This window comes from Dactylosporangium sucinum (assembly GCF_014647515.1).
GTDB lineage: Bacteria > Actinomycetota > Actinomycetes > Mycobacteriales > Micromonosporaceae > Dactylosporangium > Dactylosporangium sucinum.
In genome coordinates this window covers 55948-110535 of the sequence record NZ_BMPI01000036.1, presented here as the reverse complement: position 1 = coordinate 110535, position 54588 = coordinate 55948, and the positions used below count along the sequence as shown (strand labels likewise).

Annotated in this window: 58 protein-coding genes (1 of these 58 only partly in view); 19 read left to right on the top strand and 39 right to left on the bottom strand. The window is 74.2% G+C overall.

Annotation, left to right across the window (positions count from 1 at the left end; genetic code table 11):
- Window positions 1-1483 carry the 5' portion of a class I adenylate-forming enzyme family protein gene (locus IEZ31_RS32475; RefSeq protein WP_229836027.1) on the bottom strand. Its footprint begins 110 nt before the window's first position, so the window shows 1483 of its 1593 coding nt (coding positions 1-1483); its start codon is at window positions 1481-1483; its stop codon lies beyond the left edge, outside the window.
- Between the two features lie 93 nt (window positions 1484-1576).
- Here IEZ31_RS32475 and IEZ31_RS32470 point away from each other — a divergent pair, with 93 nt between their 5' ends.
- Window positions 1577-2134: a thioesterase family protein gene (locus IEZ31_RS32470; RefSeq protein WP_190253854.1), complete on the top strand. Its 558-nt coding sequence runs from the start codon at window positions 1577-1579 to the stop codon at window positions 2132-2134.
- Window position 2135: 1 nt separating this feature from the next.
- Here IEZ31_RS32470 and IEZ31_RS32465 read toward each other — a convergent pair whose 3' ends face one another.
- From IEZ31_RS32465 to IEZ31_RS32405, 13 genes are all read right to left on the bottom strand, one after another.
- Window positions 2136-3656 (bottom strand): class I adenylate-forming enzyme family protein, encoded by a 1521-nt coding sequence (locus IEZ31_RS32465; RefSeq protein WP_190253853.1) that lies wholly within the window; start codon window positions 3654-3656, stop codon window positions 2136-2138.
- Window positions 3649-4374 carry an SDR family NAD(P)-dependent oxidoreductase gene (locus tag IEZ31_RS32460; RefSeq protein ID WP_190253852.1) on the bottom strand — a complete coding sequence of 242 codons (726 nt, stop codon included), beginning with the start codon at window positions 4372-4374 and terminating at the stop codon, window positions 3649-3651. The genes IEZ31_RS32465 and IEZ31_RS32460 overlap by 8 nt, the downstream gene beginning before the upstream one ends.
- Entirely contained in the window at window positions 4374-5216 is an 843-nt protein-coding gene (locus tag IEZ31_RS32455) for an enoyl-CoA hydratase (RefSeq protein WP_190253851.1), read from the bottom strand. Before IEZ31_RS32455 ends, IEZ31_RS32460 begins: the two co-directional genes overlap by 1 nt.
- Window positions 5213-6364, bottom strand: a complete 1152-nt coding sequence (locus IEZ31_RS32450) for an acyl-CoA dehydrogenase family protein (protein WP_190253850.1) — start codon at window positions 6362-6364, stop codon at window positions 5213-5215. Before IEZ31_RS32450 ends, IEZ31_RS32455 begins: the two co-directional genes overlap by 4 nt.
- A gap of 11 nt (window positions 6365-6375) precedes the next feature.
- Window positions 6376-7518 (bottom strand): acyl-CoA dehydrogenase family protein, encoded by a 1143-nt coding sequence (locus tag IEZ31_RS32445; protein ID WP_190253849.1) that lies wholly within the window; start codon window positions 7516-7518, stop codon window positions 6376-6378.
- Window positions 7515-8249 carry an enoyl-CoA hydratase family protein gene (locus tag IEZ31_RS32440; RefSeq protein WP_190253848.1) on the bottom strand — a complete coding sequence of 245 codons (735 nt, stop codon included), beginning with the start codon at window positions 8247-8249 and terminating at the stop codon, window positions 7515-7517. The genes IEZ31_RS32445 and IEZ31_RS32440 overlap by 4 nt, the downstream gene beginning before the upstream one ends.
- On the bottom strand, window positions 8246-8641 hold the full coding sequence (locus IEZ31_RS32435) for a MaoC/PaaZ C-terminal domain-containing protein (RefSeq protein ID WP_190253847.1): 396 nt from the start codon (window positions 8639-8641) through the stop codon (window positions 8246-8248). Before IEZ31_RS32435 ends, IEZ31_RS32440 begins: the two co-directional genes overlap by 4 nt.
- Entirely contained in the window at window positions 8638-9063 is a 426-nt protein-coding gene (locus tag IEZ31_RS32430) for an FAS1-like dehydratase domain-containing protein (protein ID WP_190253846.1), read from the bottom strand. Before IEZ31_RS32430 ends, IEZ31_RS32435 begins: the two co-directional genes overlap by 4 nt.
- A gap of 9 nt (window positions 9064-9072) precedes the next feature.
- Window positions 9073-9825: an SDR family oxidoreductase gene (locus IEZ31_RS32425; protein WP_190253845.1), complete on the bottom strand. Its 753-nt coding sequence runs from the start codon at window positions 9823-9825 to the stop codon at window positions 9073-9075.
- A gap of 4 nt (window positions 9826-9829) precedes the next feature.
- A complete protein-coding gene (locus IEZ31_RS32420) occupies window positions 9830-10468 on the bottom strand; it encodes a phenylacetic acid degradation protein PaaY (RefSeq protein ID WP_190253844.1) in 639 nt (212 codons plus the stop codon).
- Window positions 10468-11442, bottom strand: a complete 975-nt coding sequence (locus IEZ31_RS32415; RefSeq protein WP_229836030.1) for an NAD(P)H-dependent flavin oxidoreductase — start codon at window positions 11440-11442, stop codon at window positions 10468-10470. The genes IEZ31_RS32420 and IEZ31_RS32415 overlap by 1 nt, the downstream gene beginning before the upstream one ends.
- A 62-nt stretch (window positions 11443-11504) precedes the next feature.
- The gene (locus IEZ31_RS32410) at window positions 11505-12260 is read right to left on the bottom strand and encodes a CoA-transferase subunit beta (RefSeq protein ID WP_190253843.1); all 756 of its coding nucleotides are present in this window, start codon (window positions 12258-12260) and stop codon (window positions 11505-11507) included.
- Window positions 12257-13072, bottom strand: a complete 816-nt coding sequence (locus tag IEZ31_RS32405) for a CoA transferase subunit A (protein WP_190253842.1) — start codon at window positions 13070-13072, stop codon at window positions 12257-12259. The genes IEZ31_RS32410 and IEZ31_RS32405 overlap by 4 nt, the downstream gene beginning before the upstream one ends.
- Window positions 13073-13247: 175 nt before the next feature.
- On the opposite strand from IEZ31_RS32405, the gene IEZ31_RS32400 reads away from it, so the two are divergent.
- A complete protein-coding gene (locus IEZ31_RS32400) occupies window positions 13248-13835 on the top strand; it encodes a TetR/AcrR family transcriptional regulator (protein WP_190253841.1) in 588 nt (195 codons plus the stop codon).
- A gap of 374 nt (window positions 13836-14209) precedes the next feature.
- On the opposite strand, the gene IEZ31_RS32395 is transcribed toward IEZ31_RS32400, so the two are convergent.
- Window positions 14210-14665, bottom strand: coding sequence for a hypothetical protein (locus IEZ31_RS32395; RefSeq protein ID WP_190253840.1), 456 nt, complete (start codon window positions 14663-14665; stop codon window positions 14210-14212).
- Window positions 14666-14762: 97 nt separating this feature from the next.
- On the opposite strand from IEZ31_RS32395, the gene IEZ31_RS32390 reads away from it, so the two are divergent.
- Window positions 14763-15329, top strand: coding sequence for a dihydrofolate reductase family protein (locus IEZ31_RS32390; RefSeq protein ID WP_190253839.1), 567 nt, complete (start codon window positions 14763-14765; stop codon window positions 15327-15329).
- On the opposite strand, the gene IEZ31_RS32385 is transcribed toward IEZ31_RS32390, so the two are convergent.
- The 5 genes from IEZ31_RS32385 to IEZ31_RS32365 form a co-directional block, all read right to left on the bottom strand.
- A complete protein-coding gene (locus IEZ31_RS32385) occupies window positions 15326-15847 on the bottom strand; it encodes a DinB family protein (RefSeq protein WP_229836026.1) in 522 nt (173 codons plus the stop codon). The two genes, IEZ31_RS32390 and IEZ31_RS32385, sit on opposite strands and share 4 nt — an antisense overlap.
- Window positions 15844-16722 carry an SDR family NAD(P)-dependent oxidoreductase gene (locus IEZ31_RS32380; RefSeq protein ID WP_190253838.1) on the bottom strand — a complete coding sequence of 293 codons (879 nt, stop codon included), beginning with the start codon at window positions 16720-16722 and terminating at the stop codon, window positions 15844-15846. Before IEZ31_RS32380 ends, IEZ31_RS32385 begins: the two co-directional genes overlap by 4 nt.
- Window positions 16719-17909 (bottom strand): acetyl-CoA C-acetyltransferase, encoded by a 1191-nt coding sequence (locus tag IEZ31_RS32375; RefSeq protein WP_190253837.1) that lies wholly within the window; start codon window positions 17907-17909, stop codon window positions 16719-16721. The genes IEZ31_RS32380 and IEZ31_RS32375 overlap by 4 nt, the downstream gene beginning before the upstream one ends.
- A gap of 72 nt (window positions 17910-17981) precedes the next feature.
- Window positions 17982-18632: an SDR family NAD(P)-dependent oxidoreductase gene (locus IEZ31_RS32370; protein WP_190253836.1), complete on the bottom strand. Its 651-nt coding sequence runs from the start codon at window positions 18630-18632 to the stop codon at window positions 17982-17984.
- A complete protein-coding gene (locus tag IEZ31_RS32365; RefSeq protein WP_190253835.1) occupies window positions 18633-20135 on the bottom strand; it encodes a FadD3 family acyl-CoA ligase in 1503 nt (500 codons plus the stop codon).
- Window positions 20136-20181: 46 nt separating this feature from the next.
- On the opposite strand from IEZ31_RS32365, the gene IEZ31_RS32360 reads away from it, so the two are divergent.
- Together IEZ31_RS32360 and IEZ31_RS32355 are read left to right on the top strand one after the other, a co-directional pair.
- Window positions 20182-21330, top strand: coding sequence for an acetyl-CoA C-acetyltransferase (locus tag IEZ31_RS32360; RefSeq protein ID WP_190253834.1), 1149 nt, complete (start codon window positions 20182-20184; stop codon window positions 21328-21330).
- A 7-nt stretch (window positions 21331-21337) separates the two neighbouring features.
- The gene (locus IEZ31_RS32355; protein ID WP_229836025.1) at window positions 21338-22111 is read left to right on the top strand and encodes an SDR family oxidoreductase; all 774 of its coding nucleotides are present in this window, start codon (window positions 21338-21340) and stop codon (window positions 22109-22111) included.
- Here the strand turns inward: IEZ31_RS32355 and IEZ31_RS32350 are convergent.
- Window positions 22071-22919: a hypothetical protein gene (locus tag IEZ31_RS32350; RefSeq protein ID WP_190253832.1), complete on the bottom strand. Its 849-nt coding sequence runs from the start codon at window positions 22917-22919 to the stop codon at window positions 22071-22073. The genes IEZ31_RS32355 and IEZ31_RS32350 overlap by 41 nt on opposite strands.
- 116 nt (window positions 22920-23035) lie before the next feature.
- Here IEZ31_RS32350 and IEZ31_RS32345 point away from each other — a divergent pair, with 116 nt between their 5' ends.
- Complete coding sequence (locus IEZ31_RS32345; RefSeq protein ID WP_190253831.1) at window positions 23036-23470, top strand: GNAT family N-acetyltransferase; 435 nt, start codon at window positions 23036-23038, stop codon at window positions 23468-23470.
- A gap of 49 nt (window positions 23471-23519) precedes the next feature.
- Here the strand turns inward: IEZ31_RS32345 and IEZ31_RS32340 are convergent, their stop codons facing one another.
- The 5 genes from IEZ31_RS32340 to IEZ31_RS32320 form a co-directional block, all read right to left on the bottom strand.
- Window positions 23520-23732 (bottom strand): hypothetical protein, encoded by a 213-nt coding sequence (locus tag IEZ31_RS32340; RefSeq protein WP_190253830.1) that lies wholly within the window; start codon window positions 23730-23732, stop codon window positions 23520-23522.
- 189 nt (window positions 23733-23921) lie between these two features.
- On the bottom strand, window positions 23922-24881 hold the full coding sequence (locus tag IEZ31_RS32335) for an acyl-CoA dehydrogenase family protein (protein ID WP_190253829.1): 960 nt from the start codon (window positions 24879-24881) through the stop codon (window positions 23922-23924).
- Window positions 24881-26017, bottom strand: coding sequence for an acyl-CoA dehydrogenase family protein (locus IEZ31_RS32330; RefSeq protein ID WP_190253828.1), 1137 nt, complete (start codon window positions 26015-26017; stop codon window positions 24881-24883). The genes IEZ31_RS32335 and IEZ31_RS32330 overlap by 1 nt, the downstream gene beginning before the upstream one ends.
- Window positions 26007-26858 (bottom strand): SDR family oxidoreductase, encoded by an 852-nt coding sequence (locus tag IEZ31_RS32325; RefSeq protein WP_190253827.1) that lies wholly within the window; start codon window positions 26856-26858, stop codon window positions 26007-26009. The genes IEZ31_RS32330 and IEZ31_RS32325 overlap by 11 nt, the downstream gene beginning before the upstream one ends.
- Window positions 26855-27718, bottom strand: coding sequence for an LLM class F420-dependent oxidoreductase (locus IEZ31_RS32320; RefSeq protein ID WP_190253826.1), 864 nt, complete (start codon window positions 27716-27718; stop codon window positions 26855-26857). Before IEZ31_RS32320 ends, IEZ31_RS32325 begins: the two co-directional genes overlap by 4 nt.
- A 42-nt stretch (window positions 27719-27760) precedes the next feature.
- Between IEZ31_RS32320 and IEZ31_RS32315 the strand changes: the two genes are divergently transcribed.
- Genes IEZ31_RS32315 through IEZ31_RS32305 form a run of 3 tightly spaced genes read left to right on the top strand, consistent with a single transcriptional unit; the run spans window position 27761 to window position 29563 of the window.
- Window positions 27761-28516, top strand: coding sequence for an SDR family NAD(P)-dependent oxidoreductase (locus tag IEZ31_RS32315; RefSeq protein ID WP_190253825.1), 756 nt, complete (start codon window positions 27761-27763; stop codon window positions 28514-28516).
- Window positions 28517-28528: 12 nt separating this feature from the next.
- Window positions 28529-29275: a hypothetical protein gene (locus IEZ31_RS32310; RefSeq protein WP_190253824.1), complete on the top strand. Its 747-nt coding sequence runs from the start codon at window positions 28529-28531 to the stop codon at window positions 29273-29275.
- Window positions 29276-29296: 21 nt separating this feature from the next.
- Complete coding sequence (locus tag IEZ31_RS32305) at window positions 29297-29563, top strand: hypothetical protein (RefSeq protein ID WP_190253823.1); 267 nt, start codon at window positions 29297-29299, stop codon at window positions 29561-29563.
- Here IEZ31_RS32305 and IEZ31_RS32300 read toward each other — a convergent pair.
- From IEZ31_RS32300 to IEZ31_RS32280, 5 genes are read right to left on the bottom strand one after another with little or no spacing between them, the layout of a single operon-like run.
- Window positions 29544-30260: an ABC transporter ATP-binding protein gene (locus IEZ31_RS32300; RefSeq protein WP_190253822.1), complete on the bottom strand. Its 717-nt coding sequence runs from the start codon at window positions 30258-30260 to the stop codon at window positions 29544-29546. The genes IEZ31_RS32305 and IEZ31_RS32300 overlap by 20 nt on opposite strands.
- Window positions 30250-31053, bottom strand: coding sequence for an ABC transporter ATP-binding protein (locus tag IEZ31_RS32295; protein ID WP_229836024.1), 804 nt, complete (start codon window positions 31051-31053; stop codon window positions 30250-30252). Before IEZ31_RS32295 ends, IEZ31_RS32300 begins: the two co-directional genes overlap by 11 nt.
- Window positions 31046-31996, bottom strand: coding sequence for a branched-chain amino acid ABC transporter permease (locus tag IEZ31_RS32290; protein WP_190253821.1), 951 nt, complete (start codon window positions 31994-31996; stop codon window positions 31046-31048). Before IEZ31_RS32290 ends, IEZ31_RS32295 begins: the two co-directional genes overlap by 8 nt.
- A complete protein-coding gene (locus tag IEZ31_RS32285) occupies window positions 31993-32868 on the bottom strand; it encodes a branched-chain amino acid ABC transporter permease (RefSeq protein WP_190253820.1) in 876 nt (291 codons plus the stop codon). The genes IEZ31_RS32290 and IEZ31_RS32285 overlap by 4 nt, the downstream gene beginning before the upstream one ends.
- 12 nt (window positions 32869-32880) lie before the next feature.
- Window positions 32881-34098: an ABC transporter substrate-binding protein gene (locus IEZ31_RS32280; RefSeq protein WP_190253819.1), complete on the bottom strand. Its 1218-nt coding sequence runs from the start codon at window positions 34096-34098 to the stop codon at window positions 32881-32883.
- Window positions 34099-35426: 1328 nt separating this feature from the next.
- Between IEZ31_RS32280 and IEZ31_RS32275 the strand changes: the two genes are divergently transcribed.
- Window positions 35427-38114, top strand: coding sequence for an AAA domain-containing protein (locus tag IEZ31_RS32275; RefSeq protein WP_190253818.1), 2688 nt, complete (start codon window positions 35427-35429; stop codon window positions 38112-38114).
- Here IEZ31_RS32275 and IEZ31_RS32270 read toward each other — a convergent pair.
- Both IEZ31_RS32270 and IEZ31_RS32265 read right to left on the bottom strand, forming a co-directional pair.
- Window positions 38093-39061, bottom strand: coding sequence for a hypothetical protein (locus IEZ31_RS32270; protein ID WP_190253817.1), 969 nt, complete (start codon window positions 39059-39061; stop codon window positions 38093-38095). The genes IEZ31_RS32275 and IEZ31_RS32270 overlap by 22 nt on opposite strands.
- Window positions 39058-39579: an RNA polymerase sigma factor gene (locus IEZ31_RS32265; protein ID WP_190253816.1), complete on the bottom strand. Its 522-nt coding sequence runs from the start codon at window positions 39577-39579 to the stop codon at window positions 39058-39060. Before IEZ31_RS32265 ends, IEZ31_RS32270 begins: the two co-directional genes overlap by 4 nt.
- 144 nt (window positions 39580-39723) lie before the next feature.
- Here IEZ31_RS32265 and IEZ31_RS32260 point away from each other — a divergent pair, with 144 nt between their 5' ends.
- Complete coding sequence (locus IEZ31_RS32260; protein WP_190253815.1) at window positions 39724-40083, top strand: hypothetical protein; 360 nt, start codon at window positions 39724-39726, stop codon at window positions 40081-40083.
- Here the strand turns inward: IEZ31_RS32260 and IEZ31_RS32255 are convergent.
- Entirely contained in the window at window positions 40046-40522 is a 477-nt protein-coding gene (locus tag IEZ31_RS32255; RefSeq protein ID WP_190253814.1) for a GNAT family N-acetyltransferase, read from the bottom strand. The genes IEZ31_RS32260 and IEZ31_RS32255 overlap by 38 nt on opposite strands.
- A gap of 89 nt (window positions 40523-40611) precedes the next feature.
- Here IEZ31_RS32255 and IEZ31_RS59500 point away from each other — a divergent pair, with 89 nt between their 5' ends.
- The 5 genes from IEZ31_RS59500 (at window position 40612) to IEZ31_RS32230 (ending at window position 46690) form a co-directional block, all read left to right on the top strand.
- Complete coding sequence (locus IEZ31_RS59500; RefSeq protein ID WP_373294729.1) at window positions 40612-42207, top strand: M28 family peptidase; 1596 nt, start codon at window positions 40612-40614, stop codon at window positions 42205-42207.
- A 244-nt stretch (window positions 42208-42451) separates the two neighbouring features.
- Window positions 42452-44086 (top strand): hypothetical protein, encoded by a 1635-nt coding sequence (locus tag IEZ31_RS32245; protein ID WP_190253813.1) that lies wholly within the window; start codon window positions 42452-42454, stop codon window positions 44084-44086.
- A gap of 15 nt (window positions 44087-44101) precedes the next feature.
- Window positions 44102-44827 (top strand): aminoglycoside adenylyltransferase domain-containing protein, encoded by a 726-nt coding sequence (locus IEZ31_RS32240; RefSeq protein ID WP_190253812.1) that lies wholly within the window; start codon window positions 44102-44104, stop codon window positions 44825-44827.
- Between the two features lie 49 nt (window positions 44828-44876).
- Complete coding sequence (locus IEZ31_RS32235; protein ID WP_190253811.1) at window positions 44877-46061, top strand: hypothetical protein; 1185 nt, start codon at window positions 44877-44879, stop codon at window positions 46059-46061.
- Window positions 46058-46690, top strand: a complete 633-nt coding sequence (locus IEZ31_RS32230; protein WP_190253810.1) for a helix-turn-helix domain-containing protein — start codon at window positions 46058-46060, stop codon at window positions 46688-46690. Before IEZ31_RS32235 ends, IEZ31_RS32230 begins: the two co-directional genes overlap by 4 nt.
- An 85-nt stretch (window positions 46691-46775) precedes the next feature.
- Here IEZ31_RS32230 and IEZ31_RS32225 read toward each other — a convergent pair whose 3' ends face one another.
- The gene (locus tag IEZ31_RS32225) at window positions 46776-47297 is read right to left on the bottom strand and encodes an alpha/beta hydrolase (RefSeq protein ID WP_190253809.1); all 522 of its coding nucleotides are present in this window, start codon (window positions 47295-47297) and stop codon (window positions 46776-46778) included.
- Between the two features lie 149 nt (window positions 47298-47446).
- Between IEZ31_RS32225 and IEZ31_RS32220 the strand changes: the two genes are divergently transcribed.
- Window positions 47447-50020 carry a helix-turn-helix transcriptional regulator gene (locus IEZ31_RS32220; RefSeq protein WP_190253808.1) on the top strand — a complete coding sequence of 858 codons (2574 nt, stop codon included), beginning with the start codon at window positions 47447-47449 and terminating at the stop codon, window positions 50018-50020.
- A 1-nt stretch (window position 50021) separates the two neighbouring features.
- On the opposite strand, the gene IEZ31_RS32215 is transcribed toward IEZ31_RS32220, so the two are convergent.
- Window positions 50022-50285: a hypothetical protein gene (locus tag IEZ31_RS32215; RefSeq protein WP_190253807.1), complete on the bottom strand. Its 264-nt coding sequence runs from the start codon at window positions 50283-50285 to the stop codon at window positions 50022-50024.
- A 564-nt stretch (window positions 50286-50849) separates the two neighbouring features.
- Between IEZ31_RS32215 and IEZ31_RS32210 the strand changes: the two genes are divergently transcribed.
- Window positions 50850-51053, top strand: coding sequence for a DUF397 domain-containing protein (locus IEZ31_RS32210; RefSeq protein WP_190253806.1), 204 nt, complete (start codon window positions 50850-50852; stop codon window positions 51051-51053).
- Between the two features lie 653 nt (window positions 51054-51706).
- Here IEZ31_RS32210 and IEZ31_RS32205 read toward each other — a convergent pair.
- Both IEZ31_RS32205 and IEZ31_RS32200 read right to left on the bottom strand, forming a co-directional pair.
- The gene (locus tag IEZ31_RS32205; RefSeq protein ID WP_190253805.1) at window positions 51707-52525 is read right to left on the bottom strand and encodes an SAM-dependent methyltransferase; all 819 of its coding nucleotides are present in this window, start codon (window positions 52523-52525) and stop codon (window positions 51707-51709) included.
- Between the two features lie 92 nt (window positions 52526-52617).
- Window positions 52618-53391 (bottom strand): helix-turn-helix domain-containing protein, encoded by a 774-nt coding sequence (locus tag IEZ31_RS32200; protein WP_190253804.1) that lies wholly within the window; start codon window positions 53389-53391, stop codon window positions 52618-52620.
- Between the two features lie 238 nt (window positions 53392-53629).
- Between IEZ31_RS32200 and IEZ31_RS32195 the strand changes: the two genes are divergently transcribed.
- Entirely contained in the window at window positions 53630-54295 is a 666-nt protein-coding gene (locus tag IEZ31_RS32195) for a hypothetical protein (protein ID WP_190253803.1), read from the top strand.
- Here the strand turns inward: IEZ31_RS32195 and IEZ31_RS32190 are convergent.
- On the bottom strand, window positions 54282-54588 hold a 307-nt coding region (locus IEZ31_RS32190; RefSeq protein ID WP_190253802.1), incomplete at its 5' end, for a pectate lyase. The two genes, IEZ31_RS32195 and IEZ31_RS32190, sit on opposite strands and share 14 nt — an antisense overlap.

Below are 54588 nucleotides of genomic sequence, written 5' to 3'. Positions count from 1 at the left end.
AAACCCCGCGGTCGGACAGGTGGGTGCGCAGGTCGTCCAAGGTCAGCGGCCCGCGCGGGACCACGAACACGCAGACGCGCTCGCCGAACGTCGGGTCGGGCATCGCCACCGCGGCCACCATGGCCACCGCCGGGTGGGAGCCCACGTGGTCCTCCACCGCCGCGGCGCTGATGTTCTTGCCGCCGCGGATGATGAAGTCCGACTTGCGGTCGACCACCCGCAGGTAGCCGTCGGCGTCGATGGTGCAGATGTCCCCGGTGAGCATCCAGCCGTCCGGGGTGAACAGGCCCTCGTTCGCCGTGTCGTCGTTGAAGTAGCCCAGGCACGTGGCCGGGCCGGCGCAGGCCGCCTGCCCGGGGCCGCCGACGGCCGTGACGTCCGTGCCGTCGTCGGCGAACAGGCGGACCCGCATCGCGTCGATCACCCGGCCGGCGGTGCGCAGGCGCTGGTCCTCCGTGTCCGTCACCGACGTGCGGGACAGGGCGCCGGTCTCGTTGGAGCCGAAGAACTGCAGGACCTTCGCGCCCGTGCGGCGCTCGAACTCCGACGCGCGCTCGAACGGGACCGCCTCGCCGCCGGTGAACATGCAGCGCAGGGACGACAGGTCGACCTCGTGGATCAGCGGTGAGTTGAGCATCATGATGAACTGGGTCGAGACGCAGCAGACGACCGTGACGCGCTCGCGCTCGATGAGCCGCAGGGCCTCGTCGGCGTTGAAGCGGGGCATGACGACGGTCGGCGCGCCGAGCAGGGTCGGGGTGAAGTTGGCCGTCCACTGCGCGAAGCCGTAGGGCGCCGGGATCAGGGTCAGGAACACGTCGTCCGTGCGCAGGTCGCCGCACTCGACGGCCAGCTCGTGGTAGTAGAACCAGCGGTACTGGTCGTGGACGACGCACTTCGGCATGCCGGTCGTGCCGGACGTCGAGTTGAGCAGGTGGATCTCGTCGGGGGCGAGCTCGCGGCCCGGCAGCGGCGCGCCGGGCACGACGTCCCAGGAGGCGTGCGGCGGCAGCACCAGGTGGGTGTCGATGCCCAGGCCGGCCACGAGGTCGGCGACCGGCTCGTCGCGGTGGGTGGCGAAGCTGACGAGGGCCGTCGCCCCGCCGACCTGGAGGAGGTGGCGTACCTCCAGCCGGGCCGCCCGCGGCCCGATGGCCACGACCACGACCCCCGCCTTGATCGCCGCGAGGTACACCACGTGCACCTCCACGCCGTCGGGCAGCAGCACCCCGACGCGGGCGCCGCGCGGCAGCCCGGCGTCGACCAGCCGGCGGGCGAACCACGTGGAGTACTCGTCGAACTGCCGCCACGACAGCCGGTCGCCGCCCGCGACGAACGCGTCCCCGTCCGGGTTCGCCGCGGCGTGCCGCCGGACGACGTCGGCCAGGTTCTCGCCCGCGCCGGCCGCCTCGGCGAGCCGGTCGGCGACGTACCGCTCATGGACGCTACCGGCCGCGGGAGCGGTACCCGGAGGAAAGGTCACGACGCACACCTACCAATCAAGCGCTTGGTTGTGTCATTCTGTGATCGCCCGCCGGAGCCTGTCAAGGCGCGCGGGCGGGAAAGGAGCATGGGTGTGGAGCAGCAACCCGGTGGCGGCGAGACGCACGTGGAGCAGGTCATCTGGCACGGCGACCCGGACGGCGAGCTGACCGTCGGGATCGCCCGGCGGGACGGGGACGTCGTCACGATCCGGCTCCGGGACGGGGACCGGATCGTCGCCGACGTGCGGCTGCGCAGCGGTCCGAAGCGCCGGCCGGCGCCCCACGACCTGCTGCGCACCGAGCTCGGGCCCGGCGCGACCTGCACCCGCACGTTCGTCGTCACCGAGGACGCGACCACCGACCACGTGCCGGGTGCCGTGCCGGTGCTGAGCACGCCGTCGCTCATCGCGTTCCTCGAGGACACCGCCGCCGACGTGCTGCGCCCCGGTTTCGGGCCGGCGACCGCGTCGCTCGGGACGTGGATCGGGGTGCGCCACACCGGCCCGGCCCAGGCCGGCGACCACGTGCTCGTCACGGCGGTGCTCGCCGAGGTGCGCGGGCGGCGGTACCTCTTCGACGTCGAGGCCACCGTCGGCGGGCGGCCGATCGGCGACGGGCAGGTCGCCCAGACGCTGATCAGCCTGGCCTGACTCACCCGAAGCGGCGGGCCGCGTCCGTGCGCAGCGCGGCCTTGTCGACCTTGCCACCGGTACCGATGGGCAGCCCGTCCAGCGGCACCAGGTGCTCCGGCCAGTTCTGCTTCGACACCCCGCCGGCGTCCAGGTGCTCCCGCAGGTCGTCGAGGGTCAGCTCGCCCCGCACCGCCACGTAGGCGCACACCCGCTCGCCCAGCACCGGGTCCGGGGCCGCGACCACGGCCACCTGGGCGACGAGCGGGTGGGTGGCCACCGCCTCCTCGACCACGAGGGCGCTCACGTTGTGCCCGCCGCGGATGATGAAGTCGGCCGCCCGGCCGGTGATCGTGAGGTACCCCTCGTCGTCGACCGCGCCCAGGTCGCCCGTGAGCAGCCAGCCGTCGTCGCGGAAGAGGGCGGCGTTCGCGGCGGGGTCGTCGAGGTACCCCGGCGTGCACCCGGGACCGTTGGCCGCGACCTGCCCGCGCTCCCCGACCAGCCGCACGTGCATGGCCGGGATCGGCCGGCCGGCCGTCGACAGGCGCCGCTCCCGCGGGTCGTCGACCGTCGTCACCGAGATCGGGCCGGCCTCGTTCGAGCCGTAGAACTGCAGCACCGCGCAGCCGGTGCGCTCCTCGAACTCGGCGGCCCGCGACGCCGGGACCCGCTCGCCGCCGGTGAACAGCACCCGCAGCGACGACAGGTCCGTGGCCGCGAACGACGGGTCGTTGAGCAGCATGATGAACTGGGCCGTCACCGCGCACAGCACGGTGACCCGGTGCTCCTCGATGAGCCGCAGCGTCGCGGCGGCGTCGAACTCGGCGCTGAGCACGGTCGGGTAGCCGTACCTGGCCGGCACGACGTGGGCGCTCCACAGGCCGAACCCGTACGGCGCCGGCAGCACGCTGGCGAACACCTCGTCCGGGCCCATCCGGCCGGCCGCGTGGGCCAGGGGGCCGAAGTACTTGCGGTTGTTCATCGTCTGCCGCACGCACTTCGGCACGCCGGTGGTGCCGGACGTGGAGTTGAGGAAGAACAGGTCGTCGGGGCCGAGCCCGGGCCCGGTCCACCGGGCGTCGCCCACGTCCGCCAGGTCCAGCAGCACGTGCCGCCGCGCACCGCAGCGCGCGGCGATGTCCGCCCCGGACCGTCCACGGTGGAACTCGGCCGTCGCGAGGCCGGCCGCGCCGGTGACCTTCAGCAGGTGCGTGACCTCGGCGTCGCCGGCCCGCGGGCCGATGCCGACGGTGACCAGGCCGGCCTTCTGCGCGGCCAGGTACGCGACGTGGGTGAGCGCGCCGCCGGTGAGCAGCACCGCGAGCCGGTCGCCGGGCACGAAGCCGCCGTCCAGGTAGGACCGGGCCAGGCGGGACGACAGGTCGTCGTACTGCCCCCAGGTGATGGTGCCCTCGGGGGCGTGGAACGCGACCCGGTCCGGGTCGTTGCGCGCGACCAGGTCGGCGATCGTTTCGGCGCTCCAGGCGCCGTCGGCGTGGTGGCGGGCGACGACGTCCGCCGGGAACGGGAGCTCAGGCACCGGCACCTCCGTCGAGCCGCAGGACGGCGCCGGTGGCGAACCGGGCCTCGGCCGCGCCGAGGTACGCGATCGCCGCCGCCACCTCGTCCGGGTCGGCGACGGGCGGGTCGACGAGCGCTCCCCCGCGCCCTTCGAGCCTCGGATGCGGGTTCGGTACCGGCTGCAGGCCGGCCTTCAGCGGCGTGTCCACGGACCCGGGGCAGACGCAGGCGACCCGAACGCCGACCGGCGCGTACTCGACGGCGAGCGACCGGGTCAGCGCGACGACCCCGCCCTTGGCGGCCGAGTACGCGGCGCTGTACCGCCAGCCGCGCACCCCGGCGAGGGACGAGACGTTGACGATGGCGCCGCGGGCGGCGACCAGGTGCGGCAGCGCGGCCCGGCTGACGAGAAATGTGCCGGTGAGGTTCACGCCGAGGATCCGGTCCCACTCGGCGAGCGTCACGTCGGTGGTGTGGGCGTAGGCGGCGACCCCGGCGACGTTGGCGACCAGGTCGAGCCGCCCGCCCCAGGCCGCGACCCGCTCGACGGCCGCGGCGACCGCCGCCTCGTCGCTGACGTCGGCGGTGACGGGGAGGACGCCGTCGACGTCGACGGCCGTCAGGTCGAGGCCGGCGACGCGGGCGCCCTCGTCCCGCAGGCGCGCGGCGGTGGCCCGCCCGATGCCGGAGGCGGCGCCCGTCACCAGGGCGACGCTCCCGGAGTACCGCTGGGACATCAGCGACCGCCGTCGCGCATCGAGCGGGCGTCGTGCCCGGCCAGGGCGTCGGTGCCGGTCTCCGCGTTGTGGGCGTGGGCCACGTGGTGCAGCCCGAACACCGAGTCCATCCCGGCCCGCAGGCCCATGAGGTCCTCGGCCTGGTTGACCGCCTTCTTCGTCAGTGCCAGCCCGAGCCGCGGCATCTTCGCGATCCGCTGGGCGATGTCCATCGTGTCCTGCTCGAGGTCGGCGCGCGGCACGACCCGGTTCACCATGCCCAGCGCGAGGGCCCGCTCGGCCCCGACGCGCTCACCGAGGAACAGGAACTCCTTGGCGAAGCGTGGCCCCATGACCCACGGGTGCGCGAAGTACTCGACGCCGGGGATGCCCATCCGCACGACGGGGTCGGCGAAGAACGCGTCGTCGGCGGCGACGACGAGGTCGCAGCACCAGGCGAGCATCAGGCCGCCGGCGATGCAGGCGCCCTGGACCATGGCGATCGTCGGCTTCGGCAGCTCGCGCCAGCGGCGGCACATGCCGAGGTACACCTCGGACTCGCGGGCGAAGCGGCTCTCCGCGCCGGGCTTGCCGACGTGGTCCCACCACAGGCCGGCCCGCCGGTCGAAGCTGGTGTCGATGTCGCGGCCGGGCGTGCCGATGTCGTGGCCGGCCGAGAAGTGGTCCCCGGCGCCGCCCAGGATGATCACCTTGACGTCGTCGTCGGCCGCGGCCCGGTAGAGCGCGTCGTCGAGGGCGTAGGTCATGGCGGAGTTCTGGGCGTTGCGGTACTGCGGGCGGTGCATCGTCACGACCGCGACCGGCCCGTCGGTGCGGTACAGGACGACGTTCTCGTCGGTCATGAGTTCTCCTGCAGGTGGAGGGCGGCGGCGAGCCGGTCGAGGCGGGTGCCGGGGTCGGCCAGGGCCGCGAGGGCCCAGGCGCGCTTGGCGTAGCGGTGCAACTCGTACTCGACGGTGTAGCCGATGGCGCCGTGGCACTGGATCGCGGCCCGGCTGGCGGCGTGGGCGGCCTCGGCGGCCTGCACGACGGCGGCGTCGACGGCGCGCTCGGCGTCGGCGCCGTGTTCCGTGGCCCACGCCGCGGCGAGGACGACGGGGGCGGCGAACTCGAGGCCGAGCGTGGCGTCGGCGAGGTGGTGCTTGACGGCCTGGAAGCTGCCGACCGGGACGCCGAACTGGTGGCGCTGCCGCACGTAGCCGACGGTGAGGTCGAGCATCCGCCGGCCGAGGCCGACGAGCTCGGCCGCGTAGGCGATGCCGGCGCGGCGGCGGGCCTGGGCGACGAGGTCCGGGTCGGTGGTCAGGACGTCGGCGCCGGTGGACACGGCCGCGTGCAGGGCGGGGTCCACGGTGGGCACGGGCGCCCCGGCGGCGGTGCCGAGCCGGGCCGTGTCACCGTCGAGGTGCAGCACCAGGTCGGCGCCGTCCCCGAACGGGGTCAGCCCGCCGCCGGCGGCCAGGGCGATGCGCGTCCGCCCGGCGACGACGTCGTCAAGCACCGCGGCGACCCAGTCGCGGTCGCCGCCGCGGCCGTTCGGTCGGTCGACCGACCGAACGGCGGGGCCCTGGTTCGGTCGGTCGACCGACTGACCGGCAGGGCTCTGGTTCGGTCGGTCGACCGACTGACCGGCAGGGCTCTGGTTCGGTCGGTCGACCGACTGGCCCGCAGGGCCTTGGTTCGGTCGGTCGACCGACTGACCGGCAGGGCCGACGGCCGTTCGGTCGGTCGACCGAACGGGGTCCAGCAGGGCCGTCAGCAGCGGGGCGGCGACGAAGGCCGTGGCCGAGACCGGGTCCGGCAGCGCCGCGGCGCCGATCTCCTCCAGGACCGCGACCAGGTCGGTCTCGGCCAGGCCCAGGCCGCCCCGGCCGGCCGGCACCAGGGCGCCGAACAGGCCGAGGTCGGCCAGGGCCGGCCAGCCCTTCGCCAGCGGCTCCCGGACCGCGTCGCGCAATGCCAGCTGGTCCTCCGTCGGGGCGAACCGCACAGTAGACCCCCTCAGGCCCTCGGCAGGCCGAGCACGCGCTCGGCGACGATGTTGCGCTGGATCTCGTTGGTGCCGGCGTAGATCGGCCCGGCCAGCGAGAACTGGAAGCCGCGCGTCCACGGCGAGTCGAGGACCGCCTCGGCGCCGAGCAGCTCCAGGGCGATCTCGTGCAGGTCGATGTCCAGCCGGGACCAGTACAGCTTGTTGAGGCTCGACCGGGCGCCCGGCGGGCGGCCCTCGACGAGGTCGGTGACCTGGTTGAGGGTGAACAGCTGGTACGCCCGGGCTGCGAGCCAGGCCCGCGTGAGGCGTTCGCGGGTCGCCGGGCGCAGCCGGTCGCGCCGGGCGACGGCCAGCGCGACGAGCCGTTCGGCGGTGTCCAGGAAGCGGCCCGGGGAGCGCAGGGTCAGACCGCGCTCGGAGCCGGTGGTCGCCATCGCCACCCGCCAGCCCTCGCCCACGCCGCCGAGGGCGGCCGACGACGGGACGAACACGTCGTCGAAGAAGACCTCGGCGAAGCCCTCGTCGCCGTCGAGCCGGCCGAAGCCGCGCACGGTCACGCCGGGGCTGTCGAGGGGGACGAGGAAGTACGTGAGGCCGCGGTGGCGGGGCGCGTCGGGGTCGGTGCGGAACAGCCCGAACAGGTGGGTGCAGAACGCGCCGCGGGTGGTCCAGGTCTTCTGGCCGGACAGCCGCCAGCCGCCCTCGGCCGGCACGGCGCGGCTGGCGATGCCGGCCAGGTCGCTGCCGGCGCCCGGCTCCGACCAGCCCTGGCACCACAGGTCCTGCGCGGCGGCCATCCGCGGCAGCAGGGTGTCGCGCTGCTCGTCGGTGCCGAACTCGAACAGCGTCGGGGCGAGCAGGAAGATGCCGTTCTGGGTCACGCGCTGGGGCGCGCCGGCGGCGTAGTACTCCTCCTCGAAGATCAGCCATTCCCAGAGGGAGGCGTCTCTCCCGCCGTACCGCGACGGCCACGACACGACCGACCAGCGCGCGTCGAACAGCCGCCGCTCCCAGTCGAGGTGGGCGGCGAAGCCCTCGCGCGTGTCGCCCGACGGCAGCGGCTGCGCGGGGACGTTCGCGCGCAGCCAGGAGCGGGCCTCGTCGCGGAAGGCGGCCTCCGCCGGGGTGTCAGTGAGGTCGACCGACGTCATTTGCCGAACTCGTCCCGCACCTTGTCCGCCACGCCGGTCAGGTTCAGCTCGAAGGTGAAGCCCTGCTCGAAGCGGTAGCTGCGCTTCGGGTCCCAGGGGTCGATGCCGTTGAGCGACTCCTTGGCGGCGCGGATGACGGCCGGGTCCTTGCCGGCGATGTCGTGGGCGACCTCGAACGCCGCCGACCGCAGCTCGTCGCGCGGCACGACGCGCAGCACCGAGCCGAACGCGTGCAGCTCGGCGGCGGTGGCGGTCGCCGACGTGTACATCATCGCGCGCATCCTGTGCTGCGGTACCAGCCGGGACAGGTGCGTCGCGGCGCCCAGCGCGCCCCGGTCCACCTCGGGCAGCCCGAACGTGGCGTCCTCACTGGCGATGATGATGTCGGCGTTGCCGACCAGGCCGATGCCGCCGCCGAGGCAGAAGCCGTGCACGGCGGCGATCACCGGCACCGGGCAGTCGTAGACGGCGGCGAACGCGGCGGCGCAGCCCCGGTTCACCCCGACCAGCGCCGAGTGGTCGGCGGCGGCCTGCAGCTCCTTGATGTCGACGCCGGCGTTGTAGCCGCGGCCCTCGGCGCGCAGCACGACCGCCCGCACGGCCGGGTCGGCCCCGGCCTGCTGCAGCGCGGCGGCGAGGTCGAACCAGCCCTTGACGGGCAGGGCGTTGACCGGCGGGTTGTTCATGACGATCTCCGCCACGCCGCGGTCGTCCACGTTGGTCTCGATCATGCGGGCTCTCCAGCGGGGGTCACGAAGGTGGCCCAGCCGTACACGGCGACCGTGCCGTCCTGGGTGGTGCAGGTCAGTTCGAGGTCCACGCGCGGCTCGCCGTCCTCGGTCACGTACCGGCGGGTCTCGGTGCCGTCGCAGGTGACGGTGTCGCCCGGGAACACCTGGGCGGCGAAGCGGACCCGGAAGGACCGGACGTGCTCGGCGCCGTACCGGTCGGTGGCCCAGGTGGCGAGGAAGCCGGCCTGGAGCATGCCGAGGGACAGCGGGGCCTGCATGCCGGCCGCGCGGGCGAACCCCTCGTCGTGGTGGATCGGGTTGAAATCCCCGGACGCGCCCTGGTAGCGGACCAGGTCGGTGCGGGTCAGCGGCCCGACCGTGAAGGTCGTCATGCGGTCTCCACCCCCGTGAGTTTCGCGGTCGCGACGAGGTTGCCGTCCTCGTCGTGGAAGTCGGTGACCATCACGGCGAACGTCAGCGTCCCCCGCCGGCCCTCCTTCCGGGTGACCGACTCGATGCGGGACCGGCCGACGAGCCGGGTGCCGGCCCGCGGGGGCGGGCCGTGGAAGACGAACTCCTGCTCGGCGTGCAGGCCCTTGCGCTGGTCCATGGCCACGGCCTCCCACGGGTCGCTCTCCCCGGACTGCCAGAAGAACGCGGTGGTGAGGAAGGTCGGCGGTACCACGGGATCCTCCGCCGCCAGATAGGCGGGGTTCGCCGAGTGGGTGGCCCGGGCGAACTCGCGGATCTTCCCGCGCTCGACGTCGAGCGTGAAGGGCTCCCCGACCCGGCCGACGGCGCCGGCGTCCACCATGTGCTGCTCCTACGGGTGCTGGCTGCTGACGGAGACGACCTCGCCGGTCATGTACGAGCTGTACTCGCTGGCGAGGAACACGATCACGTTGGCCACCTCCCAGGGCTCGGCGGGCCGGCCGAACGCCTCGCGCGCGGCCAGCTCGGTGAGCAGCTCCTCGGTGGTGACCTTGGCGAGGTGCGGGTGCATCGCCAGGCTGGGCGCCACGGCGTTGACCCGCACCCCGGCCGCGGCCGCCTCGATGGCGGCGCAGCGGGTGAGCGCCATGACCCCGGCCTTGGCCGCGGCGTAGTGCGCCTGCCCCTCCTGCGCCCGCCAGCCGATGACCGAGGCGTTGTTGACCACCACACCCCGCCCGCGGGGCATCATGTGCCGCAGCGCGGCGCGGGTGCAGCGGAAGGTGCCGGTGAGCGTCACGTCGAGCACGGTGCTCCACTGCTCGTCGGTCATGTCGACGACGTGGGCGGTGCCGCCCAGACCGGCGTTGTTGACCAGGACGTCGAGCCCGCCGAGGTGGTCGGCGGCCGTCTGGAAGAGCTGCTCGACCTGGGACTGGTCGGTCACGTCGCACGGCACCCCGAGGACGCCGAGCTTCCCGGCCGACTCGGCGAGGCGCCGCTCGTGCCGGTCGCTGATGACGACGGTCGCGCCCTCCTCGAGGCAGCGCTCGGCCGTCGCGTACCCGATCCCGGTGCCGGCGGCGGCGGTCACGAGCACCGTCCGCCCCTCGAGCAGCCCGTGTCCTTTGGTCCTGGTCACCATGGAGTTAGCCTACCAAGCGCTTGTTAGGTTCGGAAGAGGCGGCGCGGGCCTGGTCCAGCGGGACGGCCACCGACGCGGACGTGGACAGGGCCGGGCGGTCCGGCTCGGGCTCCGGCAGCGGTGCCACCTCGGCGAGGGAGGCCAGGCTGCGGGCGGTGAGCTCCTGGTACACCCGCGTCCCGTTGGCCTTCCAGGCCAGTTCCTCGGGCGTCAGGTCGCGCACCACCCTGGCCGGCGAGCCGGCGACCACCATCCGCGACGGGACGACGAAGCCGGCCTTGACGAACGAGTGCGCGGCGACGAAGGCGTACGCGCCGACGAGCACGTCGTCCATCACCACCGCGTTCATGCCGATGAGCACGCCCGGCTCGGTGACGCAGCCGTGCAGGACCGCGCCGTGGCCGACGTGGCCGTCGCGGCCCAGGACGGCCTCGGTGCCGGGGAACGTGTGGAACACGCAGGAGTCCTGGAGGTTCGAGCCCTCCTCCATAACGAGCCGGCCGAAGTCGCCGCGCAGGCTGGCGAGCGGGCCGACGTAGCAGCGGGGGCCGACGTGGACGTCGCCGATGAGCACCGCGGTCGGGTGGACGTACGCGGTCGGGTGGACAACCGGGACCACGCCCTCGATCGAGTACGCCGGCATCAGGCCAGCCGCTTCAGGGTGCCGGCGGCCTCGGCCATGATCCGCTCGACGAGCTCGGCGCAGCTCGGGAGATCGTCGATGACCCCGGCGACCTGGCCGGTGGCCATCACCCCGGCGTCCGGGCGGCCGTCGACCATCGCGGCCCTGATGAGCATCGGGGTGTTGGCGGCGAGCAGCACCTGGGAGTACTTGAGGCCGTGCTCGCGGTGCATCGCCCGGCCCTCCCGCAGGAGGCTGACCCAGCTGCGGCCGGTGAGCTTGCGGAAGGTCCGGGCGCTGCCGACCGCGCTGGCGAGCCGCCGGCCGCCGGTCAGCGTGTCGAGGAAGGGCGTGCGCAGGACCCGCTGCGGGACGCCGTCGAGGGCGTCGGTGACCACCGTGTCGGTCAGCGAGGCCTTGAGGTAGCGCTGCTTGACCTCGACCGGCACCGGGCTGTCGCTGGTGAGCAGGAACCGGGTGCCCATCGCGATGCCGGCGGCGCCGTAGGCGAGGGCGGCGACCAGGCCGCGGCCGTCGAAGTACCCGCCCGCGGCGATGACCGGGATGTCGACGGCGTCGACGACCTGCGGCAGCAGCAGCGAGGTCGGCACCGGGCCGGTGTGGCCGCCGCCCTCGCCGCCCTGCACGACCACGGCGTCGGCGCCCCAGGCGGCGACCTTCTCGGCGTGCCGGCGCGCCCCGACGGAGGGGACGACGACGGTACCGGCGGCCTTGAGCCGCTCGATGAGGTCGGGCTTCGGGGCCAGGGCGAACGAGGCGACCTTCACCCCCTCGCCGATGAGCAGGTCGACCCGCTTGCGGGCGTCGGGGGCGTCGGCCCGCAGGTTCACCCCGAAGGGCTGGTCGGTGCGCTTGTGCACCTGCGTGATCGCCGTCGCCAGCTCCTCGAACGACAGCGTGGCGCTGGCCAGGATGCCCAGGCCGCCGGCGTTGGAGGTGGCGGCGGTGAGGCCGGCGTCGGAGACCCAGCCCATCCCGGTCTGCACGATCGGGTACCGGACGCCGAACAGCTCGCAGATCGGCGTCCGCAGTGCGGTCACCCCCGCACCTCCCGGTCGCGCGCCGACTTCGGGTCGATCACCTCGCGGATCAGGGCCAGCTCGGCGTCGGTGGGCAGGCGGGTCTGCGCGACGTCCGGCGGTACCACCAGATCGAACGCCGTCGCGTCCAGCACCTCCTGCACCGTCACGCCCGGGTGCACCGAGGCGAGGCGCATCCGGTGGTCGTCGGTGTCGAAGTCGAACACGCCGAGGTTGCTGACCACCCGGCGCAGCTCGTGGTACCGCCCGGCGGCGGGGTTGGCGGCGGCCCGGTCGTAGCCGATGCCGCTGACCATGTCGACCGCCTCGACGAACGAGCGCCGGCCGTGCTTGGGCACCCAGTAGCTGGTCGGATGGCTGACCGTGTTGCCGGGCGCGCCGCGCACGCCGAGCAGGGCCCGGTCCGGGCGGGTGAAGTCGGCGCCGATGGCGGAGATGTTCGCGTTGCCGTAGCGGTCGATCTGGCTCGGGCCCATCATGACGTGCCGGCGGCCGCGGTACAGCAGGTCGAACACGACGCGGAACGGGATCCAGCCCTCGATCACGGGCGGGGTGCCGCCGATCGCCCAGGTGCCCTGGGTGAGCAGCGCCTCGCCGTCGGACACCAGCAGGTCGGGGGCGAAGGTGGCGCGGGCCAGCCGGGCGGCGATCATCGGCACCAGCCCTATCCCGCTGGCCAGGATCTCGCCGTCGCCGCGCCACGCCTCGGCGCAGGCGACCACACAGACCTCGGCGCGCGTCGCGTCGCTCATGCTGCCACCCCCAGGTACTCCTCGTAGAAGCCCGCCCACGCCTGCGGGTCGGCGGCCGCCTGCGCGTAGCGGCGCTGGAACTCCTCGTCGCGGCCGTAGTCGGGGTCGCAGCTGGTGAAGTGCGCACCGCCGGGCGCCTCGACGACGCCGTGCACCATCCAGCGTTGCAGCAGCAACGACTGCACGGGGGCGTCCCGGGTGAGTTCCTCCGTCGGCACGATCCGCTCGACCGACACGTACGCCTGCTCGGCGGCGGTGCAGAAGAGGTCGTCGAAGTACGGGTCGGCGCCGAGGTACTGCGCGTTACCCTGCTCGTCGGCCCGGTTGAGGTGGACGAGCGCAACGTCCAGCGGCAACGCCGGCACCGCCACCAGCTCCTCGTCGCCGTAGGGCGAGGCGATCATGCGCAGCTCGGGGTTGACCCGCAGCACGTCGGAGCCGAGACCCGCCCGGCTGGGCAGGAACGGCAGCCGGCAGCTGGCCGCGTACAGCCCCCAGCGCAGCATGCCCTCGTCGTACTCGGTCACCTCGACCGCGCCCGCCTGCCGGGCGGCGCGGAAGTGCGGCTCGAGCGGGATCGTGTCGAGCGACACGAATCCGTACACGAGGCGCCGGACCTTCTTCGCGGCCAGCAGGAGGCCCACGTCGGGGCCGCCGTAGCTCACGATGGTCAGGTCCGTGAGGTCGGAGCGCAGGATCGCGCGCACGAGGGACATCGGCTTGCGCCGCGAGCCCCAGCCGCCGATCCCGATCGTCATGCCGGAGCGCAGCCGGCTCACGACCTCGTCTTCGGTCATCCGCTTGTTCGCCATGGTCCGCCTTCTTCAGGTGACCGTCCGGTTCGCCCGGAGCACCCTTTGTTCTCAGGACCAGCTGACCGTACCAAGCGCTTGCTTGATTACGCTACACTCGCGACAGAGCCGTATCTCACGGCCACGGCACACGTACACTCCTGGTGCCGGGGACACATCGACAAGAAGGCACGGGATGGCGCGAGAGCCTGGGGATCGACGCGAACGGATTCTCGCGAGCGCGGCGGGACTGTTCGCCCGCAAGGGCGTGGCCGCCACGACCGTCCGCGAGATCGCGGACGAGGCGGGAATCCTGTCCGGGAGCCTCTATCATCACTTCGAGTCGAAAGAGGCGATGGTCGACGAGATCGTCACCTCCTACCTCGAGGACCTGCGGACACGGTACAAGCGGGTCCTGTCGGGCGACACCGACCCGAGGACGCGGCTGCACGACCTCATCGTGGCGTCGCTGGAGGTCGTCGAGGCCCACCCGCACGCCACCGAGATCTACCAGAACGACGTCAACTACCTGACCCAGATCGAGCGTTTCGGCTACCTGCGCAACGCCGGCAAGGAGGTCCAGGCGGCGTGGCTCCAGGTCATCGAGGCGGGCATCGCCCAGGGCGTGATCCGCAGCGACCTGGACCCCAAGATCCTGTACCGGCTGATGCGTGACGCGGTCTGGCTGTCGGTGCGCTGGTTCAAGCCGACGGCGGCGTACCCGATCACCAAGCTGGCCGAGGACTGCACGTCGCTGTTCCTGGATGGCCTCTCCCGCCGCTGACCGCCCCGCACACCCCACCGCGCCGCCGCCGGCCCGGTCCCGCTCGGCCCGGAATGCCTTAGACGTTGGTCGATCTACCCTCAGCCGAAGCGCGATTGCCGAGGGTAGATCGACCAACGTCTAAGCTGCGTCGGACCACGACACGGCCAGCCGCACGCCGCCCTTCACCACGCCGCGCACCCCCAGCCGCGCCGCCCGACACGGCCAGCCGCACGCCGCCCTTCGCCGCGCCGCCCGCAAGCAGCCTTCGCCGCGCCGCCCGCCCGCGGCCACGCCGACGGGCTCATGATCGATGGCGAGTTTTGGCTGCCATGGCGACCAGGACTCTCCATCGATCATCGGGCGAACAGTGAACGGCGGGCGGCGGGCGGTCCCTACAGCGGGTGGGACGGGGTCGCGCGCAGGACCGTGCTCAGGTGGTCGGCGGCGTCGCGCAGCGCGGCCGCCGCGTCCGGGAGCATCGGGTGGGTGCCGGCGTTGTCCAGCAGCGCCGCCACCGCGGCCAGCGTCGTCAGCGCGGCGTCGCGCACCGGGTCCGGCTGCTTGCCGCGCTCGCGCCACACCGTGTGCTGCACGCGGGCCAGGCGAGCCCGGCGCAGCGCGGACGCCGCCGCCCGGTCCGCGTCCCAGTGCAGGTCGGCCAGGTCCTCCACGCCCAGATCGGAGCGGTCCTCGGCGGACGCCAGGTGGGCCTCCAGCGCCGCCGTCAGGTGGGCGAGCAGGGCGAGCCGGCGGTGCTCGTCGTCCAGGTCGCGCATGATGTACAGCGGGTCGCCCGGCACCCCGAGCACCGTCATCGCCCGGAGCAGGTCGTCAGTGGTCGGCTCCACGTCGCGATCGTAGGCCCGCCACGCAGCGTCACCGCCCCGGCTGTTCACCTTGTCACAGCACCGGTGAGTTTCGGGGGCGCGGATGGTCAACCCCGGCATGGGACACATCGAGGTGGACATCTCCGTATCCGTCGACGGCTTCGTCACCGGGCCCGGCGTCGACGAGGCGCACGGGCTCGGCATCGGGGGCGAGGCGCTGCACCACTGGGTCTGGCGGCATCCGCAGGGGCAGGCGCTGCTCGACGAGCTGCTGTTCGCCGGGTCGGGGGCCGTGGTCACCAGCCGGCGGGTGTACGACGACACCGGCGGCTGGGGCGAGGACGGCTTCTACCGGATGCCGGTCTTCGTCGTCACGCACCGGCCGCATGAGGTCATGCGCAGGGGCGACACGACGTTCACCTTCGTCACGGGCGGGATCACGGCGGCCCTGGACGCCGCACAGCGGGCCGCCGGGGAGCGCAACGTGCACGTCATGGGCGGCGCCTCCGTGGCCCGCCAGGCGCTCGCGTCCGGGCGGGCCGACCGGCTGCGGCTGCACGTCGCCCCGGTGCTGCTCGGCGGCGGCACGCCGTTGTTCGACGGGCCGCTGCCGGTCGGCCTCGAGCACCTGGCGAGCGTCGACACGCCCGAGGCCACGCACCTCACCTACCGGGTCGTGAACTAGCGGCGCTCCAGCAGGCCGCGCAGGTACGCCGCCTGGCCGACGTGCTCGAGGCCCTCCACGAGGACGCCGACCAGGCGGTCGCGGACCGGCATCGTGTCACCGAGGGTGGGGCTGGTGGCCAGCCGGGCCGGGTCGGCGGCCGGGGCGGCGTCGAGGTACGTCCGGAAGCGGGCGCCGACCGCCCAGTGGTAGGCGCCGAGGACGCCCGGCTCCGGGCTCACGAACGCCGCCACCTGTTCGGGCGTGTGCCGGTAGCCGGTCTCGTCCGGGTCGGCGAGCCGGCCGAACCGCGCGTGCCAGCCGTCGGTGATCCACAGCTGGGGCTGGCCGGCCAGCTCGCTCACGTTGCGGTCGTGGCTGCGGGTGAGGTGCCACAGCAGCCAGCCGATCGGGTTGGTGCCGGGCACGGCCGGTGTGTCGAGCAGCGCCGGGTCGAGCCCGTCGAGGACGGCGCGGACGTCGCGCTCGATGCGGTCGGCCAGGGCGGCCACGAACGCCTTCCAGGTGCGGTCGGTCACGCGCCCAAGTCTGCCTCATGGCGGGAACGGTGGAGCCCGACCGGCATCAGCGGGCCCACCTCGCCGGCGGCGAACGCCGCCGCCACGGCGCCGACGGACCAGGACGGATCGTGGGTGCCCTCCCCCAGTACCGTGGGATGGGCGACCATCGACAACTCGTCCCCGTCGATCCGCACGACCTGGCCGTGCACCCCGGCCGCGGCGTCGGACAGCAGGTAGATCACGGCCGGCGCGTTCTGCTCCGGGGACTTGTGCAGGTTCTGGCCCTGCGCGGCGGCGCCCAGGTAGGCCTCGAACGCGTCGGCCATGCGGGTGTGCGCGTTCGGCGAGACGGCGTTGACCCGCACGCCGGTGCCGGCCAGGTCGGCCGCCCAGCAGTAGGTGAGCGAGGCGACGCCGCCCTTGCTCGCGCCGTAGGCGCCCATGGCCGCCGACCCGGCGTGCGCGCCGGAGGTGACGTTGACGATCGAGCCGCGGCCCCGGGGCAGCATGGCCCGGATCGCGTGCAGGCCGCAGTACGCGCTGCCGAGCAGGTTGACCTCGACCACCCGCGCGAACTCGGCCGGGTCCTGCTCGGCGGGGTGCGCGAGGCGGAAGATGCCGGCGTTGTTGACCAGGCCGTCGATCGCCCCGAACGCCTCGACGCACCGGTCGACGATCGCGCCGGCGCCCTCCCAGGTGGCGACCGTGCCCACGGCCGCCTCGGCCCGCCCGCCGGCGGAGCGGATCCGCTCGACCACCGCCGCGGCGAGGCCGGCGTCGACGTCGTTGACCACGACCGCCGCCCCCTCGGCGGCGGCCAGCAGCGCGTAGGCGGCGCCGAGGCCCTGCCCGGCCCCGGTCACCACCACCGCCTTGCCCTCAAGAACGCTCATGAGAGCCGCTCCACCACCATCGCCATGCCCTGGCCGCCGGCCGTGCACATGGTCTCCAGGCCGAACTGGCCGTCCCTGTGCACGAGGCCGTTGATCAGCGTCGTGGCGATCCGGGCGCCGGTCATCCCGAACGGGTGGCCCACCGCGATCGCGCCGCCGTGGACGTTGACGCGGTCCAGGTCGGCGCCCAGCTGCCGGTACGACGGGATCACCTGGGCGGCGAAGGCCTCGTTGATCTCGACGAGGTCGATGTCCGAGATCGACATGCCGGCGTTGGCCAGGGCCCGGCGGCTCGCCTCGACCGGGCCGAGGCCCATGATCTCGGGGCTGAGCGCGGACACGCCGGTGCTCACGATCCGGGCGAGCGGGGTCAGGCCCAGCTCCCGGGCGCGCTGGGCGCTCACGACGACGAGGGCGGCGGCGCCGTCGTTGAGCGGGCAGCAGTTGCCGGCGGTGACGGTACCGTCGGGGCGGAACACCGGCTGGAGCGCGGCGACCTTGTCGAGGGTCACGCCCGCCCGCGGGCCGTCGTCGCGGCGCACGACCGTGCCGTCCGGCAGCGTCACCGGCGTGACGTCGATGTCCCAGAACCCGTCGGCCTGCGCCTTCTCGGCGTTGTTCTGCGAGCGCACGGCGAACTCGTCCTGCTCGTGGCGGGAGACGTCGCACAGCTGGGCGACGTTCTCGGCGGTCTCCCCCATCGCGACGTACACGTCGGGCAGCTCACCGCGGTCGCGCGGGTCCGACCACCGCGCGGACGGGGTGAACTCGGGCCAGCGCGGGTTGCGGGTGTCGGGCATGCCGTCGGACTTGCCGGCCGGGTAGTGCGAGACGACCTCGGCCCCGGCGGCGACGAACGCGTGGCCCTCCCCCGCCCGGATCGCGTGGAACGCCATCCGGATCGCCTGCAGCGACGACGCGCAGTAGCGGTTGACGGTGGTGCCGGGGACCATGTCGAACCCGAGGTGCATGGCGACCTGGCGGCCCAGGTTGTACCCCTGCTCGCCGGCCGGCTGGGCACAGCCGAGCATCAGGTCGTCGAGCGTGGCCGGGTCCAGGGCCGGCACCCTGTCGAGCGCGGTGCGGACCACCTGCGCGGCGAGGTCGTCGGCGCGCACGCCGGCCAGCGAGCCCTTGTAGGCGCGGCCGATCGGGGAGCGCACCGCGGCGACGATCACGGCGTCCACGGATCACCTTCCTTTCCATTCAAGCGACCGTTCGACACGGCGGCCGCGCCCGGTCACCCGGCGCATTGGCGGTTACTGCGAGACCGTCCAGCCGCCGTCGACGGGCAGCAGGACGCCGTTGACGTAGGCGGCGGCCGGGGAGAGCAGGAACAGCACGGCGGCGGCGACGTCCTCGGGACGGCCGGCGCGGCGCATGGGGTTGCGCTCGATGAGCGACCGGCCGAGCGGGCTGTCGGCGAAGCCGGCCATCCGTGGCGTCTCGATGAAGCCGGGCGCGACGGCGTTGGCCCGCACCCGCGGGGCGATGCGCGTGGCGAGGTGGCGGGTGTAGCCGGCGATGGCCGCCTTCCCGGCGCTGTACCACGCGGAGTCGGTGCCGACGAGGTTCCCGGCGACGCTCGCCACGTTGACGACCGCGGCCCCGTCGGGCGGGTTCGTGGCGAGCCAGGCCGACGTGACGAGTTCGACGGATCCGGCGGTACCGATGAGGCCGTCGCCGAAACCGAGCGCGCTCGAGCTCGCCGGCCCGGCGTTGTTGACCAGGTAGCGGGCCGGGCCGACCTCGGCCAGGGCGGCCTGCACGGCGGCCCGGTCGCGGGTGTCGACGACCATCCCGCCGGGGCTCAGGTCCCACACGACCGGGTTGAGGCCCTGCTCCCCGGCGAGGCGGACGATCGCGGCGCCGATGCCGCTCGCGCCGCCGGTGACGATGACGGTGTCCATTCAGCGGCTCCGCAGGCTGGTCTTGAGCACCTTCCCGCTGGCGTTGCGGGGCAGCTCGGGGATGATGACGAACTCGCGCGGGACCTTGTAGTTGGCGAGTCGCTGCTTGCAGTACTCGGACAGCTCGGCGACGTCCGGCGTGACCCCGGCGCGCGGCACGACGAACGCCCGGGCCACCTCGCCCAGCCGGTCGTCGGGCGCGCCGATCACCGCCACCTCGGCGAGCGCCGGGTGCCGGGCCAGGACCTGTTCGATCTCGGCCGGGTAGGCGTTGAAGCCGCCGACGATGAACATGTCCTTGAGCCGGTCGGTGATGCGCAGGTAGCCCCGCTCGTCCAGCACGCCCACGTCGCCCGTGTGCAGCCAGCCGTCCGCGTCGACGGCGTCGGCGGTCGCGGCGGGGTCCTCGAAGTACCCCCGCATCACGTTGTAACCGCGGACCAGCACCTCGCCGGTGGTCTCGTCCACCCGCACCTCGACGCCGGGGACCGCCGCCCCGCAGGTGGTCGCCACCGTCTGCGGGTCGTCGTCGGGCCGGCACATGGTCGCCGTCCCGCACGACTCGGTGAGCCCGTACGCGGTGAGCACGGTCGCGAGCCTGAGCTCCTCCCGCAGCCGCTCGATCATGACGACCGGCACGGTGGTGGCGCCGGTGATGGCGACGCGGAGGCTGGACAGGTCGAACTCGGTGCGGCGCGGGTGGTCGAGGATCGAGGTGTACAGCGTCGGCGGCCCGGGCAGCACCGTGATCCGCTCGGCGGCGACGATCCGCAGCGTCTCCTCGACGTCGAACACGGGCTGCGGCACGATCGTGGCGCCGCGCAGCAGGCAGGCGATCACGCCGGCCTTGTAGCCGAAGGTGTGGGAGCAGGGGTTGACCAGCAGGTAGCGGTCGCCGGCGGTGAGGCCGGCCAGCTCGCTCCAGGCGACGTACAGCTCGGTGCTCTGCCGGTGGGTGAGCATCGCACCCTTCGGCCGGCCGGTGGTGCCGGAGGTGAAGAAGAGGTCGGCCAGGTCGTCGGGGTCCACGGCGGTCGCGACGTCCGTGCGGGTCTGCGCAAATGCGTCCCAGTCGGCGACCAGGTCGACGATCGCCTCGACGCCGTGGTCCGGCTCCTCCTCCCACGCCTTGCGCAGCGCGGCGACGTAGGAGTTGCCGAGGAAGCCGTCCTGCACGAACAGCAGCCGGGTGCCGCTGCGGCGGAGGATGTACGCCGCCTCCGCGCCCTTGAGCCGCGTGTTCAGCGGCACCATGACCCCGCCGGCGGTGACGATGCCCAGGGCGGCCACGATCCAGCGCCACGAGTTGGGCGCCCAGATCGCGACGCGGTCGCCCTTGCCGACCCCCCGAGCGGCAAGGGCTCCCGCGAACCGGGCGACCTCGCCGGCCAGCTGCGCGTAGGTGAGCCGCACGGGGCCGTCGACGATCGCCTCGCGTTCGCCGTGGCGTGCGGCGCCCGCCAGTACCAGATCGGGAATGGTCCGGGCGGCCAACGGTTCCATGCCGGCCACCTTACCAACCAAGCGCTCGCTTGGTAAGGTGCTGGGCATGAGCGCCTTCATTGTTGATGCGGTCCGCACCCCCGTCGGGCGGCGCGGCGGCGGCCTTGCCCGCATGCACCCGGCCGACCTGGGCGCGCACGTGCTCACCGCCCTCGTCGAGCGCAGCGGCGTCGACCCGGCCGCCGTCGACGACGTCATCTTCGGCTGCGTCGACGCGCTCGGCCCGCAGGCCGGCAACATCGCCCGCACGTCCTGGCTGGCCGCGGGCCTGCCCGAGCACGTTCCGGGCGTCACCGTCGACCGGCAGTGCGGCTCCTCCCAGCAGGCCGTGCACTTCGCCGCCCAGGCCGTCATGTCGGGCACCGCCGACCTCGTCGTGGCCGGCGGCGTGCAGAACATGAGCGCCATCCCGATCTCGGCCGCCATGCTGGCCGGCCGCGAGTACGGCTTCGACGACCCGTTCCGCGGCTCGACCGGCTGGCAGGCCCGCTACGGTGACCAGGAGATCAGCCAGTTCCGGGCGGCCGAGCTGATCGCCGCCAAGTGGTCGCTGACGCGTTCCGAGATGGAGTCGTACGCCCTGGAGAGCCACCGGCGGGCCGCGGCGGCCGTCGACGGGGGGCGCTTCGCGCGCGAGATCGTCCCCGTCGGCGACGTGACGGCCGACGAGGGCCCCCGCCGCGACACCAGCGCCGAGAAGATGGCGTCCCTGCCGACCCTCACCCCCGGCGGCGTGGTGACCGCGGCCCTGGCCAGCCAGATCTCCGACGGCGCGGCCGCCCTGCTCATCGCCTCCGGTCGTGCCGTCTCCGAGTTCGGCCTGCGGCCCCGCGCGCGCATCCACCACCTGAGCGTCCGCGCGGACGACCCGGTGTACATGCTCACCGGCCCGATCCCCGCCACGGCGGTGGCGCTCGAGAAGGCCGGCCTGACGATCGACGACATCGACCTGTTCGAGGTGAACGAGGCATTCGTACCGGTGGTCCTCGCCTGGCAGCGCGAGACCGGCGCCGACCTGGCCCGCGTGAACGTCAACGGCGGCGCGGTGGCCCTCGGCCACCCGCTCGGCGCGACCGGTGCGCGGCTGATGACGACACTTTTGCATGAGTTGGAGGCAACCGGCGGGCGGTACGGTCTGCAGACGATGTGCGAGGGTGGGGGGACCGCGAATGTCACCGTCATCGAACGACTCTGAGCCGGCCGTGCCCCGCTCGGCACTGGTCACCGGCGGCACCCGGGGCATCGGCCGCGGGATCGCCGGACGCCTGCTGAAGGCCGGCTACCAGGTCCTGGTCTGCGGCCGCCGCACCCCGGACGACCTGCCGCCGGGCATGGTCTTCATGGCGGCCGACGTGCGCGAGCCGGCGGAGGCCCAGGCCCTGGTGTCGGCGGCGGTGTCCCACTTCGGCGGCCTGGACCTGGTGGTCAACAACGCGGGCGGCTCCCCGTCGGTGCCCGCGGCCACCGTGTCCCCCAATCTGGTGACAGCGGTCGTCCGCCTGAACCTGCTGGCCCCGTTCTTCGTGGCCCAGGCCGCGAACGCGGTGATGCAGGACCAGCCGGACGGCGGCCTGATCATCAACATCGGCTCGGTCTCGGCCATGCGCCCGGCCCCCGGCACGGCGGCCTACGCCGCGGCGAAGGGCGGCCTGGAGGTCCTGACCCGGGCCCTGGCCCTGGAGTGGGCCCCGAAGGTCCGGGTGAACCAGGTGACGGCCGGTGTGGTCCGCACGGACGACAACGAGGCCCACTACGGCGACGAGGAGGCCTTGGCCGCGGTGGCCGCGACGGTGCCGCTGGGCCGGATGGCCACCCCGGACGACGTGGCCGACGCGGTGCTCCTGCTGGCGTCGCCGATGGCGGGCTACATGACGGGCGCCGGCCTGCTGCTGGACGGCGGCGGCGAGCTCCCCCGCTACGCCAGCGCCTCGAAGCCTACTCAGGAACCGGGGGCCACGCCTCGGCGATCGTCCTGATCATGCTGAAGGTGTTGAGGACCCGTTCCACGTCCTTGGTGACGAACATGATGTGGTCGGCGATGTAGGTGCCGTCCTCGGTGAAGTCCATCTCCAGGGCCGACGCGCCGTCCCAGACCACCACGCCGAGCTTCAGGCGGGGCGACAGGAGGCGGCGCTCGACGCGGAAGGTGCGGATGCCCAGGTCGTGGTGTTGTTGCACCACCCGCTCCAGCTCGGGGGACCACACGCGGTAGATGAAGACCCGTTCGATCACCACGCCCCTGCGGATGGCCGCCGCCTGGGCCTGGAGGTAGCGCTGGCCCGTGCCGGCGACCCACCAGTCGAGTTCCTGGCTGTCCACCGTGGTCGCGAAGACGTGGTGCTGGACCTGCTCGGTCACGCGGAGCACCAGCCAGTCGTCCGCGGTCGGGAGGACCACCAGGCGGCCTCGCTGAAGGTCGCGCAGCACCTCCAGGCAGTCCTCGAAGGCCTTCCGGGCGAACTCCTCGCCGTACGGCGGCGGGATCGACGGGTGGACGCCCTCCAACGCCGTCAGGGAGTCGTCCAGGACGGCCGGAAGCCAGCGGTGCAGCAACAGGCGGTCGGCCACCGCGCGGCGGTGCTCGGCCTGGCGGGCCCGGCGGGCGCTCTGCAGCATCAGCTCCACCTGCAGGGCGATGGTCACGCCGAGCAGGCCGGCGAACGTCGCCAGCGCCGCCTTCACGTCGGTCTTCAGGTAGAAGAACGCGCCCAGTCCCACGGAGACCAGGGTGCCGAACACCATCGGCAGCCAGTCCGGCAACCGTGCCGAGGCCGGCTTCGCCATGGTGCCTCCGCTCCGCGTAGGGGCAGGACCACCTCAGCGTAGTACCCCCATCCACGAACTGTGATCCTTCGATCGCCCCCGCGACTCCGGGAACCGGAGGTGAGATGCTGCGCGGCATGATCGAGATCACGGGGTTGCGGGCGGACGACCGGGCCGCCTGGGCGGAGCTGTTCGCCGGGTACCACGAGTTCTACGGCCGGACCTGGCCGGCGGCGCGCTTCGACGAGGCGTGGCAGGCGTTCCAGGACGGCGCGCGGGTGCACGCGCTGGGGGCGCGGCTCGACGGGCGGCTCGCCGGGATCGCGCACTTCCTGGTGCACGCGAGCACCACCTCGGCCGACGTCTGCTACCTGCAGGACCTGTTCACCGACCCGGCCGTCCGCGGCCGCGGCGTCGGCCGGGCCCTCATCGGCGCGGTCGAGTCGTGGGCCCGCGACCGCGGCCTGGACCGGGTCTACTGGCACACCAAGGCCGACAACACCACCGCCCGCCGCCTGTACGACCAGGTGGCCGAGCACCGCGGCTTCATCAGCTACGTGATCCCGCTGTGATCGGCCGGGCTCGACGGACCGGCGCGACCGTCGCCCGGCGCGGGACGCCTCAGCGGCGCAGGCGGGCGGCCCGGACCAGGACGCGGATCGGGCCCAGCTCCGTGCCGTCGGCCCGCAGGCGGGTGCCGTGGACGGTCACCCACGCCTCCCCGTCGAGGTGGAACTCCTCGGTGCGGTCGATGCGCTCGACGCGCAGCCGGAGCGGGCCGGCGCCGTAGCGGTAGTCGTTCTCGGCGAGGACCACCACGGGCTGTGCGTTCATCATCCGACGGTAGGCACCCACCGTAGCGAACCACACCGGTTGATCGGGCGCGGATCGCTCCCTGATTCGCGCCCATCCCGGCCGTCCGGCCGCGGCCGCCCGCCGTTCAACCCGGCCGACCGGTGACCGAGCGTCACCGGAACAGCCAGAAAATGACTCACACAGGCCAGGACCGGCGGCGCCCCGGTATCAGGGGTACGCGCCAGCCAGCAGGCGACGGCGCAGGGCGACCGGGTCGAGGGCGAGCAGGCGGTTGGCGGTGGCGCGCTTGAGGTACCGGTGGGCCGGGTGCTCCCACGTGAAGCCGATCCCGCCGAGCAGCTGGATCGCCTGCGTCGTCACCGTCCACGCGGCCTCGCCCGCGGTCAGCTTCGCCAGCGGCGCCGCCACGGCGAACTCGTCGGTGCCGGCGGCGCGCAGGGCGTACCAGACCGTCGACGTCGCCTGCTCGACGAGCACGTGCAGGTCGGCGACGCGGTGGCGCAGGGCCTGGAAGGTGGCCAGCGGCACCCCGAACTGGCGGCGCGTCCGGACGTGCTCGACGGCGACGGCGAGGGCGGCCCGCGCGACCCCGAGCGACTCGGCGGCCAGGGTGGCGTGCAGCACGTCCAGGGCATGCCCCGCGCCGCCCGGCGCGACGAGCGAGGCCTGCGCGGCGTCGAACGCCACCGTCGCCTGCCCGCGGGTCTGGTCGAGCGTCGGGTGGACGCGCACGTCGGCGACGGCGGCGGCGACCGCGTACAGGTCGTTGCCGGCGGCGACCACGAACACGTCGGCGGCGTCGCCGTCCAGGACGTGCGGCACGGTGCCGGTCAGGCGGCCGCCGGCGACGGTGCAGTCCCCGCCGAGGGCGAGGGTGGCGATCGTCGTGCCCTCGGCCAGGGCGGGCAGCAGGGCGGCCGCTGCCGGTACCGCCGGATCCAGTGCGGCCGCAGCGGCCACCGTCGAGAGCAGGGGTGCCGACAGCAGCGCCGCGCCCGCCTCCTCGATGGCGATGCCGGCCTCGACCAGGGTGGCCCCGAAGCCGCCGCACTCCTCGGGCACGGCCAGGGCGGTGAGGCCCAGCTCGCCGGTGAGCCGGGCCCAGCTGTAGCCGGGGTCGCCCAGGAAGGCCCGGACGGATTCGCGCAGCTCGTCGTGTTCGGACATCAGCGACCCCCCAGCACCGACGTCGCCACGATGTTGCGCTGGATCTCGTCGGCGCCGCCGTAGATGGTGTCGGCCCGGGTGAACAGGAAGAGCCGCTGCGCGTCGGTCAGCTCGTACGGCGCGGCGTCGACCAGCGTCGCCCCGGCCCCCTCGACGGCGATCGCCAGCTCGCCGAGCCGCTGGTGCCAGCCGGCCCACAGCAGCTTGGCGACCGACGCGGCGACCGGGTCGGGCTCCGCGGAGCTCAACGTCCGCAGCGCGTGGTGGCGCAGGCCCTGCAGGCCCACCCACGCGTCGGCGATCCGGTCGGCGATCACCGGGTCGTCGAACGCGCCGGTGGCCCGGGCCCGGCCGACGACCGCGGCCAGTTCGCGGGCGAACTGCATCTGCTGGCCGAGGGTGGCGACCCCGCGCTCGTGCGCGAGGGTGCTCGTCGCGATCCGCCAGCCGTCGCCGGGCGCGCCGACGACCAGGTCGGCGTCGGTGACGGCGTCGTCGAAGAAGACCTCGTTGAACTCGGAGGTGCCGGTGAGCTGGACGATCGGGCGGACCGTGACGCCCGGCTGGTCCATCGGGACGAGCAGGTACGACAGGCCCTCCTTGCGGGTCGAGCCGCGTTCGGTGCGGGCCAGCACGAAGCACCAGTCGGCCACGTGGGCCAGCGACGTCCACACCTTCTGGCCGGTGACGTGCCAGCGGCCGCCGGACAGCTCGGCCCGGGTCTGCACGTTCGCGAGGTCGGAGCCGGCCTCTGGCTCGCTGTACCCCTGGCACCACAGCTCGGTCGCGGCGGCGATCGGCGGCAGGAAGCGGCGCCGCTGCGCGTCGGTGCCGTGGGCCACGAGCGTCGGGGCGAGCAGGTGCTCGCCGATGTGGCTGAGCCGGCCGGGCCCGCCGGCCCGCGCGTACTCCTCGTGGAACGCGACCTGCTCGGCGATGCTCGCGCCGCCGCCGTGCGGGGCCGGCCAGCCGAGGCCGATCCAGCCGGCGGCGCCGAGGACGCGTTCCCAGCGGGCCCGCAGGTCGAGGTGCTCGTGCTCGCGGCCGGGCCCGCCGGTGCCCGCGAGGGCCGCGAACTCGCCGGTGAGGTGGGCCGCCATCCAGTCGCGGACCTCCTGGCGGAAGTCACGCTCCATAGACGGCCTCCGGGGCAGGGGCGTCGGCGATCAACGAGCGCACGACCGGGCCGAGCTCGGCGGGCTCCCAGCGGCGGCCGGCGTCGGCGGCCGGGCCGTGCCGCCAGCCGTCGGCGACGCTGACCTGCCCGCCGGCGACCTCGAAGACCCGGCCGGTCACGTCGCCGGCCTCCTCGCTCGCGAGCCAGACGACCAGGGGCGAGACGTTCTCGGGCGCCATCGCGTCGAAGCCCGACGAAGGGGCGCGCATGGCGTCGGCGAAGGCGACCTCGGTCATCTGCGTGCGGGCGCTGGGCGCGATCGCGTTGACGCACACGTGGTACCGCTGGAGCTCCGCCGCGGCCACGAGCGTGAGGGCGGCGACCCCGGCCTTGGCGGCGCTGTAGTTGGCCTGCCCGACGCTGCCGAGCAGCCCGGCGCCCGAGGTGGTGTTGACGACCCGGGCGGCGACCGGGGTGCCGGCCTTGGCCTGCGCCTTCCAGTACGCGGCGGCGTGGCGCAGCGGCGCGGCGTGGCCCTTGAGGTTGACCCGCACGGCGGCGTCCCACTCGTCCTCGGTGACGTTGGTGAACATCCGGTCGCGGACCAGCCCGGCGTTGTTGACGAGCGCGTCGAGCCGGCCGAACGCCTCGACGGCCCGCCCGACCAGCGCCGCGGCGAAGTCCCAGTCGGCGATGTCGCCGGGGACGGTGACGACGTCGCCGCCGATCTCCTTCGCGAGCGCGTCGAGCGCCTCGGCCGACAGGTCGTTGAGCACCAGGTGGTGCCCGGCCGCGGCGAACGCGAGCGCGTGGGCGCGGCCGAGGCCCTGCCCCGCGCCGGTGACGATGACCGTTCTCATGCCTTGAGGACCTCCCGCTGGTACCACCGGATCTTGTCCCGGACGCCGACCGGATCCCGCGGGTCGGCCCGGAGCACCACCCGCGCGACGCCGAGGGAGCGCAGCGTCTCCAGCTCGGCCCGGTTGCCGGGGGCGCGCATGGTGACCTCGACGTCCGCCGGGTCGCGGCCCAGGGTCTCGCACTCGGCGCGCAGCTTGGCGAGCAGGTCGGTGAACTCGTCGCCGCCCACGCCGAGCGGGTACCACCCGGCACCGTACCGCGCGGCGCGGCGCACCGACGCGAGGCTGTGCCCGCCGACGACGATCGGGACGGTGCCGCGGACGGGCCGGGGCCGGCTGTGGACGCCGTCGAAGGTGACGAACCGCCCGTGGTAGCTCGCCGGCTCGCCGGTCCACAGCGCGCGCATGGCCTCGAGGTACTCGTCGGCGCGCGCGCCGCGGTGCTCGAACGGCACCCCGACGGCGTCGTACTCCTCGCGCAGCCAGCCCACGCCGATGCCGGCGAGGAGCCGGCCGCCGCTGAGCACGTCGACGGTGGCGAGGCGCTTGGCCAGGCTCACCGGGTGGTGCTCGGGCAGGATGAGCATGGCGGTGCCGAGGCGCAGGGTCGTGGTGTGCGCGGCGGCGAAGGTGAGCCAGTGCAGCGGGTCGGGGACGTCGTCGGTGGCGGCGAGGCTCATCCGGCCGGCGGGGTCGTAGGGGTAGCGGGACGTGTAGTCGTCGGGCATGACCACGTGCTCGACCGCCCAGACCGACTCGCAGCCGAGCTCCTCCAGCAGGCGCACGAACCGCGCGGTGGCGGCCGGGTCCGCCGCGCCGGGGCCGGCGATGGCCGGCATGACGCCGAGTTTCAGCTCCACGGACTGGACTCTACCAAACGCTTGCTTGGTAGAGTACCCGCCATGACCGCCCCCGACTTCGCCTACCGCCGCGGCGTCGCCCTCGTCACCGGCGCCACCGGCGGCATCGGCGCCGCCGTCGCCCGGCTGCTCGCCGCCCGCGGCAGCTCGCTCGTCCTCGCCTACCGCTCCTCGAAGGCCACCGCCGAGGCGCTCGCCGCCTCGCTCGGCCGCGACGCCCGGGCCGTCAGGGCCGACCTCGCCGACCCGGCCGCCTGCGCCGCGCTCGTCGACGCGGCCGGGCCGCTGCACACGCTCGTCCACGCCGCCGGACCCCACGTCCCGATGGTGCACCTGAGCAAGGTCACCCCGGAGCGGTTCCGCGAGCAGCTCCTGCAGGACGTCACCGGCTTCTTCAACGTCGTCTCGGCCGCGCTGCCGGCGCTGCGGGCCGCCCAGGGCAGCATCGTCGCGGTGACGACGGCCGCGACCCGCCGCCACCCGGTCCGCGACGGGCTGTCGTCCGGCCCGAAGGGCGCGGTCGAGGCCCTCGTGCGCGGCATCGCCGCCGAGGAGGGCCGCTTCGGCGTGCGGGCCAACTGCGTCGGGCCGGGCATGCTCACCGACGGCATGGCCGAGCGGCTGATCACCTCGGGCGACCTGGACGAGCGCGCCCTCGACGTGGCCCGCGCCAACATTCCCCTGCGCACGTTCGGTACCGCGGACGACATCGCCGAGGCCGTGTGCTTCCTGGCCAGCGACCGGGCCCGGTTCATCACCGGCCAGAAGCTCGACGTGGACGGCGGATACACCGCCTGAGACCATGCTCGGATGATATTGACGCGGCGCGCTGCCCTCATCGCGACCGGCGCCGCGGTCGGCGTGCTGCTGCTGTGGGTCGCGGCGGGCGAGCTGCGCCACCGCCCCGACCTCGCCCGGCTGTTCTCCGCCGTCGTCGCTCCCTCGGCCTTCGCCCTGGCCGCGCTGGCGCTGCTGGTGTGGCTCACGTTCGGCTGGCGGCGCCCGGCCCGCCTGGAGGTCGAGGGCGGCGCGTTCGTCGCCCCGGCGGCCCACGTCGTCGCGCTCACCGGCGTGGTCGTCGCGGCGAGTGTGGTCCTGCTCGGCGTCCCGCCGGCGATGGCGGGCGGCATCAACCCGATCGCGCTCATCTACCTGCCGCTGTACAGCGCCTGCTGCGCGGGCGTGGTGGTCTGGGTCGCCGCGATCGTCCGCGACGCGGGCCGCGTCGAGCTGCACCCGGACGGCGTGCGCGGCGTCGACGCCTTCGGCGAGACGTTCGTGCCGTGGGAGGCGGTCGCCGCCGGTCCCCTGCCCGGGTCGAGCTCGGCGGGCGACTTCACCCTGGGCGTGAACGGCCCCGACCTGGTCCGCCGCCGCGGCCTGGCTCCCCGCGACCGCCACCGCGTGCGCCTGGCGACCCACCTGTCGGCGGTGCACCGCGGCTTCCTGGCCAACGCCGTGAACTTCTACCTGGCGAACCCGCCGGAGCGCGCCGGGATCGGCACCACCGGGGGCTACGAGCGCCTGCTGGCCGCGATCGGCGGCCCGCGTTCTTGACCCGCCTGAGACCATGACGGCGTGCGCGTGGCTCAGCCTCGGCTGGCGGCGACCGACCCGGCTGGCGATATGCTCGGCCTCGACCGGCCGGACCTGGTCCGCCGGCGCGGCCTGATGCTGCGCCAGCGGGCCGTGGCGTTGCTGGCGACCAACCTGTCGGCGGTGGACGGCCGGTTCCTCGCCGACACCGTCGCCTATTACCGGGCGAACCCGGCGGAGCGCGCCGGGATCGGCACGCCCGCCGGGTGCCGGCGGCTGGTCGCCGCGGTCAGTGGGCCGCGGTCTTGAGCACGCCCATCTTGCCCTGGTAGAGGTCGTCCAGGGCGCGGCCGCCGTCCTCGGTCTGGGCGACCACCTCGCCGCGGACCAGGACGTAGCCGCGGCTGATCCCGCCGCGGACCGCGCCGAGGGCCGGCTCGGCCATGAGGACCGCGACGCCCTCCTTGGCCAGGCCGGTCACGGTGCGCAGCAGCTCCTGGACCACGAGCGGGGCCAGGCCGGTCATCATCTCGTCCAGCAGCAGCACCCGTGGGGAGCCCATGAGGGCGCGGGAGACGACGAGCATCTGCTGCTCGCCGCCGGAGAGGACGCCGACGAGGCTCTTGAGCCTGGTGCGCAGGATCGGGAAGCGGTCGATCGCGGTGTCGACGGCGGACCGCGGCAGCCGGAGCAGCTCCGCCATGACCTGCAGGTTGTCGGCCACGTTGAGCTTCGGGAAGAGCTGCCTTCCCTGTGGCACCACAGCGATCCCGGCCCTGGCCCGCGCGGCCGGCTTGAGCCGGCTGACGTCCTCGCCGTCGAGCAGGACGCGGCCGGTCGACGGCACCGAGCCGTAGGCGGCCAGCAGGGCGCTGCTCTTGCCGGCGCCGTTCGGGCCGACCAGGGCGGTCACCACGCCGCCGGGGGCGACGAGGTCGAGGCCGGTGACGGCGCTGGCGTGGCCGTAGCGCACGCGCAGCCCCTCGAGGCGCAGCTCATGAGACATGCTCGACGTCCTCCGCATCTTCGTCGGTGGCCGTGACCCCGAAGTACACCTGCTGCATCTGCGGGCTGTCGAGGCACTCCCGGGGGTTGCCGTCGAACACGGCCCGGCCGCGGTCGAGCAGCAGGATCCGGTCGACCAGCCCCGCCACCAGGTCGACGTTGTGGTCGACCAGGATGACCGCGTGGCCGCGCCGCTGGACGGTGCGGACCACCTCGGAGATGCCGGCCACGCCCGCGGCGTCGGAGCCGGCGAACGGCTCGTCGAGCAGCAGCACCAGCGGGTCCTGCCCGAGCGCGCGGCCCACCTCGACGAGGCGCTGCTCGCCGAGGGACAGGTCGCCGGCCGGCCGGTCGAGCCGGTCGATGCCGAGCTCGCCGGCGAGCTGCCGGACCGCTTCGGCGTCGGCGGCGGTGGCCGGGCGCAGCGCGCCGCGGAACGCGCCGGAGACCATCTGCCAGATCGTGCCGTGGCGCTTGGCGATCCGGCCGAGCAGCAGGTTCTCGGCGACGGTGAGCTCCAGGGCCAGCTGCGGGTACTGGAACGTGCGGGCCAGGCCCGCCTTCGCCCGCTTGGCGGCCGGTCCGGCGAGGCGCTGCCCGCGCAGGGTCAGGCTGCCCTCGGTGGCCGGCTGCGCCCCGGAGATGAGGTCGACCAGGGTCGTCTTGCCGGCGCCGTTCGGCCCGACGAGGCCGAGGATCTCGCCGGCCTCCAGCGTGAACGAGACGTCCTGCAGGGCGGTGACCCCGCCGTACCGCTTGGTGAGCCCGGATCCGAGCAGCAGTGTCTCAGCCACGTCGTCCCCCTACGAGTCGCACGAGCCTGCTCGCGTAACCGATCACGCCCTGCGGCGCGACCAGCAGGATGACCAGCACGCCGAGCGCGAGGATCAGCGTGCCACTGGTTTCGACCGCCGGGAAGTTCAGGGTGAGCTGCACGGCGATGACCGCGCCGAGCACCGCGCCCCAGGGCGTGGCCGAGCCGCCGATGAGCGGCATGAAGATGGCCAGGAAGACCAGGTTGAGCGTGAAGGTGTCGGGGGTGACGCTGCCCGCCGAGTAGGTGAACAGCCCGCCGCCGACGGCCGCGATGGCCGCGCCGACGGCGAGGGCGACGAGGTTCATCACCGGCACCCGGACCCCGGCCGCCTCGACGGCGCGGGGCGCGTCGCGCATGGTCCGCACGATGATGCCCCACGGCGACATGCGCAGCCGGTCGAGCAGGAACGCGATGACGCAGACGACGACGACCGAGCCGACGACGACCTGGTAGTGCGACGGCTGCCAGCCGAAGATGTTGAGCTTGCGCAGCGAGCCGAGGCCGCCGGAGCCGCCGGACAGCGACTCGGCGTCGACGAGCAGCGCCGTGAACGCCATGCCGAACAGCAGCGTCACCGCGGCCAGGAAGAACCCGGACAGCCGCCGGGTCGCCAGGCCGAGCAGCACCGCGACCACGGCCGCGACGATCGGCCCGACGATCCAGGCGGCGACGAGCGGCAGCCCGGTCTTGGCCGAGATGAGCCCGACGGCGTAGCCGCCGATGCCCGCGTAGGCGCCGTAGGCCATCGACAGCGAGCCCGCCATGAGGTACGGCACGTACATGCCCAGCGCGACGAGCGCGTAGGTCGCCGTCGTGGTGACCAGGGTCTGCTTGTACCCGTCCGCGCCGACCCAGGTCAGCAGCAGCGCACCGCCCACGACGCCGAGCAGGAGGCCCAGGGAGCCTCGTATCCGGTTCATGCCCTGACCCTCCTGACGAAGAGACCGCTCGGCTTGAAGGCGAAGAAGATCAGGGCCACGAAGAGCAGCCCGTACACGTGGGACTGGCCGCCGAAGTAGTACGGCACGAACACCTCGACCGCCCCGAGCAGGAGCCCGCCGACGAGCGGGGCCCAGACCGATCCGGTACCGCCGACGACCATCGCCAGGAAGCCCGACAGCGCCCAGCTGAGCCCCGACAGGGAGCTCACCCCGGCCTTCGGCGCGAACAGCAGGCCGGTGATCCCGGCCAGCAGCCCGGACACGATGAAGGCGATGAGCCGCACCCGGTTGACCGGCAGGCCGAGCAGCCCGGCGGCGTGGGTGCTGTCGCCGACGGCCCGCAGGAGGCGGCCGGTCCGGGTGAACCGGATCCAGGCCGCCAGCCCGGCGAACGCGACGACGGTGAAGCCGAGCAGCAGGACCGTGGCCGGCTGGACGACGATGTCGCCGACCGGCACCGGGTCGAACGTGAGCAGGTTCTGGCCCGGCAGGGTGGTGTAGCCGAAGAGGTACCCGCCGAGCTGCTGGATGGTGAACAGGACGGCCGCGACCGCCACCAGCGCCGGCAGTTCACCGCCGCCGGAGCGGCGCTGCACCGGCCGGACGACCGCCAACTCCGTGACGACCGCCAGGCCGGCCGCCGCGACGATCGCCACCGCGGCGGCGGCCCAGACGTTCATGTCCTCGTAGAGCACAAGGTATGACGTGCACAGGCCGCCGACCATGGCGTACGGGCCGATCGCGAAGTTGAAGAAGCCGGCGCCGACGAGGACCAGGTAATAGGCCAGCGCGAGCAGGCCGAAGAAACACCCCATCTCGAGTGCGGACAACCACAGCTGCAACTGGCCCATTCTGAGGTACTCCTACTTCTTGCAGGGCGGCTGGAAGGTGGCCCAGGGGCCCTTCGGCTTGTTGTCCTTGCCGAACTCGACGAGCGACAGGCCGCAGGGGCCGTCCGCGCCGAGGTGCTTGTCGGCGCTGAAGCTGAGCGTGAAGTTCGCCTGGCCAAACGTGGCCGGGTAGCTCTTGATGCTCTGGATGGCCTCGTTGAGCTTCTTCGGGTCGTCGGGGCCGCCGGCCTTCTCGATGGCCTGCTTGAGCAGGTGCACCGCGTCCCACGCCTGCGCGTCGTAGGCGGTGATGTCGTAGTCCTTGCCGTTCTTGGCCTGCAGCAGCTTGACCAGCTCCTGCGTGCGCGGGTTCTCGGTGTTGATCGAGCCCATGAAGATCAGGCCTTCGAGCGCGCCGGGGGCGGCGAGCTTCCAGCTGGAGGGCTGGTTGCCGATGGAGGCGAGCGAGAACCGCTTGGTGCCGGCCATCTGCGCCCCGAGCGTGTTCTGCGCCAGCACCTCGAACGCGCCGCCGACGCTCGTCACCAGGACCGCGTCGGGCTTGGCATTCTTGAGGCGGGCGACCTGCGCGGACAGGTCGCTGGCGTTGCCCGCGCCCTTCTCGGTGGCGACGATCTCCACGCAGTTCATGGCGGCGAACAGCGCCTTGTCCAGCGCGGCGATCGTGGTCGTGTCGTCGGTGAGGACGCCGAGCTTGGTGATGTTGGCGGCCTTGAAGGCGCCGCAGTACACCTCGGCCCAGTCGGTCGTCGTGTTGGCGAGCATGTAGATGAGTTCGTGGTCGGGCGGCGCCACGAGGGTGGCGGTCACGCCGGTGGGGGCGATCGCCGGCAGCCCGAGCTGGGTCAGCGTGGCCTTGGCCTGCAGAATGGCGGCGCTGCCACTCTGCAGCAGCAGGACCTTGGCGCCCTGGCCGGCGAGCTTCTGGAGCACGGCCGGGACCTTGGTCGGGTCGGACTCGTCGTTCTCGACGACGAGCTTGAGCGGCCGGCCCATGACGCCGCCCTTGTCGTTGATGTCCTGCACGGCGAGGCGGATGGTCTTGCCGGCGATGGTGGAGTACGAAGCTCCGGAGCCGGTGCTGTCCTCGTCCAGTCCGATAATGATCGGCGCGCCGGTTGCGGTGCCGTTGGTCGGCTTCTGGTCGTCCGCCTTATTGCCACATGCGCTGATCGCGAGCGCGGCCAGTGCGAGGCAGCCGACGATGCGACTCGTCGATAAAACGCCCATGTGTACCCCTGTCACGGAATGTTACGAAACGTCAACCTTCAGGCAGATCGCGGCCGAGCCGCCGGGATGTTCAAAACCTAACAAGCGCTTGGTTTTTACATCTTGGCCACGGCTGCCGGGCGTGTCAAGGACACTCGAGGCCCCTGCACGTAACAGAACCGTCAAACTCGCTCCCGCCGCCGAAGCCGACTCCCGAGGTCCCGGGCTCCCTCCATGATCCGGAGGAAAACCCCTGGCCGGGGTCACCGGAACGTCCATGATCGCCCTCGACCGCCCGGCACCTCCGCGGCTGCGGGCCGCCTGGCGGCAGTTGGCCACCCACCGTTACGACCGGTGGCGGCCGGGTGGAGGCGACGGGTTGTGGTGGCCGTGCGACGGAGGGTGTCGGTGTGACGGGTGGCGCTGCACGGCTGGCGGGCGCGGCGACCCGCCGGGCGCGACGGACACGTCGGCCGCGCCCGCTGTCGGGCACGCCCACTGCCGGGCGCGCGTCCACTCCCGGCCGCATCCGCGCTCGGGCACGCCCACCGCCGGGCACGCCCACCGCCGGACACGCCCACCGCCGGACACGCCCACCGCCGGCCGCCCCCACTGCCGGCCGCGTCCACGCCCGGCCGCATCCGCGCTCGGGCACGCCCACCGCCGGACACGCCCACTGCCGGGCGCGTCCACTCCCGGCCGCGCCCACTCTCGGGCACGCCCACTGCCGGACAACTCCACTCTCGGCCGCGGCGGATGGCAGGGCGGCAGATCGCGGCGCGGCCCTGGCGGCCGACCCGTGCCGGGAGTTGACCGTGGAACCTTTGGCAGCCCTGGCGACCACAAAAGTTCCACGGTCAACTCCGGAGTCCGGCCACTACGCGGCGGGCGGGGTCGCCGGGAACGGCCGGAACGGGAACGGAAACGGCCGGAACGGGCAACCGTCGGAACGGGCAACCGTCGGAACGGGAACCGGAACGGGAACCGGAACGGGAACCGGAACGGGAACGGGAACGGGAACGGGAACGGGAACGGCCGGAGTGGGCAACCGTCGGAACGGGGAACGGGAACCGTCGGAACGGGAATCGCCGGAGTCGCGGCAGGCGAAGTCGCAGCCGGGTGGGGCAGGGCAGGGCGGGGGTGGCAGGCGGGGTGGATCGAACAGACGTTGGTCGATCTACCCTCACAATCGGAGATCAACTTGAGGGTAGATCGACCAACGTCTGTGGCTTAAGGGGCCGGGCTCCGACAGGCGCGGGAGCGATCGAGGCGTGACCGGAGCAGGGTGCGACCGGAGCGGGCGGTGCGGGCGGCGGCGCCGTGCCCCGCGGTGACAGAATCGGCCGTCTATGGAACCGAGCAAGGTGCTAGCCGCCCTCGCCGACCTCGCACCGGCCGGTCGGGAGCGGACGCTCGACGTCGCCAAAGGGGATCAGCCCATCCTCTTTCTCCGCGACCCCGAGCGGGCCCCGCGCAACCGCAGCGCCGACCGGCTCGCGGCGCTCGACGCCCTGCACCGCGACGAGCGCATCCTGCGGCGCGGCTGGGCCTGGCTGCTCGGGGTCGCCGACGTCGACGGCACCGTGAAGAAGCTGCGCGTGCCGCTCGTGGCCGAGCCCGTGCGGCTGGAGCGGACCGGCCGCGGGTACAAGATCGTCGCCGCCGGTGACCTCGAGCTCTCGCCGCTCGTCACCGACCGCGACCTGGCCCGCACGCTCGAGGGAGCGCCGGGGCTCGGGAGCGCGGCCTGGCTCGGCGGCGTCGGCACCGCCGCGTGGGTCGCCACCGCGGCCGGGGCGGCCGGATTCACGCCCGACCGGATCGCGGGCGACGACACGCCGCTGGCGACGCTGCCGACGGACGAGCTGGTCGGGCAGGCGATCGCGGCGCTCTTCGTGGCGCGGGACGTGTCCGCCGCCGGGCTGCGGGACACCCTGCGCGCCTGGTCCACCCGCGCCGGGCTGGAGCATACGGCCCTCGCGGCCGTGTACGGGGCGCACACCGCGGCCGGCGAGCACGACGAGCCGGTCGTGTCGCCACTGCCGCTCAACGCCGCCCAGCGGGAGGTCGTGCGCCGGGTCCGCCACGAGCCGGTCGTGGTCGTGTCCGGGCCGCCGGGCAACGGCAAGAGCCACGCCGTCGTGGCGGCCGCGCTCGACACCGTGCACCGGGGTGGGTCGGTGCTGGTGGCGACCCAGTCGGCGCACGCGGCGGAGGTGCTCGGCGAGCTGCTCGCGCGGTACCCGGGGCCCGAACCCGTCCTCTTCGGCAACACCGAGCGGCGCGGCCGGATCCTCGCCGCGCTCACCGCCGGCCTGCCGCAGGGCGCCACCGGCCAGCAGCTGCGCGCCGACGAGGCCGCGGTCGAGGCGGCGCAGCGGGCCGTCGACGCGATCGCCAACGGCATCGCGGCCGCCCTCGACCTGGAGCGGGCCGCCGCCACCATGCGGACCTGGGAGCCGCTGCTGGCCGGCCTCCGCGCCGAGGCCCCGAAGGTCTTCGCCAACGACTTCGATCCGGACAAGACTCGAAAAATCCGATTCTTCCGCAAGTACCGCATCAAGCGACGAACCGGCGTCAGCGAGGACCGCCTCGCCCAGCTCCTCGAAGCACGGGCAGCCGACCGCGCCGCCGCCACCCTCGCCGTCAACGGCGGCACCGACCTCGGACCGGCCTGGGACGCCCTCCAGGACGCCGACCGCAGGCTCGCCGAGGCCATCGGCACCGCCATGCGCCACGCCGCCACCAGTGGCAAGCGCTGGAGCGGCGACGCCCGCCGCAGTACCGCCGCTCTCGCCACCGCCCTCCGCACGGGCCGCAACGGGCGCCGCGAAGCCCTCGCGGCCCTCGACGGCCCGGCGCTCGTCGCGGCGCTGCCGCTGTGGATCGGGACCGTCACCGACGTCGAGGATCTGCTGCCGCCGACGCCCGGCCTGTTCGACCTGGTCATCCTGGACGAGGCCGCCCACATCGACCAGCTGCGGGCCGCCCCGGTGCTGGCCCGCGCCCGCCGCGCCCTGGTCGCCGGGGACCCCAACCAGCTGCGGTTCGTCAGCTTCGTCGCCGACATCGACGTGGCCGCGACCCTGGCCCGGCACGGCCTGGAGGACCGGGTGGACGTGCGGCGCTCCAGCGCGTACGACGTCGCGGTCGGGGCCTCCCCCGTCACCTGGCTCGACGAGCACTACCGCTGCGCCCCGCACCTCATCGACTTCTCCGCCCGCCGCTTCTACCAGGGCCGGCTGCACCTGATGACCCGCCATCCGCGCACCGAGCGCATCGACGCCATCGACGTCGTGCACGTCCCGGACGCGACGGTCGCCGACGGCGTGAACAGGGACGAGGTCGACGCGGTCCTGGCCGCGATCGGCCGGTTCGCGAAGGCGGACGTCACGGGCATCGGGGTCGTCACGCCGTTTCGCGCGCAGGCCGACGCGATCGAGGCGGCGCTGCTCAAGACCCTGTCGGTCGAGGAGATCGAGCGGCTCGGGCTGCGCACCGGCACCGTCCACGCGTTCCAGGGCAGCGAGGCCGCCACGGTCGTCGTGTCGCTCGGCCTCGTCGACGGCGACTCCCCCGCCCGGCACCGCTTCGCCGCCGAGCCCAACCTGTTCAACGTCATGGTGACCCGGGCCCGGGAGCGGCTCGTCGTGGTCACCTCGCTGACCGGGGGCACCGGCCTGGTCGGGGACTACCTGGCCCACGCGGAGGGGCCCCGCAGCTCCCACGACGATCCGGATGCGGCAACGGTACCGTTCGTGCGCCGCCTGGCCACCGAGCTGAGGGCGGCCGGTCACGACGTGCGGACCGGGTACGCGGTCGGCGGCTGGCAGGTCGACGTCGTCGCCGACGGGGTCGGGCTGATCTGCGGCCCCCACCCCGACGGCAACGAGGCCCACCTCGACCGCCAACGCGCCCTGCGCCGGGCCGGCTGGGCACTGCACGACGCGTTCCCCAGCCGCTGGGCCGGCGACCCGGTCCGCGCGGCCCTCGACCTGTCGCCGCGGCTGCGGTCTCAGCCGATGGTGTCGCGGTAGCCGCGCTCCAGGACCCGCATCTCCCAGGGGACGCCGGTGCCGGAGCCGCCGCCGGCGAGCAGCTCGCCGGTGCCGGTGTCGAACAGCAGCGCCTCGCCGCCCTGGTCGCCCGGGGACGGGTGCGGACCCTCGCCGCGCGGCGCGGTGACCCGGATCCCGGTGCGGCCCTCCGGCGTGGTCTCCTCGCCGGCGCAGGCCACCCCGTCGACGCCCGCGAGGAACCGCAGGACCGCGGCCCGCTGCGCGGCGCCGAGGAGCCATTGCCGGCTGAGGTCGGCGACGTTGACCAGCGCCTGGGACGGGCCGTTCTCCCGCGGTTCGGACAGCTGCTCCGCCATCGCCGCCGGATCGGCCGGGACCGGTCGGCGCGAGTACTCGCCCGGTCCGAACGTCGTCCTCGGTTCCCGCACCAGCATCTCCGGGCGGGCCGCGAAGTACTCCTCGGACGCCCGGTCGGCGTAGCTGACCGGGCCGCGCGTGGTGTCGAGCTGGCCCGAGCCGTCGTCCGCGAGCCACTGCCGCACGTCGGCCCGCCAGTTCGCCCGCGCGAGGCTGCCCTTGCCCTCGTCCACCGCCAGGCCGCTGCCCATGTCGAGCCGGAGGTACTCGTACCGGCCGCTCCCCCCGTCGTACGGCGCGGGCTGCAGGCGCCCGGCCAGGTCCGTGAGGCAGTGCCCGCCCGGGGACGGCGACGGGGCCTGCGGGACCACCGGCGCGCCGCCGGAGCCGCTCAGCGTGGACGCGCCGACGCCCCCGGCGACCAGCAGCGCGGTCACCCCGGCGGCGGCCAGCAGCACGCCCCGCCGGCGGGCCGGCCGCGGCGGTTCGGCCTCGTACGTCGTGACGTCGTGCGCGGCCCGCCGCAGTACCTCGTCCGCGTCGCCCGGCCCGACCGGCACCCCGGCCGCCGGGTCGGCCCGTCGCAGCAGCTCCATCGCGTCGCTCATCGCGTCCCTCCTGTCACCCGCAGCGACACCGGCGCCGGCCGGTCGTCCAGGAGCGCGGCGAGCCGCCGCCGGGCCCGGTGCAGCCGGACCTTCGCGGCGGTCGCCCCGCAGCCGAGGACGACCGCGGCCTCCCCGGTGGTGAGCTGCTCCCAGGCGACGAGCCGGAGAATCTCCTGGTCGTCGTCGGAGAGCCGGCCGAGCGCGGCCCGCACGTCGAGCAGCGCGGCCACCGGCTCGTGCGGGTCGACGCCCGCGGTGTCCGGCAGCGGTACCGTGGGCGGCCCCATCCCCCGGCGGCGGTTCGCCAGCAGCCGGCGAGCCACCCCGTACAGCCAGGGCAGGGTCCGCTCGGGCACCTCCCACCGCCGCCGCCAGGCGACCAGGAACACCTCCTGGGCCAGCTCCTCGGCGGCGGCGAGGGCATCGGTGCGCCGCACCCCGTAGCGCACGACGTCCGGGTAGTGCCGGGCGTAGACGCCCCGGAACCACTCGGCGCCGCGTTCGTCGACGTCGCTCATACCCACCCTTGTGTCGCGCGCGGCGGGATGGTTACACGGAGCGGCTCACGGATGTGTTCGTCATCCGGCGCGGCACGGCGGCGTCGAGCACGCGCCCGAGGTCCGGCTTGCCCGCCATGCCGGGCAGCGTAGAGGATGCCCGGGGTGCGGTACGTCCTCGGCGCCCAGGTCGCCGTCCTGACCTACGGCGGCGTGGTCCACGTGGTGCAGCTCGCGACCGGCGGCTGGCCCCCGTACGGCTGGGCCCCGCCGTGGCTGGCCGCCTACTTCGTGTCCCTGACCCTGTTCGACCCGCTGGCCGCGGTCCTGCTGCTGGCCGCCCGCCGGGCGGGGGTCGTCCTCGCCGCGACGGTCCTGGTCACCGACGCGGCGGCGAACGGCTGGGCCACCTACGTGCTGCACACCGGCGGGACGACCGCCCGGGTGGCCCAGGCGGTGATCACGCTGCTCGCGGTGGGGGCGCTGGTCACCGCTCCGTGGCTGTGGCGTTCAGGTGGGCGATGATCGCGTCCCGGGTCGGGCGGCGGTCGATCTCCATGAACCGCTGCGGGCCCGCGACCGGCTCGAAGCCGGACCGGCGGTAGACCTCGTGCGCGTCGCGGGTGGCGAGCAGGAACCGGGTCAGCCCCTTCGCCCCGAGGTCGGCGACCATCGCGTCGACCAGCCAGACGCCCAGGCCCCGGCCGCGGTGGGCCGGGTCGACGAACACGTCGCAGATCCAGGCGAACGTGGCGTGGTCGGTGACCGCGCGGGCGAAGCCGACCTGGGCACCGTCGCGGTGCACGCTGTAGGGCAGCGATCCGGCGATCGACCGGGCGACGAGGTCCCGGTCCCGCCCGGCCGCCCAGTACGAGTCCTCGGACAGCCACCGGTGCACGGTGTCGAGGTCGACGGCGGCCGGGTCCGTGCTCAGGACGTAGCCGTCCCGCTCCCGCTCATTCACCCGGCCATCCTTGCAGAACGACTTCCGTCGATCTTCCTGTTCTGCCTACAGTGCCCCCCATCCCGTCCAACCACAGAGGGGAGCACGTCTTGTACCGCTTGCACCGCCGACTCCTCGGCGCGGCCACCGCCGCCGTCCTGGTGGCCTCGGCCGGCCTGGCGGCCCCGGCGAACGCCGCGCCCGGCAAGATCACACCGCAGCAGCTGACCAAGGCCGTGACCCTGCCCGGGGTCCTGCGCCACCTCGTCGCGTTCCAGCTCATCGGCGACCTCAACCACGGCAACCGGGCCTCCGGCAGCCCCGGCCACCAGCGCAGCGCCGACTACGTGGCCACGCTCCTGCGCCACGCCGGCTACCAGGTCACCCGCCAGCCGTTCGAGTTCAACTTCTGCGACGAGACCTCCTCGTCGTTCGCGCAGACCGCGCCCGGCCCGGCGACCTACGCCGAGGGCACCGACTACGATCTCATGACCTGCTCCGGCTCCGGCGACGCCACCGCCGCGGTCGTTCCGGTCGATCTCAACCTCGTCGCGCCGCGGACCACCGTCACGTCGGGCTGCGAGGCCACCGACTTCACCGCCGCCGTCGCCGGCAAGATCGCGCTCATGCAGCGGGGCACCTGCCCGTTCGTCACCAAGGTGGCCAACGCCGAGGCGGCCGGCGCGGTCGGCGCGATCGTGATGAACCAGGGCAACGGCGACCCGGCCGCCAACCCGGACCGCTACGACCTGCTCCTCGGCACGCTCGGCACGCCGGTCGGCATCCCGGCGGTGGGCGTCTCCTACGCCACCGGCGCGGCGTTCGCCGCCACCCCGGGCCTCACCGTGCGCCTGGCGGCCGAGACGACCGCCGAGATCCGCAGCACCGAGAACGTCATCGCCGAGTCGCCGGGCGGGCGGGCCGACCGCGTGGTCATGGCCGGGGCGCACCTGGACTCGGTGCCGGAGGGCAACGGGATCAACGACAACGGCAGCGGCAGCGCGGCGCTGCTCGAGGTCGCCCTGCAGATGGCCAAGTCCAGGCCGGTGAACAAGCTCCGGTTCGCCTGGTGGGGCGCCGAGGAGGCGAACCTGGTCGGCTCCACCTTCTACGTCGGCAGCCTCACGGCCGAGCAGCAGGCGGCGATCACGCTGTACCTCAACTTCGACATGGTCGCCTCGCCCAACTACATGTTCGGCGTCTACGACGGCGACGACTCGGCGGCGTCCGGCGCCGGCCCCGGCCCGGCCGGATCGGCGCAGATCGAAGCGCTGTTCGAGCGGTTCTTCGCCGGTCGCCGCCAGGCGACCAGCCCGGCCGACTTCACCGGCCGGTCCGACTACGGCCCGTTCATCGGCGTCGGCATCCCGGCCGGCGGCCTGTTCACCGGCGCCGAGGGGATCAAGTCGGCCGACGACGTCGCCAAGTACGGCGGGGTCGCCGGCGTCGCCTACGACCCCTGCTACCACAAGGCGTGCGACGACCTGTTCCGCGTCGAGGGCAAGGGCGGCGACGCGGCGCTCTACCGGCAGCTGCGCGCGCAGTACCCGCTGATCGGCAACGTCAACACCTTCGCCCTGGACACGAACGCGGACGCGATCGCCACGGCGGTGGCCACGTACGCGTTCGACACGTCCAGCATCCCGCCCCGCACCGCCGCGACGGCCAGGAAGGCCGGCGGACCGGGAGGGCCCGTCACCGGCTGACCGGGAGGGCCCGCTTCACCGCTCCTCGAACGACGTCCCCGCGAACGCGGCCCCGACGTCGGCCGGGGTCTCGGTGAAGTGGGCCCAACCCCGCGGGCCTGCAGCTGCACCGACGGCGTCGCGCTGCGCCCACACTTCCGCGGGGTGGTCGGCGTGCCCCCGCAGGCGGATCGGGCGCCTTTCGCGGATCTGTCGTACCCGGAGGATAAGGTGGGGCGTCCGGTACCTGGGGGAGGGTTGACCGATGGAAGACGACGTGGTGAAGCCACTGTCCGAGACGGTCCAAATCGGCATGCACGTGCCGGTCGTCCTGTTCGGCCTGGCCGGCGCGGTGCTCGCGCTCGTCATGCTCCGCCGCCTGGGCGCGCCGGCCGCGCTGCTGGCCGCCGCCGGCTTCGTGCTCGTGGCCGCCGACCAGATCCTGATCGTGGTCCAGATCCTGCACATCCAGTCGATGATCGACCGCATCAACGAGGTCCAGCCGGACGACTTCACCACGGTCTCCAACACCTACGGCATCATCGACGCCGTCCTGATCAGCCTGGGCGTCCTGCTCCTGGCCCTGTCCTTCCTCTTCCGCCGCCGCCCGGCCGACGCTGCCCTGCCGGCGGCCGCGTCTCCCGGCGCCTTCGGCCAGCCCGGCCCTTCGGCCTTCGGCCAGCCCCCGGCGCCCGCCGGCGGCTACGGTCAACCGGCGGCACCGCATCCCGGCGCGGCGGCCCAGCAGTTCGGCGGGCAGCCGGCCGTGGGGCACGGCGGCCAGCCCCCGGCGTACGGGGCACAGCAGCCGTCGACCGCTCCCACCACACCCGTATACGGCGCACCGCAGCCGTCGAGCGCCCCTCCCTATGGTGGCGCGGCCCAGCCGTCGAGCGCTCCCCCGGCCGCGTCCTACGGCGCTGCCCAGCCGTCCAGCGCTCCGCCCGCGGCCTCGTACGGCGCTCCCCAGCCGACGACCGCTCCCCCGGCCTCGCCGTACGGCGGCCAGCCGTCGAGCGCCCCTCCCACCGCCTCCTACGGCAGCGCCCAGCCGTCGAGCGCCCCTCCGGCCTCGCCGTATGGCGGCGGCCAACCGTCGAGTGCCCCTCCCGCGGCTTCGCACGGTGGCCCGTCCTACGGCGGCCCGCAGCCCGGCATCGCGCAACCCACGTCGTGGCCGGGTGCCCAGTCGCCGAGCGCCCAGCACACGGCGCCGTGGGCCCCGCCCTCGGCACCGACGAGCGGCCCGGCCGCCGGCCATCCGCACGCGTCCCACGGCCAGCAGCCCGCGCCGCCCGGGGACCAGCCGACCACGGTCTTCGGCGGTCAGCCCGGCCCGGCCACGAACTCCGGGGAGGAAGCGACCACGGTCTTCGGCGGACAGCCGGGCCAGGCCGCGAACGCCGACCTGCCGACCGCCCGGTTCGAGGGCGCCCCCGGGGCGTACGGCCAGCCCGCCGCTCCCCACAGCGCCCCCGGCCATCCCTCGCAGCAGCCGGGCGCCGCGGGCCAGCCTCCCACGTCCTACGGCACGTCGGGCCAGCAGCCGGCCACGCCCTACGGAACCTCCGGCCAGTCGGCGGCGCAGCAGCCGGCCCCCGGCCAGCAGCCGTCCCACCAACCGCCGGCCGGCTCCTACGGCGGCCCGGGCCAGCAGCCGCACGCCCAGCAGCCGCCGACCCAGCAGCCGCCGGCTTCCTGGCCGCCCGTCTCCTGGCCGCCGCAGGCCGGGCAGCCGCAACCCTCGCAGCCCCAGCCCGGGCAGGCACAGGGCGGGCAGGCGCCGCAGGCCGGACAGGCGCCGCCGGCCGGGCAGGGGCAGCCGTCGCACCAGCCGCGGCATGCGCAGGCGCCGGACGATCCGGACGCGGCGCCGGCCAGCGGACCGCCGCGGCAGTAGGGGCGCAGTTCCGGGATGGAAGCGGCGCTTCGCGCGGCGAACGACCTCGCGCTCTCGGTCGCCCGGCTGGTCGAGGCGCCGACGCTGGCGGTGATCCTGCACGGGTCGCTCGCCACCGGGGACTTTCTCGGTGGGCGCAGCGACCTTGACCTCCTGGCGGTCGTCGACGGGCGCCTCGCCGACGCCGAGGCGGCCGCGCTCGAACGGCTCGTGCGCGACGCCGGCACCGGTGGGGCCGGCGGCGTCGACCTGCACGTCGTGACGGCGGAGGTCGCCGCCCTGCCGGCGCCGGCGCCGGCGTTGGAGCTGCACGTCGGGCGGTATCCGGCCGGCATCGAGGTCACCCGCGACTCCCCCGCCGACGCCGACCTGCTGCCCGAGCTGTCCGTCGCCCGGGCCACCGGGCGGAGCCTGCTCGGGGGCGAGCCCGCGGCGGTCATCGGGGCGGTGCCGGCGGCGTGGGTGCGCGACCGGGGGCGGTTCTGGCTCGAGCGGTGGAGCGGGCTCACGGACGACGACGAGTATGCCGCGCACATGGTCCTCACCGCCTGCCGCATCTGGCGGTTCGGCGTCGAGGGTGTGCACTGCGGCAAGCTCCCGGCGGCCGAGTGGGCGCTCGCCCGGCGGCCCGGGCTGGCCGCGATCCCGCAGGCCGTCCGCCGGTACCGTGACGATCCCGCCGCGCCGGTCGACCCGGCCGGCATCGCCGCCGTCCTGGCCGCCGCCGCGCGCGAAGCCTGACGGGCACCGCCGGCCCCGGCTGGGGGCGGGCGGACGGTACCGTCGCCGCATGATCAGCGTCGGGGCATGCGTCGATCTGCTCGTGGTCGTGTCGGTCGGGGTCGGGGTGGCGCTCGCCGTCCGCGGTCGTCCCACGGCGCGGGGTGGCCATCCGCCCGGGCGCTGGCTCGCGGGTGTCGTCGCGGCGATCTACCTCAACCAGGTGCTGTTCACCGTGTACGTGCTGCGCGTGCACGGGGGCGATCCGGGGTTCGTGGCGCGGTATCTGCCGGCGGGCTGGTTCGACCTCGCCAACGGGGCGGCCATGCGCGCGCTCGCCGGGGTGTTCCCGGCGCCGCGGCTGCTGAGCTGGACGGTCCTGCGGGCGCAGGCGGTGCTCGAGCTGCCGTTCGTCATCCTCGCGTACCTCTGCGCGGCCCGCCGCCTCGATCCCGCCCGCGCCCGCACGCTGACCGCGCCGCCCGTCCTGTGGGCCGCGTGCATCGCCTGGACCGTGGTGTTCAGCCTGGTCGAGTGGGGGCTGCCCAACCCCTGGACGCACGCGGACCTGGCGCTGCGGGCCGTGTCCGGGATCCTCACGCCGCTCGCCGTCGGCCGCTGGGTCCGCCCGGCCCCGGACGGCGACCGCGGGCCGGCCACGGCCGGGGAGGTGCTGCTGGCGGTGCTGTCGGTGGCCGCGATCGGCGCGCTGGTCCTGGTCGTGTACGACACCGCTCTCCTGTACAACCTCGGCCACCTCCCCGCCCTGCTCCCCGCCGCACTGGCCGCGGCCCTGGTCATGGCCGGCGCCGACCGGTGGTCCGCGCGGCTGCGCAAGGTCCCGGCGGGCGGGCCGGAGCGCGGTCCCGCGATCGGGACCGTGGCGGCGGGGCTGGGCTCGTTCGTCACGGTGTTCTTCGTGCCGGCGCTGCCGATCCGCTACGCCCTCGATCTCGGCACCCCCTGGCTCACCGCCGCCGCGGCCGTCCTCGTCGCGGGAGTCGCCCTGGTGCTCGCCCTGCGTCAGGTGGCCCGGCGGGCCTGCGGCGACCGGCGGGCCTGGGGCGTCTCCCTGGCCGCGGCGGCCGTCGGCGGGACGGCGTCGACCGGGCTCGCCTGGGTGCCGCCGCCGACCTACCCGGAGGTGCGGCTGCTGCTCGCCGCCGGGCTCTTCCTCGGCACCACGACCGTGGTGGCGCAGGCCGCCGACCGATTGGTAACATCGCGTATCCAGAAACGGCGTGTTACCGAATGACGCGGCTCTCGCGCGCGCAAACCCAGGAGCGCACCCACGCCCGGCTGCTGGCGGCCGGGCGCGCGGTCTTCCTGCGCCGGGGGTTCCTGGTCGCGACCGTCGACGAGATCGCGGCCGAGGCCGGGTACACCCGCGGGGCCGTCTACAAGCACTTCGGCGGCAAGGAAGGGCTCTGGCAGGCGATCCTCGAGGCCACCGCCGACGCGCACCTCGCGGCGCTGACGGCCGCGTTCGAGGCGGCGACCACCCGGGCCGACCTCCTCGACGCCCTGGACCCCGCCCGCTTCGCGCGCCGCGACAACACGCCGGCCGCCCCGGGGCCGGTCGACGGGGCCGAGGCCGGGCGGTGGGCGCTGCTCGGCGCCGAGTATCTCGCCGCCGTCGCCGGCCAGCCCGAGCACGCCGCCCGCCTCGTCGCGCTGCAGCACCGCCTCGACGCCGGCCTCGCGGCGCTGCTCGCCCGCCACTGCCCGCGGCTCGGCGTGCGGCCGGCCGTGCCGATCCCCGCCCTGGTCGTCGCGCTCGGCGCGGTCGGCGGCGGGCTCGCCCTGCTGGCCGCGGCCGACCCGTCCCTCGACGCGGGGGCGGTGGCCGATGCCCTGCTTCCGGTACTGCTGCTGGAGGCATGACGATGCTGATGGACTGGTTCCGCCGCCGGTTGCGCTGCATGAGTCCCGCCGCAACATCGTCTGACGAGCCGGGTCTGACGGCGGGTCAGGTGGCCAGCGCCGCCCGCAGGATCCCGGCCGCCGACGGGGTCCACAGGACGTGCGCCGCCAGTGGGACCGCACCGCGGCGGTCGGCCAGGACCATCAGCTCGTCGGCGCGGTCGGCCGCCTCGGGGTCGGCGCTCAGCGCGATCCGGGCCCCGTCCAGGCCGTGCTCGGCGCCGTGCGCGGCCACCCACGCGAGCGCCGTGTAGTCCTCCTCCAGCGCCACCGGCACCCGCGCCGTCGGGGCGAGCGAGTAGTCCACGACGACCACCGCCGCGTGGACGTCGGCGGCCAGGCCCAGCGCCCGCCGCTGGGTCGCCCGGTTGCGGCGTCCACTGTGGACGTACCCGATCACGGGCAGCGGCAGCGCCAGGCCCGGCGGGCGGAAGAGACGGAACCACGTCTCCCCGGCCGGGCCGCCCGGCACGACGAAGTCGCGGGCGCACGACGTGGTCCGGCGCGGGTCGGTCACCCGCGGACGGCCGGTGGGAACAACGACACGAGGATCGGCGAGAGTGGTCATCCGGCTGCTCCTTCGGTACAACGTGATGCCTCAACACTGAGCCGCTCGGACCCGCCGGACATGGGTCATATGACGGCATTGCCGGAATAGCCCGGCGCGTGCCTACGCTGCACCGGGGGACAGCCCCGAGTCCCCGGACGGAGAACGACATGACCGCGCACCTCATCGGGCGCGAGGCCGAGCTGCGCCGGATCCGCACGCTCCTCGATGCCGGGCACGGCGCGCTGCTCCTGCGCGGCGGGCCCGGCGCTGGCAAGACCGCCCTGCTCGACGCGGCCGCCCGGGCCACCCGGCGCACCGTGCTGCGGGCCGACGCCGTCGGGTTCGAGCAGGACATCCCCTTCGCGGCGGTGCATCAGCTCGTGTACCCGCTGAGCCGCGACCCGATCGGCACCGCGCGCGACCCGCTCGCCGTCGCGACCCGCGTGCTCGCCCTGCTCGACGAGGCCGCCGCCCGCGGCCCGCTGCTGCTGATCGTCGACGACGTCCCGCGCGTCGACGCCGGCAGCGCGGCCGTGCTCGGGTTCGCCGTCCGCCGCCTCCGGCACGACGTCGTGGTGCTCGCCTCCGCCCGGACCGGGGCCGCGAGCTGCTTCGACGAGCTGCGCATCCCCGTCCTCGACGTGCCGCCGCTGCCCGCCGCCGAGGCCGGGGCGCTGCTCGACGCGCGGCGGCCGGGGCTGGCACCCGCGGTACACGAGCGAATCATGCGGGAAGCGGACGGAAACCCGCTCGCGCTGCTCGAACTGGCGACGGCGCTCACCGACCGGCAGGTCGTGGGCGCCGACCCGATGCCGGACCCGCCGCACCTGAGTCCGCGGTTGTTCCAGGTGTACAGCGAGGGCCTGCATGATCTCGCGCCCGACGCCCGCGACCGGCTGCTCGACGCCGCCCTGGACACGTGGCCGTCCGGCAGTCCCCTGGAGCGGGCGGCGGTCGTCCAGCTGGCGACGCCGGCCGAGCGCCGCGCCGCGCACCGGCGGATCGCCGAGACCCTCACCGGCGACCCGTCGCGGCGGGTGTGGCACCTCGCCGAGGCGGCCGACGCGCCCGACGAGTCGCTGGCCGTCGACCTGCAGCGGGCCGCCCGGGCCGCGCAGCGCAACGGCAGCGCGGCGGCCGCGGTCACCGCGCTCGTGCGGGCCAGCGAGCTGAGCCCGGAGCCGGCCGACCGGTTCCGCCGGCTCATGGAGGCCGCGTCGCTGGCCAGCGTGACCGGGCCGCTCGAACGGGCGACCCAACTGCTCGAGGAGGCACGGCGGGGCGGCGCCGACCCGGACGGGTCCGCGTTCACCGCCGCGGCCGTCGCGATCGGGCTCATCCACGGCGACGGCGACATCGACACCGGCCAGCGGATGCTCGCCGACGCGCTCGACCGGGCCGACCCCGACGGCCCCGACGGCGCCGGCGACTGGGTCGGCGACGCGCTGCACGGGCTGCTGATCGCCTGCGAGTACGGCGCCCGGCCCGAGCTGTGGCAGCTCCTCGACCGGGCCGTGCACCGGTTCCAGCCCGAGGGGATCACGCCGCTGCGGCTGTGCTTCGACGCGCTGACCGACCCGGCGAGCCCGCCGTACCCGGTCCGCGAGGCCGTCATCCGCATCATCGACGAGCTGTCGCGCGACGTCGGGTCGTGGTACTTCGCGCCGCTCGCCTACGCCGCCCTGCGCGTCGACGCCCTGTCCGGCTTCCGCCACGCGGTCGAGCGGATGGTCGAGCGCGAGCGCGGCGGGGGCGGCTACACGTTCGTCATCTCGGGCCTGCTCCTGCTCGGCGTCGACGCGTCGTACCACGGGCGCTGGGCCGAGGCGGAGCGCTCGCTGAGCGAGGGCCTGGACCTGGCGGTGGCGCACGGGTACCGCCTCTTCGAGGTCCAGCTGCGCAGCCACCTCGCGTTCCTGGCCGCCGCCCGCGGCGACGTCGAGCGGTGCCGGGTGCTGACCGACGGGATCAGCGCGTGGGCCGCGCCGCGCGGGGTGGGCCTGACGCAGGCGTTCGTGCGGCGGGCCCGGGCGGTCGCCGCGCTCGGGCAGGGCGACTTCGAGGAGGCGTACGTCCAGGCGTCGCTCGCCGCCCCGGACGGCCCGTCGGCCGGCATCCCCGCCCGCTGGATGGTCATGGACCTGGTCGAGGCGGCGGTGCGCACCGGGCGCCCCGCCGAGCAGTACGTGGCGGCCGCCCGCCGGTCCGGCATCCCGCGCATCTCCCCGCGCACCGCCCTGCTCACGGCCGGCGCGGCCGCCCTGGCCGCCCCCGACGAGGAGGCGGACACCCTGTTCCGGGCCGCGCTGGCGCTGCCGGAGGCCGACCGCTGGCCGTTCGATCAGGCGCGGATCCAGCTCGCCTACGGCGAGTGGCTGCGCCGCACCCGCTCCACCGGCCGGGCCCGGCTCCAGCTGCGCGCGGCCCTGGACACCCTGGACCGCCTGGGCGCGACCCCCTGGGCCCAGCGGGCCCGCAACGAGCTGCGCGCGACGGGTGTCGGGGGCGCGGCCCGCGTCCCCCGGCAGTCGACGGCGGGGGCGGCGCTGACGTTCCAGGAGCGCCAGATCGCCTCGCTGGCGGCGACCGGGCTGACGAACAAGCAGATCGGCGAGAAGCTGTTCCTCTCGCACCGGACGGTCGGCGCGCACCTGCACCGGGTCTTCCCGAAGCTGGGAATCACGTCCCGGGCGGCGCTGCACGACGCCCTGCAGGCGGTGGACGCCGCGACGGCTTCCTGACCTACCCGATGGGGATGCGGCGACTCAGCGTGAAGTCGAGCGTGCTGTCGAGCAGCGGGTCGGCGTCGCTACGGGTGGTGACGTCCTCGGCCGTGACCGTGTCCACGCCGGTCCCACGGCCCTCGGTCGGGCGGTAGCGGACCGTCGCGGCGTCCGGGGACGAGCAGACGACGATCCCGGCACGCCGGACGCCGGACTTGGGGATCCAGACGCGGTCGCCCGGGCTGAATGTCTGCGACTCGGCCGGGCGGGTGGGCGCGGACATGTTCACCTCCGTCGTGACCGGTCGGCTGCTTCGCGGCGCCGCCCGGTGGGTTCAGATGCCACGCAGCTGGACCGCGTGGCAAGCGCAGATGTGCGAGCGGTGGTCGGGGCTGGCCCGCGTGCAACGGTGCTCGGGGCCGGCCTGGCAGGTCCGGGTGTCGGTCCAGCGCTGCCCGCACGTGGCCGTTTCCGGCGGCGCGGCGGGCTGTGCGGACATGACGCTCCCTTTCCAGTGCACATCGGGGGGTTCGACCGACGACTGTTGACGAAGAGCATCGCAGCGCTTCGCGCCCTGTGCAAGATTTCACGGCGATAAAACGTCATCCAGAGAACATGCATCCCACCAAATTTCCACTACGCTATGTCAGCCACGGTTTCATCGTGAAAGACGAAGCCGTTGCACTGGCAGTACACAGACAGTGGACCACCAGGCACAAGACGCGTCGGAGATCATGGCGGATGGTTGACGAATGATCACTCACCGTAACTGTGTGACGTAGTTCGCACCCCCGGCCGAGAGGCACCGCCGACGCCCCGGCATCGCGCCACCACGAGGAGTTACGGAATGCAACACAGTGAATGGATCATGTCGAGCCGTTCGACGGGGAACGGCGGCAGCTGCGTCGAGGCGCGCCGTCACAACGACATGATTGAGGTCCGCAACAGCAAGAACCCGTCCGCGGGCTCCGTACTGTTCACCACCGAGGAGTGGGACTCGTTCCTCTTCGGCGCGAAGCGGGGCGAGTTCGACCGGCTGTTGCACGGCTGATCGATCCGGGGCGGCCCGGCAACGCGGCCGGCCGCCCCTCGCCGAATACCGCTCCCGCTCGGCGCCGGCGTTGCCGGACGGCATCGACCGGCGCCAACGGGACTACACGGGGTACGCACGAACGACGGTCAATCTACCCTCGCCGCCCAGCTCCGGAGCGAGGGTAGATTGACCGATCTCTGTTTTGGGCCACTTTTCGACGCCCGGCCGCCTCCGCCCGGCCGGGCACCCTTGCCGCTGCGCGCGCCCGAGCCACGACCGAGCCACGGCCACCGCCGGCGCGCTTCCTCCCCGCGCCGACCTCGCTCCACACGCCCCGCCACGACCGCGACCGTAGGCGCGCTTCCCCACCGCGTCGATCTTGGAGTTGTGGTGCCCGGACACTCCGAGATTGCCCCGGTTTGGCAGGCACCACAACTCCAAGATCGGCGCGGTGGTGGGAGCACGCGGCTCGGAGCGGTCCGGGCAGCGCGGAGGGGCCCCGCGCCACGGAGGCGGGCGGCCGGCGCTGCGGACCGTGACGGGCGCGGGCACGGCCCGCCTGGGCCGCGGCCGGGGCTTGAGCGCGGCCGGGCCCTAAGGCGGGGCGGGTCAGGGTCAGGGGACGCGGTCCGTCTGGGCCGCGGCCGGGCCCTAGGTGGCGGCGGGTGGGGTCAGCGGACGCGGCCCACGCCGGCCAGGCCGGCGCTCAGGGCCGGCCGGTCCGTGAAGTCGGTGGGGTCGTCCGGCGCGGGACGCCACTCGGGCAACCAGACCACGCCCGGGTCGAGCAGCTCCTGGCCGGCGAAGAACCGCTCGACCTGGGGCCGCGAGCGCAGGTGGAACGGGGTCGTGGTGCTGCGCTGATACAGGTCCTTGGCCACGGCCAGGTCGTCCGACCTGGGCTCGGCGAGGCCGTCGGCCGAGGCGTGGGAGATCGCCAGGAAGCTGCCGGGGACGAGCGGCGCGCACAGCCGGGAGACGGCGTCGACCGCGGCCTCGTCGTCGGGGACGAAGTGCAGGACCGCGATGAGCAGGACGGCCACCGGCTCGCGGAAGTTGATGAGGCGACGCACCTGGGAGTGGGTCAGGATGCTGTCGGGATCGCGCAGGTCGGCCCGCACGGCGGCGGAGCGCTCGTCGCCGTCGAGGATCTCCAGGCTCTCCGAGACGGCCACCGGGTCCAGGTCGACGTAGACCACCTTGGCGTCGGGGACGATCGTGCGGGCCACCTCGTGGACGTTGCCGGCGGTCGGGATGCCCGAGCCGATGTCGAGGAACTGCCGCACGCCGGACTCGGCGAGGTGCCGCACCGCGCGGCGCAGGAACGCCCGGTTGTTGCGGGCCAGTGCCGGGACCAGCGGGAAGAGCTTGGCAACCGCGTCAGCGGCCTCACGATCGGCGGGGAAGTTGTGGATCCCCCCGAGGTGGTAGTCGTAGATCCGGGCCGCGGTGGCCGGTTTGGGCTCACCGCTCTGTGCCGCTCCTGCCACCGGAGACCGCCTTGCTTGGGGAAGGGGTATGTCGGCGCATTCGCATGGATCACGCCTTGCCGTGGATCATACCCGGCCCAACCAAATGAAAGTCATCGAAAGTCCGCGAGCGGCACCGAAGCGTCACGGACCAGGCGGAAGATCCGCCGATACTCGGCGATCTCGTGGTCCTCCTCGAGATACAGCGCGCCGACGTGCGACTCCAGGTACACCATGTCGGGGTCGTCCGCGTCGTCGAAGTCCAGGATACGGAACGCGCCCGCCATCGCGGCGTGCGCACCGGCCGCGAACGGCAGGACCCGGACCTCGACGAGGCCCTTGGCGTCGATCTCCCGCAGGTGGTCGATCTGCCCGTCGAGCACGGCCTTGCCGCCGACCTGCCGGGTGAGCACGTTCTCGCCGATGACGGTGATCAGCTGCGGCACCGGAGAACGGCTGAACAACGCCTGCTGGCGCTGCATGCGCAGCTTGACGTGGCGCTGCGCGGCGTCGTCGTCGGACGGCTGCTCGGCCGCGAAGACGGCGACCGCGTACTGCTCGGTCTGCAGCTCGCCGGGAACGATCTCCCCGTCGTAGGTGCTGATCCGGTTGGCGCTCGCCTCCAGGCCGACGTAGAGCTTGAACCAGTCGGGGATCACCGGGTTGGCGTCCCACCACTCCTCCTGGGACGTGCCCAGGGCGAGCTCGGCGAGCGCGTCGGTGATGCTCTGGTCGGCGCCGTAGAGCCAGCACAGCGCCCGGACGTTGGCCGGCGTGACCGGCACCTTGCCCGTCTCGATGCGGTGCAGGGTCGGCTCCGAAATGCCCAACTTCGCCTCGGCGACCTCGCGGCGACTCTTGCCGCTGGCGACGCGTAACCTGGTCATCCGTCGGCCGAGCGTCCGGCGCACCACTCGCTGTCCGGTGATCGGCATAGCTCGCTCCCGCTCGATTTTTCTTTCACGATGAAGGACGACCCGAACACCCTACAGCGTGTGCACCCGCGGTTACACCACCTCCCGTACAGACTTGTCGATCAGCTTCGTCCCGGACCTGCGCAGAGGGCCTTCGAACCGGACCCGGAATACCGCAGACGGCATCGATCATCGTTACTAGAATGCCCGCATGGGGCGCGACGTCAACCGCCGGAGCACCGCCGTCGCCGTCCTCGCCGTCGCGGTCGTCGCGCTGTCGGTGACCGGCGGCGCCCTGCTGGCCTGGAGCACCGCGACCGGCAACCTGTGGACGGGCGCGGCCGGCGGCGTGGTGCTCTGCCTGGGCGGCGGTGGCGGCATCGCCGCGATCCTGGCCGTCACGGGCGACGACCGCGCCTGGTGGGCCCTGCTCACGCTGGCCGGGGCCGGCATCGCGCTGGCCCTGACGGCCGTGCCGGCGTACTCGGGCTCGTTCGCGGATCCGGTGCGGGCCACGGTCACCGCGGCGGCCCCGTGCGTCGACTACGGCCCGTTGCGCGCCGAGCTGCACAAGCCCGACGCCGGCTGCGTCGGGCGCGCCCGCCTGACCGCCACGGCCACCGGCGAGGACCTGGGCTGGACCGGCTGCGCCGACGACCTGCGCCCGGGCGACGCGGTGGAGGCCCTGGTCGACCCGCTCGGCTGGCTGCCGCCGCAGCGCCCCTCGTGCGCATTGTCCGGCCGGTCGGCGGCGGTCCCGGTGGCGGCGCTGGCCGCCTTCGCCGCGGCCGCGGTGACCCTCGCGCTCCGCCAGCACGCCGGCGTCACCGGGCGACTCACTCCCGGTGACGCCGGCCCACGGTCTAGCGGTACGTGATGTCCGACGCGCTGTAGAAGCAGTTCTTGCCGTCGGCGCCCGACCCGACGTGCTCGGGCTCCTGGCCCTTGGGCGCGCCGTTGTACTTGTCGCAGATCGTCGCCGAGCCGTACACGGTGATCCTCGTGAACCGGGCCGTGTCACCCCAGTTGATGTTGATGCCGGCGATCACCTTCGTCGACCGCGCGATGATGTTGTCCACCACCACGTGGCGCTGGTACGAGTTGGTGCAGTTGCCGCAGGCGCGGTACAACTTGCCGGCGCTCTCCACGGAGAAGCCGGAGATGTTCACC

Coding starts and splice junctions, on each gene's coding strand:
- IEZ31_RS32460 (WP_190253852.1), bottom strand. CDS start 4,374: ATGTCCCAGCGGTACTCCGGGAGCGTCGCCCTGGTGACGGGCGCCGCC.
- IEZ31_RS32455 (WP_190253851.1), bottom strand. CDS start 5,216: ATGACCGACGAGAACGTCGTCCTGTACCGCACCGACGGGCCGGTCGCG.
- IEZ31_RS32445 (WP_190253849.1), bottom strand. CDS start 7,518: ATGACGTCGGTCGACCTCACTGACACCCCGGCGGAGGCCGCCTTCCGC.
- IEZ31_RS32440 (WP_190253848.1), bottom strand. CDS start 8,249: ATGATCGAGACCAACGTGGACGACCGCGGCGTGGCGGAGATCGTCATG.
- IEZ31_RS32435 (WP_190253847.1), bottom strand. CDS start 8,641: ATGACGACCTTCACGGTCGGGCCGCTGACCCGCACCGACCTGGTCCGC.
- IEZ31_RS32430 (WP_190253846.1), bottom strand. CDS start 9,063: ATGGTGGACGCCGGCGCCGTCGGCCGGGTCGGGGAGCCCTTCACGCTC.
- IEZ31_RS32425 (WP_190253845.1), bottom strand. CDS start 9,825: ATGGTGACCAGGACCAAAGGACACGGGCTGCTCGAGGGGCGGACGGTG.
- IEZ31_RS32420 (WP_190253844.1), bottom strand. CDS start 10,468: ATGCCGGCGTACTCGATCGAGGGCGTGGTCCCGGTTGTCCACCCGACC.
- IEZ31_RS32415 (WP_229836030.1), bottom strand. CDS start 11,442: ATGGGCTGGGTCTCCGACGCCGGCCTCACCGCCGCCACCTCCAACGCC.
- IEZ31_RS32410 (WP_190253843.1), bottom strand. CDS start 12,260: ATGAGCGACGCGACGCGCGCCGAGGTCTGTGTGGTCGCCTGCGCCGAG.
- IEZ31_RS32405 (WP_190253842.1), bottom strand. CDS start 13,072: ATGGCGAACAAGCGGATGACCGAAGACGAGGTCGTGAGCCGGCTGCGC.
- IEZ31_RS32400 (WP_190253841.1), top strand. CDS start 13,248: ATGGCGCGAGAGCCTGGGGATCGACGCGAACGGATTCTCGCGAGCGCG.
- IEZ31_RS32390 (WP_190253839.1), top strand. CDS start 14,763: ATGGGACACATCGAGGTGGACATCTCCGTATCCGTCGACGGCTTCGTC.
- IEZ31_RS32380 (WP_190253838.1), bottom strand. CDS start 16,722: ATGAGCGTTCTTGAGGGCAAGGCGGTGGTGGTGACCGGGGCCGGGCAG.
- IEZ31_RS32370 (WP_190253836.1), bottom strand. CDS start 18,632: ATGGACACCGTCATCGTCACCGGCGGCGCGAGCGGCATCGGCGCCGCG.
- IEZ31_RS32365 (WP_190253835.1), bottom strand. CDS start 20,135: ATGGAACCGTTGGCCGCCCGGACCATTCCCGATCTGGTACTGGCGGGC.
- IEZ31_RS32360 (WP_190253834.1), top strand. CDS start 20,182: ATGAGCGCCTTCATTGTTGATGCGGTCCGCACCCCCGTCGGGCGGCGC.
- IEZ31_RS32350 (WP_190253832.1), bottom strand. CDS start 22,919: ATGGCGAAGCCGGCCTCGGCACGGTTGCCGGACTGGCTGCCGATGGTG.
- IEZ31_RS32345 (WP_190253831.1), top strand. CDS start 23,036: ATGATCGAGATCACGGGGTTGCGGGCGGACGACCGGGCCGCCTGGGCG.
- IEZ31_RS32340 (WP_190253830.1), bottom strand. CDS start 23,732: ATGAACGCACAGCCCGTGGTGGTCCTCGCCGAGAACGACTACCGCTAC.
- IEZ31_RS32335 (WP_190253829.1), bottom strand. CDS start 24,881: ATGTCCGAACACGACGAGCTGCGCGAATCCGTCCGGGCCTTCCTGGGC.
- IEZ31_RS32330 (WP_190253828.1), bottom strand. CDS start 26,017: ATGGAGCGTGACTTCCGCCAGGAGGTCCGCGACTGGATGGCGGCCCAC.
- IEZ31_RS32325 (WP_190253827.1), bottom strand. CDS start 26,858: ATGAGAACGGTCATCGTCACCGGCGCGGGGCAGGGCCTCGGCCGCGCC.
- IEZ31_RS32315 (WP_190253825.1), top strand. CDS start 27,761: ATGACCGCCCCCGACTTCGCCTACCGCCGCGGCGTCGCCCTCGTCACC.
- IEZ31_RS32310 (WP_190253824.1), top strand. CDS start 28,529: ATGATATTGACGCGGCGCGCTGCCCTCATCGCGACCGGCGCCGCGGTC.
- IEZ31_RS32300 (WP_190253822.1), bottom strand. CDS start 30,260: ATGTCTCATGAGCTGCGCCTCGAGGGGCTGCGCGTGCGCTACGGCCAC.
- IEZ31_RS32290 (WP_190253821.1), bottom strand. CDS start 31,996: ATGAACCGGATACGAGGCTCCCTGGGCCTCCTGCTCGGCGTCGTGGGC.
- IEZ31_RS32285 (WP_190253820.1), bottom strand. CDS start 32,868: ATGGGCCAGTTGCAGCTGTGGTTGTCCGCACTCGAGATGGGGTGTTTC.
- IEZ31_RS32280 (WP_190253819.1), bottom strand. CDS start 34,098: ATGGGCGTTTTATCGACGAGTCGCATCGTCGGCTGCCTCGCACTGGCC.
- IEZ31_RS32275 (WP_190253818.1), top strand. CDS start 35,427: ATGGAACCGAGCAAGGTGCTAGCCGCCCTCGCCGACCTCGCACCGGCC.
- IEZ31_RS32270 (WP_190253817.1), bottom strand. CDS start 39,061: ATGAGCGACGCGATGGAGCTGCTGCGACGGGCCGACCCGGCGGCCGGG.
- IEZ31_RS32265 (WP_190253816.1), bottom strand. CDS start 39,579: ATGAGCGACGTCGACGAACGCGGCGCCGAGTGGTTCCGGGGCGTCTAC.
- IEZ31_RS32245 (WP_190253813.1), top strand. CDS start 42,452: ATGGAAGACGACGTGGTGAAGCCACTGTCCGAGACGGTCCAAATCGGC.
- IEZ31_RS32240 (WP_190253812.1), top strand. CDS start 44,102: ATGGAAGCGGCGCTTCGCGCGGCGAACGACCTCGCGCTCTCGGTCGCC.
- IEZ31_RS32235 (WP_190253811.1), top strand. CDS start 44,877: ATGATCAGCGTCGGGGCATGCGTCGATCTGCTCGTGGTCGTGTCGGTC.
- IEZ31_RS32230 (WP_190253810.1), top strand. CDS start 46,058: ATGACGCGGCTCTCGCGCGCGCAAACCCAGGAGCGCACCCACGCCCGG.
- IEZ31_RS32225 (WP_190253809.1), bottom strand. CDS start 47,297: ATGACCACTCTCGCCGATCCTCGTGTCGTTGTTCCCACCGGCCGTCCG.
- IEZ31_RS32220 (WP_190253808.1), top strand. CDS start 47,447: ATGACCGCGCACCTCATCGGGCGCGAGGCCGAGCTGCGCCGGATCCGC.
- IEZ31_RS32215 (WP_190253807.1), bottom strand. CDS start 50,285: ATGTCCGCGCCCACCCGCCCGGCCGAGTCGCAGACATTCAGCCCGGGC.
- IEZ31_RS32210 (WP_190253806.1), top strand. CDS start 50,850: ATGCAACACAGTGAATGGATCATGTCGAGCCGTTCGACGGGGAACGGC.
- IEZ31_RS32200 (WP_190253804.1), bottom strand. CDS start 53,391: ATGACCAGGTTACGCGTCGCCAGCGGCAAGAGTCGCCGCGAGGTCGCC.
- IEZ31_RS32195 (WP_190253803.1), top strand. CDS start 53,630: ATGGGGCGCGACGTCAACCGCCGGAGCACCGCCGTCGCCGTCCTCGCC.